Annotated in this window: 50 protein-coding genes and 1 pseudogene (2 of these 51 cut by a window edge); 16 read left to right on the top strand and 35 right to left on the bottom strand. The window is 71.3% G+C overall.

Annotated elements, in window-relative coordinates:
* Positions 1-934, top strand: partial view of an immunity 49 family protein gene (locus AB0I52_RS09815; RefSeq protein ID WP_363070662.1) — the 3' portion only. The gene continues 569 nt to the left of window position 1, outside the view; the window shows 934 of its 1,503 coding nt (coding positions 570-1,503); its start codon lies beyond the left edge, outside the window; the stop codon is at positions 932-934.
* Positions 935-1,092: 158 nt separating this feature from the next.
* Here AB0I52_RS09815 and AB0I52_RS09810 read toward each other — a convergent pair whose 3' ends face one another.
* From AB0I52_RS09810 to AB0I52_RS09795, 4 genes are all read right to left on the bottom strand, one after another.
* The gene (locus AB0I52_RS09810; protein WP_363070660.1) at positions 1,093-1,482 is read right to left on the bottom strand and encodes a transcriptional regulator; all 390 of its coding nucleotides are present in this window, start codon (positions 1,480-1,482) and stop codon (positions 1,093-1,095) included.
* A complete protein-coding gene (locus tag AB0I52_RS09805) occupies positions 1,479-1,994 on the bottom strand; it encodes a hypothetical protein (RefSeq protein WP_363070658.1) in 516 nt (171 codons plus the stop codon). Before AB0I52_RS09805 ends, AB0I52_RS09810 begins: the two co-directional genes overlap by 4 nt.
* A gap of 165 nt (positions 1,995-2,159) precedes the next feature.
* Positions 2,160-3,968: an MFS transporter gene (locus AB0I52_RS09800; RefSeq protein WP_363070656.1), complete on the bottom strand. Its 1,809-nt coding sequence runs from the start codon at positions 3,966-3,968 to the stop codon at positions 2,160-2,162.
* A 292-nt stretch (positions 3,969-4,260) separates the two neighbouring features.
* The gene (locus AB0I52_RS09795) at positions 4,261-6,825 is read right to left on the bottom strand and encodes a serine hydrolase (protein WP_363070752.1); all 2,565 of its coding nucleotides are present in this window, start codon (positions 6,823-6,825) and stop codon (positions 4,261-4,263) included.
* Between the two features lie 194 nt (positions 6,826-7,019).
* On the opposite strand from AB0I52_RS09795, the gene AB0I52_RS09790 reads away from it, so the two are divergent.
* The 3 genes from AB0I52_RS09790 to AB0I52_RS09780 all read left to right on the top strand — a co-directional run bounded on the left by AB0I52_RS09790 (position 7,020) and on the right by AB0I52_RS09780 (position 9,323).
* Entirely contained in the window at positions 7,020-7,742 is a 723-nt protein-coding gene (locus AB0I52_RS09790; RefSeq protein WP_024491270.1) for a GPP34 family phosphoprotein, read from the top strand.
* 259 nt (positions 7,743-8,001) lie between these two features.
* Positions 8,002-8,871 carry a helix-turn-helix transcriptional regulator gene (locus tag AB0I52_RS09785; protein WP_363070654.1) on the top strand — a complete coding sequence of 290 codons (870 nt, stop codon included), beginning with the start codon at positions 8,002-8,004 and terminating at the stop codon, positions 8,869-8,871.
* 245 nt (positions 8,872-9,116) lie between these two features.
* Positions 9,117-9,323, top strand: coding sequence for a DUF397 domain-containing protein (locus AB0I52_RS09780; protein WP_363070652.1), 207 nt, complete (start codon positions 9,117-9,119; stop codon positions 9,321-9,323).
* A 146-nt stretch (positions 9,324-9,469) separates the two neighbouring features.
* Here the strand turns inward: AB0I52_RS09780 and AB0I52_RS09775 are convergent, their stop codons facing one another.
* Positions 9,470-10,354: a hypothetical protein gene (locus tag AB0I52_RS09775; protein ID WP_363070650.1), complete on the bottom strand. Its 885-nt coding sequence runs from the start codon at positions 10,352-10,354 to the stop codon at positions 9,470-9,472.
* Positions 10,355-10,433: 79 nt separating this feature from the next.
* Here AB0I52_RS09775 and AB0I52_RS09770 point away from each other — a divergent pair, with 79 nt between their 5' ends.
* On the top strand, positions 10,434-11,216 hold the full coding sequence (locus AB0I52_RS09770) for an SDR family oxidoreductase (protein ID WP_363070648.1): 783 nt from the start codon (positions 10,434-10,436) through the stop codon (positions 11,214-11,216).
* A 427-nt stretch (positions 11,217-11,643) separates the two neighbouring features.
* The gene (locus AB0I52_RS09765; protein WP_363070646.1) at positions 11,644-13,242 is read left to right on the top strand and encodes a sodium:solute symporter family protein; all 1,599 of its coding nucleotides are present in this window, start codon (positions 11,644-11,646) and stop codon (positions 13,240-13,242) included.
* A gap of 122 nt (positions 13,243-13,364) precedes the next feature.
* Here the strand turns inward: AB0I52_RS09765 and AB0I52_RS09760 are convergent, their stop codons facing one another.
* The 5 genes from AB0I52_RS09760 to AB0I52_RS09740 form a co-directional block, all read right to left on the bottom strand.
* Positions 13,365-14,480 carry an ADP-ribosylglycohydrolase family protein gene (locus AB0I52_RS09760; protein WP_363070644.1) on the bottom strand — a complete coding sequence of 372 codons (1,116 nt, stop codon included), beginning with the start codon at positions 14,478-14,480 and terminating at the stop codon, positions 13,365-13,367.
* Positions 14,481-14,722: 242 nt separating this feature from the next.
* Positions 14,723-15,313, bottom strand: a complete 591-nt coding sequence (locus tag AB0I52_RS09755; RefSeq protein ID WP_363070642.1) for a hypothetical protein — start codon at positions 15,311-15,313, stop codon at positions 14,723-14,725.
* Entirely contained in the window at positions 15,310-15,684 is a 375-nt protein-coding gene (locus AB0I52_RS09750; RefSeq protein ID WP_363070640.1) for a PadR family transcriptional regulator, read from the bottom strand. Before AB0I52_RS09750 ends, AB0I52_RS09755 begins: the two co-directional genes overlap by 4 nt.
* A gap of 89 nt (positions 15,685-15,773) precedes the next feature.
* Positions 15,774-18,170, bottom strand: coding sequence for a tetratricopeptide repeat protein (locus AB0I52_RS09745; protein WP_363070638.1), 2,397 nt, complete (start codon positions 18,168-18,170; stop codon positions 15,774-15,776).
* Between the two features lie 173 nt (positions 18,171-18,343).
* Positions 18,344-20,923, bottom strand: coding sequence for a bifunctional FO biosynthesis protein CofGH (locus tag AB0I52_RS09740; protein ID WP_363070636.1), 2,580 nt, complete (start codon positions 20,921-20,923; stop codon positions 18,344-18,346).
* Between the two features lie 171 nt (positions 20,924-21,094).
* Here AB0I52_RS09740 and AB0I52_RS09735 point away from each other — a divergent pair, with 171 nt between their 5' ends.
* On the top strand, positions 21,095-21,772 hold the full coding sequence (locus AB0I52_RS09735; protein ID WP_363070750.1) for an HAD family hydrolase: 678 nt from the start codon (positions 21,095-21,097) through the stop codon (positions 21,770-21,772).
* Between the two features lie 167 nt (positions 21,773-21,939).
* Here AB0I52_RS09735 and AB0I52_RS09730 read toward each other — a convergent pair whose 3' ends face one another.
* Entirely contained in the window at positions 21,940-22,572 is a 633-nt protein-coding gene (locus AB0I52_RS09730) for a DUF4333 domain-containing protein (protein WP_363070634.1), read from the bottom strand.
* 276 nt (positions 22,573-22,848) lie between these two features.
* Here AB0I52_RS09730 and AB0I52_RS09725 point away from each other — a divergent pair.
* Positions 22,849-23,028: pseudogene (locus AB0I52_RS09725) on the top strand (LLM class F420-dependent oxidoreductase); the annotation flags it as partial.
* 93 nt (positions 23,029-23,121) lie between these two features.
* On the opposite strand, the gene AB0I52_RS09720 reads toward AB0I52_RS09725, so the two are convergent.
* Both AB0I52_RS09720 and AB0I52_RS09715 read right to left on the bottom strand, forming a co-directional pair.
* Positions 23,122-23,811 (bottom strand): DUF4232 domain-containing protein, encoded by a 690-nt coding sequence (locus tag AB0I52_RS09720; RefSeq protein WP_363070632.1) that lies wholly within the window; start codon positions 23,809-23,811, stop codon positions 23,122-23,124.
* A 440-nt stretch (positions 23,812-24,251) separates the two neighbouring features.
* The gene (locus AB0I52_RS09715) at positions 24,252-25,307 is read right to left on the bottom strand and encodes an NlpC/P60 family protein (RefSeq protein WP_363070630.1); all 1,056 of its coding nucleotides are present in this window, start codon (positions 25,305-25,307) and stop codon (positions 24,252-24,254) included.
* Positions 25,308-25,737: 430 nt separating this feature from the next.
* Between AB0I52_RS09715 and AB0I52_RS09710 the strand changes: the two genes are divergently transcribed.
* Positions 25,738-26,376 carry a class I SAM-dependent methyltransferase gene (locus AB0I52_RS09710; protein ID WP_363070628.1) on the top strand — a complete coding sequence of 213 codons (639 nt, stop codon included), beginning with the start codon at positions 25,738-25,740 and terminating at the stop codon, positions 26,374-26,376.
* Between the two features lie 15 nt (positions 26,377-26,391).
* Here AB0I52_RS09710 and AB0I52_RS09705 read toward each other — a convergent pair whose 3' ends face one another.
* From AB0I52_RS09705 to AB0I52_RS09695, 3 genes are all read right to left on the bottom strand, one after another.
* Positions 26,392-27,405: a phosphotransferase gene (locus AB0I52_RS09705; protein ID WP_363070626.1), complete on the bottom strand. Its 1,014-nt coding sequence runs from the start codon at positions 27,403-27,405 to the stop codon at positions 26,392-26,394.
* Between the two features lie 79 nt (positions 27,406-27,484).
* Positions 27,485-28,330 carry an LLM class F420-dependent oxidoreductase gene (locus tag AB0I52_RS09700; protein WP_363070624.1) on the bottom strand — a complete coding sequence of 282 codons (846 nt, stop codon included), beginning with the start codon at positions 28,328-28,330 and terminating at the stop codon, positions 27,485-27,487.
* A gap of 88 nt (positions 28,331-28,418) precedes the next feature.
* Positions 28,419-29,093 carry a DinB family protein gene (locus AB0I52_RS09695; RefSeq protein ID WP_363070622.1) on the bottom strand — a complete coding sequence of 225 codons (675 nt, stop codon included), beginning with the start codon at positions 29,091-29,093 and terminating at the stop codon, positions 28,419-28,421.
* 268 nt (positions 29,094-29,361) lie between these two features.
* Here AB0I52_RS09695 and AB0I52_RS09690 point away from each other — a divergent pair, with 268 nt between their 5' ends.
* Positions 29,362-30,873, top strand: a complete 1,512-nt coding sequence (locus AB0I52_RS09690) for a CehA/McbA family metallohydrolase (protein ID WP_363070620.1) — start codon at positions 29,362-29,364, stop codon at positions 30,871-30,873.
* A gap of 66 nt (positions 30,874-30,939) precedes the next feature.
* Here AB0I52_RS09690 and AB0I52_RS09685 read toward each other — a convergent pair whose 3' ends face one another.
* From AB0I52_RS09685 to AB0I52_RS09655, 7 genes are all read right to left on the bottom strand, one after another.
* Positions 30,940-32,109 (bottom strand): DUF4157 domain-containing protein, encoded by a 1,170-nt coding sequence (locus tag AB0I52_RS09685; protein WP_363070618.1) that lies wholly within the window; start codon positions 32,107-32,109, stop codon positions 30,940-30,942.
* 186 nt (positions 32,110-32,295) lie between these two features.
* Entirely contained in the window at positions 32,296-33,693 is a 1,398-nt protein-coding gene (locus AB0I52_RS09680) for an MFS transporter (RefSeq protein ID WP_363070616.1), read from the bottom strand.
* Between the two features lie 166 nt (positions 33,694-33,859).
* A complete protein-coding gene (locus AB0I52_RS09675; protein WP_363070614.1) occupies positions 33,860-35,323 on the bottom strand; it encodes an aldehyde dehydrogenase family protein in 1,464 nt (487 codons plus the stop codon).
* Positions 35,320-37,059 (bottom strand): D-aminoacylase, encoded by a 1,740-nt coding sequence (locus AB0I52_RS09670; RefSeq protein WP_363070612.1) that lies wholly within the window; start codon positions 37,057-37,059, stop codon positions 35,320-35,322. The genes AB0I52_RS09675 and AB0I52_RS09670 overlap by 4 nt, the downstream gene beginning before the upstream one ends.
* A 161-nt stretch (positions 37,060-37,220) precedes the next feature.
* Positions 37,221-38,342 (bottom strand): LLM class flavin-dependent oxidoreductase, encoded by a 1,122-nt coding sequence (locus AB0I52_RS09665; protein WP_363070610.1) that lies wholly within the window; start codon positions 38,340-38,342, stop codon positions 37,221-37,223.
* A gap of 126 nt (positions 38,343-38,468) precedes the next feature.
* Entirely contained in the window at positions 38,469-39,254 is a 786-nt protein-coding gene (locus AB0I52_RS09660) for a glucose 1-dehydrogenase (protein ID WP_363070608.1), read from the bottom strand.
* 10 nt (positions 39,255-39,264) lie between these two features.
* Entirely contained in the window at positions 39,265-40,209 is a 945-nt protein-coding gene (locus AB0I52_RS09655; RefSeq protein ID WP_363070606.1) for an LLM class F420-dependent oxidoreductase, read from the bottom strand.
* A gap of 427 nt (positions 40,210-40,636) precedes the next feature.
* Between AB0I52_RS09655 and AB0I52_RS09650 the strand changes: the two genes are divergently transcribed.
* Together AB0I52_RS09650 and AB0I52_RS09645 are read left to right on the top strand one after the other, a co-directional pair.
* Positions 40,637-41,482: a hypothetical protein gene (locus AB0I52_RS09650; protein WP_363070605.1), complete on the top strand. Its 846-nt coding sequence runs from the start codon at positions 40,637-40,639 to the stop codon at positions 41,480-41,482.
* The gene (locus tag AB0I52_RS09645) at positions 41,479-41,997 is read left to right on the top strand and encodes a type II toxin-antitoxin system VapC family toxin (RefSeq protein ID WP_363070603.1); all 519 of its coding nucleotides are present in this window, start codon (positions 41,479-41,481) and stop codon (positions 41,995-41,997) included. The genes AB0I52_RS09650 and AB0I52_RS09645 overlap by 4 nt, the downstream gene beginning before the upstream one ends.
* A 73-nt stretch (positions 41,998-42,070) precedes the next feature.
* On the opposite strand, the gene AB0I52_RS09640 is transcribed toward AB0I52_RS09645, so the two are convergent.
* The gene (locus tag AB0I52_RS09640) at positions 42,071-43,975 is read right to left on the bottom strand and encodes an AMP-dependent synthetase/ligase (RefSeq protein ID WP_363070601.1); all 1,905 of its coding nucleotides are present in this window, start codon (positions 43,973-43,975) and stop codon (positions 42,071-42,073) included.
* Positions 43,976-44,099: 124 nt separating this feature from the next.
* On the bottom strand, positions 44,100-45,377 hold the full coding sequence (locus AB0I52_RS09635; protein WP_363070599.1) for an acetyl-CoA C-acetyltransferase: 1,278 nt from the start codon (positions 45,375-45,377) through the stop codon (positions 44,100-44,102).
* A gap of 76 nt (positions 45,378-45,453) precedes the next feature.
* On the opposite strand from AB0I52_RS09635, the gene AB0I52_RS09630 reads away from it, so the two are divergent.
* Positions 45,454-46,773 (top strand): 3-oxoacyl-ACP reductase, encoded by a 1,320-nt coding sequence (locus tag AB0I52_RS09630; RefSeq protein WP_363070597.1) that lies wholly within the window; start codon positions 45,454-45,456, stop codon positions 46,771-46,773.
* A 4-nt stretch (positions 46,774-46,777) separates the two neighbouring features.
* Positions 46,778-47,638: a MaoC/PaaZ C-terminal domain-containing protein gene (locus AB0I52_RS09625; protein ID WP_363070595.1), complete on the top strand. Its 861-nt coding sequence runs from the start codon at positions 46,778-46,780 to the stop codon at positions 47,636-47,638.
* Here the strand turns inward: AB0I52_RS09625 and AB0I52_RS09620 are convergent.
* From AB0I52_RS09620 to AB0I52_RS09595, 6 genes are all read right to left on the bottom strand, one after another.
* Positions 47,583-48,221, bottom strand: a complete 639-nt coding sequence (locus AB0I52_RS09620; RefSeq protein WP_363070748.1) for a TetR/AcrR family transcriptional regulator — start codon at positions 48,219-48,221, stop codon at positions 47,583-47,585. The two genes, AB0I52_RS09625 and AB0I52_RS09620, sit on opposite strands and share 56 nt — an antisense overlap.
* 256 nt (positions 48,222-48,477) lie before the next feature.
* Positions 48,478-49,824 (bottom strand): dicarboxylate/amino acid:cation symporter, encoded by a 1,347-nt coding sequence (locus tag AB0I52_RS09615; protein ID WP_363070593.1) that lies wholly within the window; start codon positions 49,822-49,824, stop codon positions 48,478-48,480.
* A 398-nt stretch (positions 49,825-50,222) separates the two neighbouring features.
* Complete coding sequence (locus AB0I52_RS09610; protein WP_363070591.1) at positions 50,223-50,477, bottom strand: DUF4229 domain-containing protein; 255 nt, start codon at positions 50,475-50,477, stop codon at positions 50,223-50,225.
* A gap of 166 nt (positions 50,478-50,643) precedes the next feature.
* Positions 50,644-51,168, bottom strand: a complete 525-nt coding sequence (locus tag AB0I52_RS09605; protein WP_363070589.1) for a GNAT family N-acetyltransferase — start codon at positions 51,166-51,168, stop codon at positions 50,644-50,646.
* Between the two features lie 123 nt (positions 51,169-51,291).
* Positions 51,292-52,455: an aminofutalosine synthase MqnE gene (gene mqnE / locus AB0I52_RS09600; RefSeq protein ID WP_363070746.1), complete on the bottom strand. Its 1,164-nt coding sequence runs from the start codon at positions 52,453-52,455 to the stop codon at positions 51,292-51,294.
* Between the two features lie 102 nt (positions 52,456-52,557).
* On the bottom strand, positions 52,558-53,013 hold the full coding sequence (locus AB0I52_RS09595; protein ID WP_362963937.1) for an Lrp/AsnC family transcriptional regulator: 456 nt from the start codon (positions 53,011-53,013) through the stop codon (positions 52,558-52,560).
* Between the two features lie 132 nt (positions 53,014-53,145).
* Between AB0I52_RS09595 and AB0I52_RS09590 the strand changes: the two genes are divergently transcribed.
* Positions 53,146-53,280: a hypothetical protein gene (locus AB0I52_RS09590; RefSeq protein WP_362963919.1), complete on the top strand. Its 135-nt coding sequence runs from the start codon at positions 53,146-53,148 to the stop codon at positions 53,278-53,280.
* Positions 53,281-53,291: 11 nt separating this feature from the next.
* Here AB0I52_RS09590 and AB0I52_RS09585 read toward each other — a convergent pair whose 3' ends face one another.
* Positions 53,292-53,957 carry a UbiX family flavin prenyltransferase gene (locus AB0I52_RS09585; RefSeq protein WP_363070587.1) on the bottom strand — a complete coding sequence of 222 codons (666 nt, stop codon included), beginning with the start codon at positions 53,955-53,957 and terminating at the stop codon, positions 53,292-53,294.
* A gap of 98 nt (positions 53,958-54,055) precedes the next feature.
* Here AB0I52_RS09585 and AB0I52_RS09580 point away from each other — a divergent pair, with 98 nt between their 5' ends.
* Complete coding sequence (locus AB0I52_RS09580) at positions 54,056-54,697, top strand: rhomboid family intramembrane serine protease (protein ID WP_363070585.1); 642 nt, start codon at positions 54,056-54,058, stop codon at positions 54,695-54,697.
* On the opposite strand, the gene mqnP is transcribed toward AB0I52_RS09580, so the two are convergent.
* The 3 genes in view from mqnP to AB0I52_RS09565 are tightly spaced (at most 28 nt apart) and all read right to left on the bottom strand, a layout consistent with a single transcriptional unit that may run on beyond the window.
* A complete protein-coding gene (gene mqnP / locus AB0I52_RS09575; protein ID WP_363070583.1) occupies positions 54,633-55,550 on the bottom strand; it encodes a menaquinone biosynthesis prenyltransferase MqnP in 918 nt (305 codons plus the stop codon). The genes AB0I52_RS09580 and mqnP overlap by 65 nt on opposite strands.
* On the bottom strand, positions 55,547-57,004 hold the full coding sequence (locus AB0I52_RS09570; RefSeq protein WP_363070581.1) for a menaquinone biosynthesis decarboxylase: 1,458 nt from the start codon (positions 57,002-57,004) through the stop codon (positions 55,547-55,549). Before AB0I52_RS09570 ends, mqnP begins: the two co-directional genes overlap by 4 nt.
* A gap of 28 nt (positions 57,005-57,032) precedes the next feature.
* Positions 57,033-57,135, bottom strand: the end of a protein-coding gene (locus AB0I52_RS09565; protein WP_363070579.1) for a hypothetical protein. The gene runs 524 nt beyond the window's last position; only the last 103 of its 627 coding nucleotides appear in the window; the start codon falls outside the window, past its right edge — the gene reads right to left on this strand; the stop codon is at positions 57,033-57,035.

The raw sequence follows: 57,135 nt of genomic DNA, 5'->3' as shown, positions 1-57,135 counted from the left end.
GCTCGACGAGGAAACCCGTTCCCTGTCCATCCAGCCGCCGCCTCCGCTGCTCGGCCTGATGAAGGGCCTGGTCCGCCTCGACCGTGCCGGCCGGCTCGCCACCCGTGCCGCCGCCCAGGCGCCCGCTCCCGGCCTCGACGGGCTCGCCCGCGCCACGGCCGAGTCGATAGCGGGTCTCTCCCAGGACCCGGGAAGCGGCGGCCTGGGCGACGCCTTCGCCTCCGCCGTCGCGCACGCACACGTCCGGTGCGCCACCGATCCCGAGGCGGATCGGATCGGTACGTGGGACGCCTGGGCCACCGCCGTACAGCTCGGCTCCGCCCTGTTCACCGGCGGGCGGCCGCAGGACTGCCGACTCGGCGCGGATCTCGTCCCGCAGGTGCCGGCCACACCCGCCGCACCGCCCGCGGACGCCCGTGCCTGGCTCGACGCCCTCTACCTGGCGATCGTGTGCCGAGAGGGGGACCGGATCCACCGGCTCTGCCAGGTACCGCTGGAGACGCTGCGGCAGGACGACTCCGTCGACGCGTACGTGCCGCACTGGATCGACACCCTGCAGGCCTACTTCTCCGAAAGCGTCTCCATGGACGGGGTGGTGGAGAAACTCGTCGCCACCATGGAGGCGTCCGGACCCGACGCCGTGACCCGCGCGCCGATGGAGTTCGTGAACTCCATCGACTACCAGCCGATCGCGCTCTTCCACCGTCTCATCGCACGGGACCACGACACGTTCGCCAAGACACTCGGCGAAGCCGTGACGGAACACGGCCTCTATTGGGGCGAGTCGACGGCGCCGCGTGCCCAAGTGGCCCTGGGACCGCTGGCGATTGCGAGCCTCGCCTTCGACTACGGGTTCCCCATCGATCCCGTCCAGTCGCACCTGCCCCTGTGCCTGCTCAACCGCCAACGCGTCGAGGAGATCCCCAGCCCCTGACCCGGGCGCCTGATCTGGCACCTGACCTGGTGCCTGACCCGGCCTCTGACCTGGTACCTGACCCGCCCCTGACCTGGTGCCTGACCCGGCCTCTGACCCGGTGCCTGCCTCGACGCGGTTCCGGGCGGCAGCACCGGAGGCCGTGAAGGCGTAGTCGCTCACCTCAGCGGCGCCGGGCGGTCCGGCGCGTCGGTGGCTGTCCGGGCGGCCGCTGCCCCGGCCCCCGCGCCCGCGCTCCGGGCCGTGGCCACGATGTCCTGGAGCGCCGCGATGTGCCCGGCCAGGGCCTGTTGGCCGGCGGGCGTCAGAGACAGCCAGGTCCGAGGACGCTTGCCCACGTGCCCCTTGCGGACGGACAGGTAGCCGGCGGCCTCCAGCGCCGACGCGGTCTTGCTGAGAACCGAGTCGGACACCTGGCAGCCGTCACGAACGGTGGCGAACTCCGCCTCGTCGCACGCGGAGAGAAAGGCGACCAAGGCCAGCCGGGTCGGATGGTGGATGGTCTCGTCCAGGGCGGCCCGCTCCCGTCCTGGCGGATCGCCTCTCACGCGAGTTCCCGTAGCGCCCGATCGATCGCCACGTTACGGGTGATGCACACACCCCACACGCCGAGCCCCCATACGGCGAACGCCGTGATCCGGGTGGTGGCCTCCCCGGCCCCCGACACCCAGCAGCACCCTCCCGCCAGCAGCCCCGCCGCCAGGACAGCGGGAAGCGCGATCCGGCTCCGGCGCAGGCGCGCGGACAAGGGCCGCGTGACCCGTACCCCCGTTCCCCGCCGGGCGGCCCGAACGAGCGCGAACACGGCGGCGAGTCCCAGGAGCGACACGAGAAGCGCCGCCGCCGCCGTCCAGCCGCCCCGGCCCCGGCTCCAGGCCTGCACCGCGCTCGGCAGAACCAGGGTCACCGCCACGGCCGGGCCGTACCACGCCGGAACCAGCCCGGACGTGAGACGGGCCCGCTCCCTGGCCGTCTCCACGCCCTTCAGCGCGTCCTCGGCGTGCGCCGCCGGCCCGTCCTCACCCTCCAGGGGCGCGGACTTGTTCTCCTGCGACGGCATGAGCACACCGAATCCTTCCTGCGAGCACACGAGCAGCCCGACGGTAACGGTCGCCGGCAGCTCCCATCATGGCATTGACTTTCCAGTGTGGAAAGTACTTGCCGCATTGGATGCCATCGTGGTGTCGACGCGCTGTCGACGCCGGTGCCCCGCCCCTCTACGGCGTCAGCGCAGTTCGTCCGGGCACGGCGTCCCCGGCGGAAGATGGTAGGGCGCACCGAGCCGGTACACGCCGGCGCGCGGTGCCAGCAGTTCCGTCCACTCGTCGCCGTACTGGTCCTCGTCCAGCTTGATCAGGCAGCCGTTCTTGTTGACGAAGTCCTTGGGGAGGTCCTTGTCCTCACGTTGCTTGGACTCCTCGGTCTCCTGGGGCCGCTCCACGGCCCGGCCCTCCTCGTCGACCACCGCGAGCCAGCGCGAGTACGGGATGCGGATCAGCACCCGGCCCGCCTTCTTCACATCGATGGTCAGCTCACCGGCACCGGCCTCGTCCACCGTCGCCGGCGGATCGGCCAGTGGCACCGGGCTGTCCACGGAGTAGAGCCGCCAGTTGCTGTCGGACCAGATCGGCTTCAGGTACGGCTGCCCCTTGCTGACCAGCTCCGCCTCCTGCACCGCGCCGCTGGAGTCGGGTGAGCCCTGCGGCAGTACCACGTAGTGCACGGCCCAGCGGTCGAGCCACTGCCGGTAGTTGACGGAATCCAGGGTGTCGTCGTAGAAGATCGGGTTGCGCTCCATGTCGGCCTGCCGGTTCCAGCCGCGGGCCAGATTCACCAGCGGAGCCAGCGCGGACGCCTCCCGGTGGCTGCTCGGGGGGACCACCTCGACCCGGCCCCGCTCGGCACCGACCTTCTGGAGCTGGTTGACCAGCGGAGCCAGCTCGCGCGTCCAGGACGCGGTGGGCGCGGTCCGGACGATGTCGTCGACGCCCTTGAACCCGATCCAGAAGTTCAGCCCGACGAACGCGAGGACCAGCGCGTACCACCGCCGGGAGCGGGGCTCCGCGTACGGCAGTGCGGCCAGCAGCACCACGCCGGCGAACAGCATCGCCATCCGCGACACGTTCGAGCCGATCTGCGAGTCCACCACATACGTCAGCAGCGTCCCGATGCCGTACACCGCGGCCGCGGTCCGTACCGTCCTCCAGTCGCGCGGCACGAGGAGGAAGACCAGGGCCGCGAAGAGGAACGGCAGGGACAGCGTCGCGATCGACATCGGCTGGGTGCCGGAGAACGGGAACAGCCACGCGGACAGCGCCACCACCACGACCGGAGCCAGCCCCAGCGCGTACGCCCCGGGGCGGCGCTTGTTCAGGAACAGGGCGGCGGCGACCACACCGAGGAAGAGCCCCGCCACGGGACTGCCGGCCGTCGCGAGTCCGGCGAGGGGCGCGGCCACGACCGCCTTCGCCCACCGCTTGTACCGCCAGCGGTGCGGCCAGCAGAACACCGCCGCCACCGCACCGAGCGCGAACATCATGCCGAGCCCGAACGTCACCCGGCCCGACAGCGCGTTGCACAGGTACGCGAAGACCCCGGCCATCGAGCAGGCGATCGGATTGCGGACGGCCCGCACCCTGACCAGGATCAGCGCGGTCAGGCCCGCCGAGACCGTACCGGCGATCATCATCGTCGTACGGACACCGAGCACCGACATCAGATACGGCGACACGACGCTGTACGAGACGGGGTGCATGCCCCCGTACCAGGCCAGGTTGTACGCGGTACCGGGGTGCCGGCCCACGAACTCGGCCCAGGCGTCCTGGGCCGCGATGTCGCCGCCGCTGTTCGCGAAGAAGAAGAACCAGAGAACGTGGACCGCCGCGGCCACCGCGGTCGTCAGCAGGACCGGATGTCGAACGCAGCCCCGCTTGAACGCGTCGAGCCGGCCGGCGCCGTCCGGTGCGGATTCGCCGCCCGAGCCCCGTGCCCCGTCCCCGTCGCGCTTCGCCCGTGTCGGCTCAGCAGTGGTCACTGCGACTCTCCCCGTCCCTCCCCGGACGCGGTGAATCCGCCGACTCGCTCGCAGCGTGGGCGTCAATTGCCAGAAAACGCGTTCCGGGGGATACACGCGTTGCTTCTGGGACGCTAGCACGCAGCTTCTGACGCCGTCCGAAAAGGGCCTCGGGGGCGCCATGAGCACCTTGCTTCCGGCATTCGGACATTCGGCGGTTCGGTCGGTTGTGGGTTCGGCGGTTCGGCGGTTCGGACGCAAGCCGACCCGCATCGGCTGATGCGGGTCGGCTGACGCGGGTCGGCGGTACGGATCAGCTGATACGGGTCAGCTTCTGGCCGAGGCCCGGTTCCGCCAGATCCTGCTGAAGGGCAACGGGAGCACTGACCTTGGCGCTGCCCGTTCCCACGGTCACCACCCCGACCTTGGTGCCGGCCGTCATGGTGCGCGAGATCTCCTTGCCGTTCCCCGCCACGGAGAGCTCCACATCCAGGCCCGGCCAGCCCTTCGCCTTCAGGTCGGCGGTCGCGACCAACGGCGTGTGGCCACCGAATCCGTCATCCACGTACCCGACGACATCACCCTTGCGGACCACCTTGGCGGACGTCACCGCCTCCTGCGCGCCCTTGATCAGCTTGAGGCTGTTGGTCAGCGACATCACAAGGCTGTCGTACGGCTGCCCCGTGCCTGCCTGCTGCCCCATGACGGCGCCGTAGATCCACAGCTTCTTACCGTCCACGACGGTGTTGGCCGACCAGACCAGATTGCCGCCGGCCGGGGTGGAGGAACCGGTCTTGATACCGCTCACACCCGGCTCGAGCAGGATGGTGTTGTTGTTGTAGATCGTGGTGTCGATGCCGTCGATCTTGATCTGCGGGGTGTCGACGATCCCCTGGAACACCTCGTTCTTCATGACGGCGGCGGCCAGCTTGAGCTGGTCGTCGGCGGTGGAGACGGTCGTCTTCTTCAAACCGCTCGGGTCCGTGTACGTGGTGTGGCTCATGCCGAGCTTCTTGGCCGCGTCATTCATCTTCGAGACGAAGGCGGCCTCGGAGGAGGCGTCCCAGCGGGCGAGGAGCCGGGCCACGTTGTTGCCCGAGGGGATCATCAGGAGCTGAAGCATCTGCCGCTCCGTGAACTGCTGCCCCTCGGTGATCGGCACCTTGGACTCGTCCTCGGCCTTGGACTCGTCCTCGGCCTGCTGGTCGACAGTGATCTTCTCGCCCTGCTCCTTGCCGGCGAGAGGGTGCCCCTGGAGGATCACGTACGCCGTCATGATCTTGGCGACACTGGCGATCGGCGCCGGCTTCTGCGCTCCCGCCGAACCGAGCGAACCGACACCGTCCACGCTGACCGCCGACTGCCCCTGCGCGGGCCAGTCGAGCTTCAGGCCGGCGCCCTTGAAGGTGTACGTCGACTTCGCCGACATCACGAGCGCGGGATCGGGCAGCGGCCGCACCATCTGCGCGATCGCAAACGCGATCAGCAGCAGAAGGACCAGCGGCGTCCAGATCTTGACCCTCCGCACGGCGGTGCGTACCGGGGTCTCCGGCGGCGGCGGGGTGTTCGTCAGCTCGGCCAGCAGGTCGAGCGGCGGTCTGGGCGGCATCGGCTGCTGCCGGGTCCGCTCGGCGCCGCTGAGCGACGCGTCGGGCGGCAGCTGGGCGGCCCACGAGGGACCGGACGCCGGCCCGGACCGGTCGGAGCCGGGCTCCGGCGCGGGGGCCCCGGGGCTGCGCGGCGCGGGGGCCGGCCGTACGTCGTCGGAGCGCAGCGGTACGAACTTGCTGGTCCGCTCGGCGGGGGACTCGGGCTCGGACTTCCGGGCGGAATCCGGCCCGGACCCGGGCTTCGGCTTCCCGGTGGACGGCGGTGTGATCTTCAGCGCGGTCGTCGGCTGGTCGACGCGGGGCAGCCGGGGCGCCTTGAAGACGGCGGTCGCCTGGTCGATCCCGCGCTCCGCGCCGGTGACCTGCGCACCTTCGCCGACGGGGGCCTTCTCGTCGGCCTCGTCGTCAGACCGCTTGCCGGACTCCTCGTCGACCTTCTCGTCAGGCTGCCGCTCGGATTTTCCGTCGGACTTCGACTTTCCGTCGGACTTCTCGTCAGAGGACTTCTCGCCGGATTCCTCTTCGGGCTTCTCGCCGGGCTTCCCTTCGGGCTTCTCGCCAGACTCCTCGCCGGGCTTCTCTTCTGCCCGCCGCTCGGAGTCGTCGTTGGGCACCGGACCGGAATCCGCGCCGGATTCCTCGCGGGTGCGGGGCACGCGGGCCCCGCTCGCCGCAGTCGCGTCCGAGCGCCCGGCCGGCTCCTCGGCTTCCGCCACAGGCTCCGGCACCGGCTCGTCGCCGGAGGGGGCATCGCCGGAGGGGGCATCGCCGGACCGCTCGTCGGCAACCTGGCCGTCCCCGGCCCCGCCCTCCTGCGCGTCACCGTCCGTCGTCACCCAGGCGGCGACCGCCGCACGCAGCCGCGCATCCCCCGCCCCGGGGTCGGGAGCCGCGCTCTCCGGCACGTCCGCCGCATCGGCCTGGGCCGTGCCGGTCGCCCCAGCGGGCTCGACGCCCTCCGCAGGCGCCTCGGGCTCCCCGGCCGCCTCCGTGGCACCCGGCTCGGCCCCAGGGGCCCCCACCGAGCTCTCAGGGCCTTCAGGGGTCTCCTTCGCGGCCACAGGCTCGCCCTTCACGGCCGCAGGCTCGCTTTCGGCCGCCGACTCGGACCGCCGCGTACTGAAAACGGCCGTCGCCGTGTCCGCCCTGCCGCCGGACTCCGCCGGGGAGTCGGGTTCGCGGAACACCGCGAGCCGCGGATCGTGCTCGCTCCGAGCCGTTCCCGACGACTTCTGCTGCTCCGACTTGTCGGGGGACTCGCCCGCCACCGATGCCTCCTCCATGCGGCACGGGGACATCCCCGCGCTGTCCGAACCATCTACCAGTGTCCCGTGTGAACCCTCGGCTGAGCCGCTAGACGAGAACGACATACCTACTGGTTCCAGTACAAAGCAACCAGGCACCCTCGACAGACAGATGTGAGAGGGGTCACCCTGTCACTCATCCACGCGGGGAGGCATGGATGGGCAGGAGCCGCAGAACAATTCCGGAGGAGCTTCTGTTGCTCGCTCTGGACCCGACCACGGGTACCACAGCGCAGCCGCAGTCGCTCGACCTCGGCCTCGCCGGAGCCCAGCTTGTAGAGCTGGCCCTGGCAGGACGGATAGCCCCTGACGGGGATCGTATCGCCGTGGTGATGCCACGGCCGACAGGAGATCCGACTCTGGACTCCGCACTGGAACTGCTGCGCAGACGCGGCAGCCCGGTCCGGGCCGTCCACTGGATAGGCGGACCCCGACTGGGGCTTCGCCAGATCTACCTCGCTCATCTGGAGCGGTGCGGCATGGTGCATGCCGTGGCGGGCCAGATGTGCGGAGTGCTGCCGACGACTCGCTACCAGGCGACGGACACGGCAATCAGCCGGGACATCAAGGCCCGGCTGGACAGTGCGATCCGCACCGGCGTACCGCCGGACCCGCGGACCGCGGCGCTCGCCGCACTGGCCCACGCGGTCGGACTCGGCAAGCACCTGTACCCCGGGAACGAGGGGCGCTCTTCGCGCTCCCGGCTCCGGGACCTGATCAGACACGACCCGATGGGCGGTCTCGTGGCGCACGCCGTGATGGACGTCCAGAACGGGGCGGTCGCACAACCGCGCCGCAATCAGGCGGCCGGCGTGCCGTTGCAACCGCAAGCGCAGTCGCAGTCACGCCGCGACAGCATGGCGCACACCGCGGCCCACTAGGGCGGCACGGACGCCGAGACATCACCCGCACCATCCACACACCGCACCACAGCGACAACGCACCACGGCAACAACCGAATACCGCCGCACCGACGTCCCCAAAGACCCGGTTCGGGAGCCGCACCAAGCGCGGGGCAGCCGGTACCACCGGCTGCCCCGCGCCGCTGCGTGTGGCCATTTCCCAGCGCGGCCGGGGGCGCGGGTGGCAATCTGCTGAGCAGTAGATACGCACAGCTACATAGCCGGAGGTGCCGTTTCCGTGCCGCCCAACGTCAATCCCACCGTCAGACGACGACGGTTGGGTCAGGAATTGCGCCGACTGCGCGAGATCAAGGGCATGACGGCCGAGGAGGTGGCAGAGCGCCTGCTGGTCTCGCAGTCGAAGATCAGCCGCCTGGAGAACGGCCGCCGCTCCATCAGCCAACGCGATGTCCGCGATCTCTGCGGGGTGTACGAGGTCGAGGACCACCGGATCGTCGACTCGCTCATGCAGATGGCCAAGGACTCCCGCCAGCAGGGCTGGTGGCATGCCTTCGGCGACATCCCGTACAGCGTCTACATCGGTCTGGAGACCGACGCCGAGTCACTGCGGGTGTACGAGCCCCAGGTGATCCCTGGCCTGCTGCAGACCCGGCAGTACGCCGAGGCGCTGATCAACGGCGCGCTGCCGGAGGCGCCGCAGACCGACATCGACAAGCGCGTGAGCGTCCGTTCGCGCCGCCAGGACCGGATCAACGCCCCGGAGCACCCGCTGCGGCTGTGGGCCGTGATCGACGAGGCCGCGCTGCGCCGGATGGTCGGCGGCAAGCAGGTGATGATCGAGCAGCTGGAGCGCCTGGTGGAGCTGTCGCACCTGCCGCACGTGACCGTCCAGGTGCTGCCCTTCGAGATGGGTGCCCACCCGGGAATCAACGGGCAGTACGCCGTCCTGGAATTCCCGGATGCCGCGGATTCCAGCGTCGTCTACATCGAGGGAGTCACCAGCGACCTCTATCTGGAGAAGGCGAATGACGTGCAGCGGTACAGCGTCATGTACGAGCATCTGCGGGCGCAGGCCCTGAATGTGGAGCAGAGCCGGCATTTCATCGACGGGATCGCGAAGGAGTACACCCGTCTGAAGCCTGCGTGAGACGTGGCCGGACGGGCACTTGAACCAGCCAGCCCGCGAAGTCCGGAATGCGAGAAAAGAAGCGATGTTACGGGTGGGGCGGCGGCACGGTACACCGTCGCCACCTCGTAATGGAAGACCCGCATGGTATATGCCATCCGGTCGAGTGAACGGCCCCTTCACTCGGGGAGCTTGGCGAGTAGCGTCGATCACGCCAACAACACATCGTTGGCGCCACTCACACAACTCTCTGAACCGGAGTGAACATGGCCATTCGTCAGGGTGCTACGGACAAGTGGACGAAGTCGTCGTATTCCGGGGGCAACGGCGCCTGCGTCGAAGTCAGGTCCCCTCTCGTGCAGGCGATTGCCGTACGTGACTCGAAGGTCCCCGAAGGTCCTTCGATCGGTTTCGTCCCGGGTGCCTGGAACACGTTCGTGCGCGATGTCGCCAAGGGCGCCGTCGACGCCTGACCGATGAATTCCCACGCATTGTCGCCGCACCGATTCAGGTGCTGCCGGAAGCCCTCTCGCCCGGTTCGCCGTCCTGGCCGAGGGGGCTCCCCGCGAGACCGGGGGCCCAGTGGGAGCATCGGCCTCACCCGCGATCGGCAGCGACGTCAGCGCAGCTGATCCACGTAACGGTCCGTGCCCGGCACGGTCGGAATGAACGGCGCCACCAGCTCCACCCGCCCCAGGCCCGATTCCGCGACCGACACGTCGAGCCCGGTGAAATGCTCGTCCCAGCACTCCCTCGGATCCTCCTGGAGGAACCAGAGCAGGGTCAGCCGGGTGTCGACGCCCTCGACCTGCTTCACGTACGTCATCCGGTCGCCCGGCAGCGGGGTGGGACGGAACACCGTCACCATCGCCGCGGGCGACCCGCTCAGCCGCCCCGGCAGGTGCCGTGAGCGCAGCCACTCCAGCAACTCGGCCCGCTGCTCGGGCCCTTCGGCGTCGATCACCTCCAGGACCAGCCCGCGGTAGGGATGGTCGAGGGCGTGGAAGTCACGGGGCCCCGCGGCGCCGTCCCGGTAGACCGTCACCTCGTGGTCCTGGAACGCCGTGAAGACGTGGGTGCGGTCCTGATAGACCCGGCCGTCCCGGTTCAGCCGCTTGTTGATCCCGACGGTCCACTTCATGTGGTCGTCGTAGCGCCCCTCCGTCACCCAGTACGTGGACAGGTAGCAGCCGGCGCCGACCGGCGTCGCGATCGCGGACTTCTCCGGGTACCGCAGCCCCTGGAGTTCCCGGGTGGCCACCCAGCGCCGCCCCGCCGCCATCCAGGGCATCGCCATCGCGCCCGCGTAGTAGTGGTCGTCCTCGTACCAGCGGTTGTACGCGTACTCATGGCCCGGGTGCGGTTCCACCATGGTGATCAGCGCGTGGCCGGGGCGGACCCCGTACGGTCCCAGCGCGGCCAGTTCGGCGTAGGTGTCGCTCCGCGTCCCGCTGCCCCGCGCCGCCTCGCCCCGTGCCGCCTCGTCCCGGGTTTCCTCGCTCATGCCGTTCCCCTTCCGTACTCCGCCGGAGGCACCTACTCTGACGCCCCGTCAGAAGAACTGCCAGAGCCGGGAGGCGCCGATGTTGCTCGCGGGGAAGACCGTCATCGTTTCCGGAGTGGGTGCCGGGCTCGGGCACCGGATCGCGTCCACCGTCGTGCGGGACGGCGGCAACGCGGTCCTCGGGGCGCGCACCGCGGCCAATCTCGCCAAGTCGGCCGCCGAGATCGACCCCGAGGGGCTCCACACCGCGCACCTGCCCACCGACATCACCGACGAGGCGCAGTGCGAGGCGCTCGCCGCGCTGGCCGTCGAGCGGTTCGGGCGGATCGACGCGGTGGTCCATGTCGCCGCCTGGGACAGCTACTTCGGGGGCGTCGAGGATGCCGACCTCGACACCTGGAAGTCGGTCATCGACGTCAACCTGCTCGGCACCCTGCGGATGACGCGCGCCTGCCTGCCCGCCCTGAAGGAGCGGGGCGGATCGGTCGTCGTCATCGGCACGCAGTCCGCGGTGGCCGCGCCGTCCCAGGTGCGGCAGGCGGCGTACGCGGCCTCCAAGGGCGCGCTCACCTCCGCGATGTACTCCATGGCCCGGGAGTTCGGGCCGGACCGGATCCGGGTGAACACGGTGCTGCCGGGCTGGATGTGGGGACCGCCGGTGCAGGCCTACGTACAGTTCACGGCCCACACCGAGGGGGTACCCGAGGCCGAGGTGCTGGGCAGGCTCTCCGAGCGCATGGCGCTTCCGGAGCTGGCCACGGACGGCGACGTGGCGGAGGCCGTGGTGTTCCTGGCCTCCGACCGGGCGCGGGCGATCACCGGGCAGTCCCTGCTGGTCAACGCCGGCGAGCTGATGCGCTGAGACACCGTCCCGCCCGGAAGCGAAACGCACGCGGAGCCCAACAGACGGTCGGGCAGAGTCAGTTCTCCTCCTTCTCGGCCGCACGGGACCCGCATCCCGTGCGGTCATTCTGTGCTCTTCGGCGCTCCTGGACGTGTCCTCGGTGTTCTCGATCCGTCGTTCCGTCGTTCTCTGCACAGCCTGACGAAGTGCCTGCTCATGGTGTGGCCGCCGTCACGTTGACGACAACGCCCTCGTGATTCAAGAACACGTAAAATCGTTCGACTTACTGATCAGCGTTCACATTCCTGACCGCAGGGGACCTTGACCGAGGGACCGCACAGGCGGTTCAATCCCCGATGTCCCCGCTCCCGCACGGGGGCCCCGCTGAGCGGCCGTACTGGCGAAGTGCGTACCCGTTCACAAGGCGGACCCCAGGAGGGGACACATGAACAGTCTCGACTGGGTCGTGCTCATCGGCTACTTCGGCGTGATGATCGCGATCGGGCTCTGGTCCCACAAGCGTGTCGACAACGTCAGCGACTTCTTCACGGCCGGCGGCAGGATGCCGTGGTGGCTGTCCGGCATCTCGCACCACATGTCCGGCTACAGCGCCGTGATGTTCACCGGCTACGCCGGTATCGCCTACCAGTACGGAGTCACGTCCTTCGTGACGTGGTCGCTGCCGATCGCCATCGGCGTCGGGCTCGGCGCCAAGCTCTTCGCCCCCCGGCTCAACCGGCTGCGCTCGCGGCTGCACGTCGCCTCGCCGCTCGAATACCTGAAGAACCGCTACAACATCCAGACCCAGCAGGCGCTCGCCTGGTCCGGTCTGCTGCTGAAGATCGTGGACGTCGGCGCCAAGTGGGCCGCCATCGCGACCCTGCTCTCCGTCTTCACCGGCATCAGCCTGACCCAGGGCATCTTCATCACCGGCATCATCACGGCCATTTACTGCACGGTCGGCGGTCTGTGGGCCGACGCGCTCACCGAGCTGGGGCAGTTCATCATCCAGCTGTTCGCCGGGGTGGCGATGCTGGTCACCGTGATGAGCAAGCTGGACGGCTTCAGCACGCTGTGGACGGTCTGGGACAAGCTGCCCGAGGGCCACACGGACCCGACGGCCGGTCCGTACACCGTGACCTTCCTGCTGGCGTACCTGTTCATCAAGACCTTCGAGTACAACGGCGGCATGTGGAACCAGGCCCAGCGCTACATGGCCACGGACTCCGCAGCCTCCGCGACCCGCTCGGCCCGGCTCTCCGCCGTCCTGTGGCTGGTCTGGCCGACGGTCCTGTTCTTCCCGATGTGGTGCGCACCGCTGCTGGTCCACGCGCAGAAGCCGGACGCCTCCGACAGCTACGCGCTGATGACCGAACAGCTGCTGCCGCACGGCCTGCTGGGCCTGGTCGTCGTCGGCTTCTTCTCGCACACGATGGCCATGTGCTCCTCGGACGCCAACGCCATCTCGGCGGTCTTCACCCGCGACATCGCCCCGGTCTTCTCCAAGGCGGCCCGCAACTGGAGCAGCCGGGCCGGGCTGCTGGCCGCGCGGCTCTCCACGCTCGGCTTCCTGGGTCTGTCGATGGCACTGGCGACGCAGATCAACTCGCCGACGTTCAAGGACATCATCTCCGTCGTCATCAAGTGGGTCGCCGGTCTGATGGGTCCGATCGCGATCCCGTTCATGCTGGGCCTGCTGCGCCGCTTCCGTAAGTCGGGACCGACCGCGGCGCTCACCAGCTGGGCGGCCGGTCTGCTGGCGTTCTACTTCACCAACTACAACTTCGACGGTTCGGTGAAGACGGACGTGGCGCTCCAGTACCAGGTGGCACTGCCGCTGGCGATCTCGCTGGTGCTCTACATCGTCATCGGCTTCATCAAGCCGGAGGACACCCCGGAGCGCGACGCGATCATCGAGCAGATCAACTCGGACGGTGACGGGCCCGGCATCGGCGCGACCGTGCCGGCGCAGGGCGGCCCCGGGGACGTGGAGTTCACCGAGGGCGCGAAGGAAGCCGAGGGCGCGAAGGGCGCGACCGACTGACGCCCGCCGCTGTACGGAACGGATGGCGGTGGGGGCGGGTTACGGGATGCTGCGGCGTCCCGTGACCCGCCCCCACCGCGTGACCGGCGTACGCGGCCGGACTCCGGCGGGCTCCCGGGGGTTCAGCCGCGCGGGTAGCGCGCCAGCCAGCCCGCCGCGACGGCCGCCGGGCTGTGCAGGGCGGGGCCCTGGGTCATCTCCATGGCGAAGTCGTCGGAGAGTTCGAGCAGTGTCGCCCGGCCCTCCAGTTCGGCGAGCCAGGCCGGCGGCAGCGCGGTCTCGCCGTGCAGCGCGCCGAGCAGCGCCCCGCACAGGGCCCCGGTCGCCGAGGACGGCCCGCCGTGGTTCACGGCCAGCCGCAAGCCGTGCCGGACGTCCTCGCCCACCAGCGCGCAGTACACGGCCACCGCGAGCACCTCCTCGGCCGAGTCCGTGGCGCCCAGGGACTCGATGAGGGCGGGCCCGGGTATCCCCTGCCGGACGGTGCCGAGAGCCTGCTGGAGCGCCTCGGTGACGGGTTCGTGGCCCGGACGCCCGGCGAGCAGGGCGAGGGCGTGCTGCACGGAGCCGTCCAGCGTCTCGCCCCGCGCCAGCCCGTGCACCATCACGGCGAGGGCGCCCGAGGAGAGCAGTGCGGTGGGGTGGCCGTGGGTCTGGGCGGCGCACTCGACGGCCAGCTGGAGGACGAGTTGGGGCTCCCAGCCGACCAGCAGCCCGAAGGGCGCGGAGCGGGTGAGTGCGGCCGAGTCGTGTGCGTCGGGGTTCTTGGGCCGGTCGAGGGTGCCCATGGTGGTGTCGCCGAAGCCGTTCAGGCATTCCCGGGTGGGGGCGCGGCGGGTGTAGAGCCATTCCTGCCCGGCGAGCCAGCCGTTGTCCTTGCGGCGTTCGTCGGGTCCCCAGTCGTGCTGGGTGGCGGCCCACCGCAGATGTGCCCGGTGCACGTCGGTGGGCGGGTGCCAGGCGCCGGTGTCGCGGCGGACCTGGGCGCGGATCAGTCCGTCCACGGTGAACAGGTTGAGCTGGGTGACGGCGGTGACACAGCCGCGTCCGCCGTGGGCGGGGACGAAGTCGGTGACGGCGTCGGCGCCGTGGGCCTCGCGGATCTCCTCCAGCGAGAGCCCGCTGACGCCCGCGCCGAGCGCGTCACCGATGGCGCCGCCCAGCAGCGCGCCGCGTACCCGGCTGCGGAAGTCCTGCTGTTCGGCACGGCCCCAGACAGCTGTGGTCCCTGTGCTCACCGTGCCCCTCCCCCTCGGCCCGCGCATGTGCGACCGCGCGGTGACTGTGCGGTAACTGCGCAGCACTGTAATCGAACGACCACGCGCCCAAGGGGGCGGAACCGTATGTACGAAGTGGGGGTTCGGTTCAGTTTTGCGCGGCATTCTCCGGGGATTTCCCACGAGCGGTTCGGCTGAGGGAGCCTCTTGCCATAGCCGTGGGAGCCCCGGATCCTCACGGTCCTCGGACGGGAAACGGCTTCTCAGGCGCGGCGGACCCGCCAGAGCCACACCGACGTGCCGGCCAGCAGGGCGAGCGTCACCAGGTTGCCCACGACGGCGGGGGTGCCGGACGGGCCGTCCGTCAGGTTCCAGGTCGCGAAGACGGCGCTCGGCAGGACGGCGGTCAGCAGGACGCCGGTGGTCTTCTGGACGGCGACCCAGTGTACCGAGGTGCACAGGAGCACCGCGCCGGTGACGCGGAACAGGACGCCGAACAGCGGCCCTGGGAGGTCGGGGAAGACCATCATGAAGGGCAGCGAGAGGGTGAGCATCAGGAGCGGGACCAGGGGGTGCACCTTGCCGCGCCGGGCGGGTGCGCCGGCACCGCTCCGGGCCGGGGCCCCGGCGGTCCCGTCGCCCGCCTCGGCCAGCGCCGTCGCCGCGATCGTGCGGGGGTCGCCCAGCTCCGCGAGTATCTCGGCGATCGCGGTGCCGGGGCGTTCGGTGCGCGTCACCTCGATGTGTTCGGTGAGGTCGGCGACGAGTTCCTGGCGACGGTCGGCCGGGAGCGCGGAACCCTCGCGCTCGACGGCCGAGAGGTAGTCGCGCACGGGGTCGGCAGAGGTCTTCATGCGAGGTCTCCGGTGGGGGTGTGTGGGGTGGTCAGGAAGGCATCGACGGCGTTGCGGAAGCCGGGCCAGACGCGGGTGAACTCGTCGAGCGCGGCCCGCCCGCTGTCGGTGAGCGCGTAGTAGCGGCGGGGCGGCCCGGAGACCGATTCCTGCCAGGTGGTGGTGACCAGGTCGTCGCGGCGGAGCCGCGAGAGCAGCGGGTAGACCGTGCCCTGGCTGGTGGCGAGGGCGCCGGAGTCCTCCAGGGCGTGGAGGAGTTCCACCCCGTAGCGGGGGCGGTCCCGCATCAGGGCGAGTACGCAGTACTCCAGGACTCCCTTGCGCAGTTGGGCGGCTGCCCGAGCCTGCTTGGCCGAATCACCTGGTTGCATGCGTTGCAAGATACCTTGTTGGGCAAGTGGATGGGAAGGCGGGTTGCCCGGCGGGTCCGCGGCCCGGCACCGGTTTCCGGGGCCTCTCGTCAGGGCCCGTCCGGACGGTGTCCCCGGTCCCCCGCGAGCCGTTCCCGCTGCTGCCGGGCCCACGCGTACTCCGGGTCGATCTCCAGCGCCCGGTCCAGGTCGTCCAGCGCCTCGTCCCGGCGGCCCAGCGCCTCGTACGCCAGGGCCCGGCTACCGTGCGCCCAGGCGTACTCCGGGTCGAGGGCCAGCGCCCGTCCGTACTCCTCGACGGCCTCCTCGAACCGGCCGGCGGTCCGGTACACGTCGCCCCGCTCCCCCGCGATCCCCGCGGCCCGGGGCGCGAGTTCCGCGGCGCGGTCCAGGTCGGCCAGGGCACCGGCCGGGTCCCCGCGCACGGAGCGCAGATTGGCGCGCCGCACCAGGGCCCAGTGGTACTCGGGCCACAGGGCGACGGCCCGGTCGAAGTCGTCGAGGGCGTCCTCGGGGTTCCCGAGCCGCTGACGTACGAGCCCCCGACTGGCGAGGGTCACCGGGTCGGCCGGGTCCAGGACGTGTGCCCGGTCCAGGGCGGCCAGCGCCTCCCGCGCGCGGCCCATCCGGCGGTAGGTCTCCCCGCGTTCGCGCACCGCCCAGGCCCGGTCGGGGGCGATCTCGTCGGCCCGGTCGAGGTCGGCCAGGGCCTCTTCGTACGCGCCCAAGGCCCGCAGCACGACCGCCCGCCCCTGGTGGGCCCGCGCGCTCCGGGGGTCGAGTGCGAGGGCCCGTCCGTGGTCGGCGAGCGCCGCCTCGAACTCGACCGCCCGGAAGTGGTCCCAGCCCCGCGCCACCAGGACGGCCGCCCTGCCGGTGTCGTCGAGCCCGGCGCGGGTCAGCAGCAGCCCGAACGCGGCGGTGGCGCGGGGCGCGTGGTCGGTGAGAGCGGTCAGCAGGTCCCGGCCCCAGTCGCGCAGCACGGCGCTGTCGGTGTCCTCACCGGCCTCCGCGAGGGTGCGCGCCCAGTGCCGGGCGGCGACCGGGTCCTGCCGGCAGGCGTCGGTCCCGGCGCGCAGGGCCTCGGGGAGCGCGGCGCGGGGGTGCGCGCACAGCCGGTGGTACAGCGCGTCCAGGGCCGCGTCGCGCCAGGCGTCCTCGGCCCACAGCCGGTCCGGGTCGCCGCCCTCGGCCGCCGCGTCCCGGCGGGCGGCGAAGGCGTCGGCGAGGCGGTCGTGGGCCGCGCACCACGTCCGCGGGGACGCCAGGCGCTGGAGCCGGAGCATCGGGGCGCGCACGACCTCGTGGTACCCGGCCCGGCCGGAGTGCCGCCCCGCGACGAACGGCAGCTCGATCACCCAGTCGTGGAGCCCGGGGCCACCGTCCGGTACGGCCACCGCCACCAGGTCCGCGTCGAGGCGCCGGGGCAGCGCGCAGGCGAGGGCAGCGGCGCGGCGCTGCGGATCGGTCTCCCCGGAGAGGAACCGCTCCACGGCCGTCGCGCTCGCGTCCCCGGCCGCGCCCGGATTGGCCGCGAGGGTGGAGACGAGGACCGGCAGCCCGCCGGAGAGCCGCAGCACCTCGCGTACGACGTTCTCGTCCACCACGCCCTGCCCGTTGAGGAGCCGGCGGGACTCCGGCTCCGTGAAGGGGGCCAGCGCGACGTCCGCGGTCAGCCGGGTGTGGGCCGCCCAGTGCACGGGGTCGAGGCGGCGCCGGCCCGCGAGGACGAGGACGAGGTTGGCGGGGAGTTCGCCGTATCGCCTCGGTGTGAGCAGGTCCGTCAGCCAGCCGTCGAGCAGCGGTGCGGTGCGCTCGTAGGTGTCGCAGAAGAGCACGATCCAGGGCACGGTGTCCGCGATCCGGGCCAGTTCGGTGACGAACACGGGTGTGAGGGCCCGCACCGGTTCCGCGAGCAGCCTGGCTTCCTCCCGCTGCCGCGCCCGGCCCCCGAGCACCGCCCGCAGTCCGCCCGCGCCCCGTGCCACCGCGGCCGGATCGATGCCCCCGGCCAGCGCGCCGACCACCGGGACGGTGCCCGCCGCGATCAGCCCGGCCTGTGCGGCGGCCAGGGCGCCGGGCGAGGGCTCCCCGTCCCCGGACGACTCCCCGGCGGTGGCGTGCAGGGCCCGCTGGTGGATGCCGAGGAGCCGGTCCAGCGCCTTCAGCGGCTGCCGCCGGCTCGCGAACTGCGCGGCCACCGAGGCCAGTACCTCGGGTACGGACTCGGCCGTCTCGTCGACCCACGCGGTCAACGCCCCGCGCTCGTCGGCCGCGCGCCCCCACTGCCGTACGAGCGAGGTCTTGCCGACCCCGGCATGGCCGTGGACATGAAACACGAAACGGTGCCGGGGGTCCTCCGGCGGTACGTCGAAGTTGCCCCGGAACAGGTCGAGTTCGGCCGAACGCCCCACGAACGCGGCGCTGTGGTGGGCCTCGGCGATCTGCTGGAGCGACAGCCGGCGCGGGTCGGTCGTGGCGGACATCTCCCCAGTCTGGCAGCGCCGTTCGCCGCCCGGGAAGCCGACGGGCGCGGAGCCGCCCCGGTGGCCCGCCCGTCCGGAGCGGCGGCGCGCGGGCTCACCACTCCTTGAGCAGGGTCACGGCCATGTCGAGCGGGAGCCCCGGATGCCGGCGCCTGAGCTCCCGCCGGCACGGCCTAAGGCAGCACCGGCAGCAGCTCGGGCAGGTGGCCGTCCGAGGCGGCGGCCGCCGTGACCCGCTCCTCGGGCACCTCTCCGTACAGCGTCGTACGCGGCTTCGCCGGCCGGCCCGCGAGCTCCGCGATGGCCACCAGGTCCTGGACGGACCGGTACGAGCCGTAACCCGACCCCGCCATCCGGGAGATGGTCTCCTCCATCAGTGTGCCGCCCAGGTCGTTCGCGCCCGAGCGGAGCATCTCGGCCGCGCCCTCCGTGCCCAGCTTCACCCAGCTGGTCTGGATGTTGGTGATGTGCGGGTGGAGGAGGAGCCGGGCCATCGCGGTGACGGCCCGGTTGTCGCGGTCGGTCGGGCCGGGGCGGGCGATGCCGGCCAGGTAGACGGGCGCGTTGGTGTGGATGAAGGGCAGGGTCACGAACTCGGTGAGGCCGCCGGTCTCCTGCTGGAGGTCGGCCAGCGTCCGCAGGTGGCCCAGCCAGTGGCGGGGCTGGTCGACATGGCCGTACATCATCGTGGACGAGGAGCGCAGGCCCACCTCGTGGGCGGTCCTGATGACCTCCAGCCAGGTCGCCGTGGGCAGCTTGCCCTTGGTCAGGACCCAGCGGACCTCGTCGTCCAGGATCTCGGCCGCGGTGCCGGGGATCGAGTCGAGCCCGGCCTCCTTCGCCGCGACCAGCCAGTCGCGGATGGACAGGCCGGTGCGGGTCGCGCCGTTGACGACCTCCATCGGTGAGAAGGCGTGGACGTGCATGCCCGGGACGCGTTCCTTCACCGCACGCGCGATGTCGAAGTACGCCGTTCCCGGCAGGTCCGGGTGGATGCCGCCCTGCATGCAGACCTCGACCGCGCCGACGTCCCACGCCTGCGCCGCCCGGTCCGCGACCTGGTCCAGGGAGAGGGTGTACGCGTCGGCGTCGGTGCGCCGCTGGGCGAAGGCGCAGAAACGGCAGCCGGTGTAGCAGACGTTGGTGAAGTTGATGTTGCGCGTGACGATGTACGTGACGTCGTCGCCGACCACGTCCCGGCGCAGGGCGTCCGCGATCCGGCACAGCTCGTCGAGCGCCGGGCCATCCGCGTGCAGCAGGACGAGGGCCTGGTCGTCGGTGAGCCTCGTCGGGTCGTCGGCGGCCTGGCTCAGGGCGGACTTCACGTCGCCGTCGATGCGGGACGGGACCATGCCGGGGGCCGCGGCCTCGCGGAGCGCCTCCCAGTCCCCGTACACCTCGTCGAAGTCGTCGCGGCGGTCGGTGGTGCGGCCCTCGGTGTCGATGGTGTGGTGCAGATCGGTGCGGCCGGAGGCGTTGAAGCCCTCGTCCGGCTCCTGCCAGGGCAGCCCGACGGGCATCGCACCCTCCTTCGCGAGCCCGGTCTCCGGGTCGGCGAGGGCACGGACGTGCGGGAGCAGGCGCGGGTCGAGCCAGGGCTCGCCGCGCTGGATGAACTCCGGGTAGATGGTGAGCCGTTCGCGCAGCGCGAAGCCGCTCTCGGCGGTCCTGGCCGCCAGCTCGTCGATGTGCGGCCAGGGGCGCTCGGGGTTCACATGGTCGGGCGTGAGCGGCGAGACCCCGCCCCAGTCGTCGATCCCCGCGCCGATGAGCAGCGCGTACTCGGCGTCGACGAGGTTCGGCGGGGCCTGGATGCGGGCGGACGGGCCGAGGATGTGGCGCGCGACGGCGACGGCCGCGGCCAGCTCCTCCAGCTCCGCGTCCGGCATCCCGCGCATCGCGGTGTCGGGCTTGGCCCGGAAGTTCTGGACGATGACTTCCTGGATGCCGTGGTAGGCGCGGGCGGTCTTGCGCAGCTCGAAGAGGGAGTCGGCGCGCTCCTCGTAGGACTCTCCGATGCCGATGAGGATGCCGGTGGTGAACGGGACGTTGGAGCGCCCGGCGTCCTCCAGGACGCGCAGCCGTACGGCCGGTTCCTTGTCCGGTGAGCCGTGGTGCGGGCCGCCCGGCTCGGACCACAGCCGGGTCGCGGTCGTCTCCAGCATCATGCCCATGGAGGGCGCCACCGGCTTGAGACGCTGGAGGTCGGTCCAGGTCAGCACGCCGGGGTTGAGGTGCGGGAGGAGGCCGGTCTCCTCCAGCACGCGGATCGCCATGGCGCGGACGTACGCCAGGGTGTCGTCGTACCCCTCGGCCTCCAGCCACTCCCGCGCCTCCGGCCAGCGGTCCTCGGGCCGGTCGCCCAGCGTGAACAGCGCCTCCTTGCACCCCGTCGCGGCACCCTTGCGGGCGATGTCGAGGACCTCGTCAGGCGACAGGAACATGCCGTGGCCCTCGCGCCGGAGCTTGCCGGGCACGGTGACGAAGGTGCAGTAGTGGCACTTGTCACGGCAGAGCCGGGTGAGTGGGATGAAGACCTTGCGGGAGTACGTGATGACACCCGGCCGGCCCGCGGCCTCCAGGCCCGCGTCCCGCACGCGGGCGGCACCGGCGGCGAGATCCGTCAGATCGTCGCCGCGCGCCTGGAGCAGGACGGCGGCCTCGGTCACGTCGAGGGCGACACCGTCACGGGCACGCCTGAGGGCACGTCGCATGGAATTGGTGGTGGGGCGTCCGCGCTGAGGATCGGTCATGAACCGAGCATACGAGCGAGTAGCCGGCCGGTGACCGGCCGGATCTCCCGCACGTCGCACCCGCCCCCGGCGTCCCGGCCGCCACGGGTCGCACCGGATCTGCCGCAGGTCGCGCCCGCCCCTGGCGCCTCGGCCGCGCAGCGGTCCGCGCCCCGTAGGGTCGGCACGGTGATGGAAACGATCGTCTTCGACATCGGCGAGACACTCATCCGCGACGACCGCTACTGGGCCTCCTGGGCCAACTGGCTCGGCGTCCCGCCGCACACGCTGAGTGCGCTGGTCGGGGCCGCGGTCGCCCAGGGGCGGGACAGCGCCGACGCGCTGAGCATCCTGCGCCCCGACATGGACGTCAACGAGGCCTCGCTCGCCCGGACGGCGGCCGGGCGCGGCGAGCACCTGGCCGAGTCGGACCTCTACCCGGACGTACGGCCGGCGCTGGCGGAGCTGCGCGCGCTGGGCGTACGGGTGGTGGTCGCGGGCAACGGGACGGTGCGGGCGGGCGAACTCCTGCGGGCGCTCGACCTGCCCGCGGATCTCGTCGTCGCCTCGGACGAGTGGGGCGTGTCCAAGCCGGACCCCGAGTTCTTCGCCCGGGTGCTGGAGGTGTCCGGGGCGGAACCGGGCTCGACGCTCTACGTGGGCGACCACCCGGCGAACGATCTGTTCCCGGCCAAGTCGTGCGGGCTGCTCGCCGCGCACATCCGGCGGGGTGCGTGCGGGTACTGGTGGGCGGACCACCCCGACGTCGTGGACACCGCGGACTTCCGCCTCAACGCGCTGACGGACCTCCCGGCCCTCCTGGACAAGGTGCCGGACCCGCCCCGCCCGAGGGCCCTGCGGGCGCTGTAGTCCGGGCGCCCGCAGCCTCCGGTGGCGGCCGAGGGCGATGCCGCCGAGGCCGAGCCGTCCGAATGCATCGCTTCCACCACGGGCCGGGCAATGCAGTGGTACGGCCCGCAGGCCGGATAATGAGCGCGTGGCCGGTCTCGCTCCGACCTGCGGGCGGTGTGGGGGGATCAGCCGGTCGCGGTGTCGTCGACCTTGAAGTCCATGCTGACCTTGCCGTTGAGGACCGACTTCGCGGTGACCGTCACGCCGTACTGCTTGCCCTCCGACACGAGCCGGCAGCGGACGACGGCACCCGCCTTGGCCGGGAGGTCCTCGGGGCAGGAGAAGGCGTCGGGCGCCTTGCCGACCTGGGCCGTCAGCGCGGCCTTGCCCTGGCGGGCGACCTCCGCCCTGCTCACCGACTGGCCACCGGTGCCGGTGTCGGTGCCGGTGCTCGCCGCGTCGGTCGGCTCCGGGTCCGCGGAGCTGCCGGCGCCCGCCGCGTCGTCGACCTTGAAGTCCATGTTGACCTTTTTGCCGTCGACCGACTTCGCGGTGACCGTCATGCCCTGATTCTTGCCGCCATCGGTCAGCGTGCAGCGAATGGTCGCGCCCACCTCGGCCTTGAGGTCGTCCTCGCACGTGACGTCGTCGGGCTCCCGGCCGACCTGCTTGCCCAGGGCCGCCGACGCCTGCTTCGCGACCTCGTCCTTGCTCACTTCCTTCGAGCCCACGCTCGCCGAGCAACCCGCAGCGAATGCCACTGCCAGCAGCGCTCCTGCTGCTCGCACGGCGATCCGGCTCCCGGTCGACTGCTGCATTGGGCCCCCTGAGTCAAGAACTGTTCACGTCAAGCACCGGGACGCGCAAACTCGCCGCCCTGGTTCCCGATCGCAACCTCCGCCCACGCCGTCTTCCCGACCACGCGCTCGGCCACGCCCCACTTCGCCGCCGGCGCCTCGGTACGTATCCGTGCACCACCGCGTTCGTCGCCGGCTCGGCCACGATCACCGCCACGTCGTCGGACAGCTCACTCCCGTACGGAATTCCCCACGCGTCCAGCCGATGCGGGGCAGGCGACGCGTTGCGGGGAGCCCTGGGAATCGGCGGGCCGCGACCCGAAGGACCTCCAGGTGGTCCCGTACGCGGTCCTGCCGGACGCGGGCAAGCCGGCGCACTACGCGGACCTGGGCATCGAGGAGGTCGTGCTCCAACTGCCCCCGGCGGGCGAGGCGGAGGTGCTGCGGACGCTGGACGCGTACGCGGAACACCTCTGAGGCGGCTCACCTCACGGAAGGCCGCGGGGCCGGTGCAGAACGGCTGGAGTGCCGTCGGCATCCGGCGAGCCGATGGCCCCGCCCGGGGAAGCGCTACTCCCCCTTGACCGGGCTCACGTACGTACCGGGGTGCGTCGCCCCGTCCTGGAGCAGCACGGGCGCCTTGTGCGGCCAGGTGAGATCCTTGCTCTCCGTCTCGCCGGGCGGAGTGATACTCATCGTGGCGGTCTTGAACTCGTTCTCCTTGGAGTTCCCTTCCGCCGAGTAGGACAGGTACGTCACCGTGAAGTAGGTATCGCCGCCCGGGTCCACGGTGTATGCCTTGGGCTTGTCGGAGGCCTGCCGGGCCATCGACCACGTGTTACCGGAGAAGCTCATCAGATCGACTCCCGGGTAGCCGTTCAGCGTGCAGGGGGCCGTGCCCTTGTTGGTGAGGGTGACCGTGACGTGGCCCTCGGAGCCGGCGGACTGGGCCTCGCCCCCGGGGTCGACCGCGAAGCCCAGATCGGCCGTCCTGCACTTCGCGGCGGCGTTGCCCCCGCTGCCGCCGGAGGAGCTGCCCGTGCCGCCGGCGGTCGACTTGTCGCCGCCCGTGCCCTTCTCGCCGCCCGTGCCACTCGTGTCGCCCGAGGCCGGGGATTCGGGCACCCCGGACGACTGCTGTGCGGCCGCGGGACTGCTCGGATCCGCCCCGGCTCCGGTGCCGGAGTCGTCGTTGCAGGCCGTGAGACCGAGACCGGCCACCAGGACCGCGGCGGCGAGCGAGATGGTACGCAGACGCATGGGATGTTCCCCCGTGAGTAGATCCGTGCTGGTCATCCAGTGATCATCTGGATACGTACAGGATGACTGCGCAGGAGGGGAATCCGGTTGCAGGAGGCACGTGAACGACTCGTGTCGGTTCGGCGTGTGCGGTGACGGCACTGTGCCGGTGGAACACGGCGGGGCAGCCGAGGAACAGGGGCGGCTTGGCCGCGAGTTCGCCCGGTGCCGCCTTCTCCGACTCCGTCGGGGCGCGTCGTCCGGTGCCGATGAGCAGGGCGTCCCCGTCGGAGAGCGACGACGGGAACGAGCTCCACGTCCGCAAGCTAAGGGCTGTCCCGCCGGCGTGAAGCCGGCTGCACGGGCTCGTCGGCCCGACGCGACTGCCCGCCGGCGACCTGTGGTCGCCGGCGGGCAGGTAATTCCTTAGGGGGCGCCGGAGTTCGCCCGTCAAGGCCTGATCAGATGCGCACCGCGCCCACGATGGACCCGATGGTGCTCATCGACTCGTAGCGGACGAAGGCGCCCGGGTACGGAGCGTGGAGCACGGTGTTGTTGCCCGCGTAGAGCCCCACGTGCGTGTTGCCGTTGAAGAAGACCAGGTCGCCCGGCTTCAGCTGGCTCTGCGAGATGCGGGTGCCCTGGTTGATCTGGGTGTACGTGGTGCGGGTGATCTGGGCACCGGCCTGGGCGTACGCCCACTGGGTCAGGCCCGAGCAGTCGAAGGCGTTGGGGCCGGTGGCGCGCGCCTGATACGGCATGCCCACCCGCGAGTTGGCGGCCTGGAGGGCCGCGGCGCCGAGTGCGGACGCGGGGGCCTCGTTGCCGAGTTCGACCCGGTCACCGGTGCCGCGGCTGGCTCGCGCCTTGTTGCTGGCGTCGGTGCTGGCGCGTGCGTCGTCGTCGCGCATCTGCTGGCGCTCGGCGGCGGTCAGGGTGTTGAGCACCTTCTGCGCCTCGGCGAGCTTGCCCTGCTGCTGCTTCTTCTTCGCGCCGAGCGTCTTGCGGACGTCCGCGAGGTCACTCAGCTTGTTCTGGGCCTCCTTGCGCTGCTGCGCGAGGGTCCGCTGCTTGCCCTGGATCTTCGTCAGCGCATCGGCCTGCCTGGCCGTGAGCTGGTCCAGCGCGGACGCCTGGTCGAGGAAGCTGTCCGGGTCCGAGGCGAGGAAGAGCTGCACCGAGGGGTCGATGCCGCCGGAGCGGTACTGGGCGGCGGCGAGCGAACCGAGGCCGGAGCGGAGGGTGTTGAGCTCCTGCTGGCCACGCGCCACCTTGTCCTGCAGCGCGCCGACCTGCTTTTCGAGCTTCTCCTGCTTCTCCTTGGCCCCGTTGTAGTGCTCGTTGGCCACCTCTGCCTCGTGGTAGAGCTTGTCGACCTCCGCCTTGACCTCGCTCTTGGTCGGCTTGGGGTCGGCGTGAGCGGCCTGGGAGGTCAGGGCCACGGCCGCGGCGGCGGTCGCGGTGAGCACGGTCACACGGGCGCGGCTCGGGTTCTTGGGACGACGGTGGGACGCCACGAAGGCGAGCTCCTTCTTCCTCGAGCCGCCTACCGGGCTATGGGGGGACGGGAATCCCCGGCTCCGTGCATGTCACGGAATCGGCGGTTCCTTCGCTGCCACCCCGGATGGGTGATCAACCGTGCGAAGGTTCGAGGCCCAACCATAGTGACCATCTCGTAATCAGTTCAATCGGGGCAGGAATAATCTCTGCACACGGGGTACTTATTTTGGTCACATCACACGACGTGTAGCGATGACCTGACGGCCCGTTCCGTAACTCCCGGCAAGTCACGACAAGGTTCACCAGGCACCCGAAAGCCGCATTCCTCCCCTGCCGGCCGCGCGGCACCGCACTCGCCGGCGCGGGCGTACCCTTTCCTTCCCTCTCCTCCTCTTTCCACTTCCTTCCACGGGCGGGACAGCGGAGAACGCCCTAGGGTCATTCCCCATGACCGAATCCCCCGCACACCTCCGCGCGACGGCGGATGCCTACGACGCCATGGCCGTCGTCTACGCCGAGTTCGCCCGTGACAGCCTCGACGTCGTCCCGCTGGACCGCGCGCTGCTCGCCGCCTTCGCCGAGCTCGCGCGGACGGCCGGTGCCGGGCCGGTCGCAGAGCTGGGATGCGGGCCCGGACACCTCACGGCGCACCTGCGCGGCCTGGGGCTGGACGTTTTCGGCATCGACCTGTCACCGGTGATGATCGGCCTCGCCCGCGAGGCGTTCCCCGACCTGCGGTTCGAGGTCGGTTCGATGGACGCGCTGGACCTGGCCGACGGCGAGCTGGGCGGCATCGTGTCCTGGTATTCGGTCATCCACACCCCGCCGCAGGAACTTCCCCCGTACTTCACCGAGTTCCGCCGCCTCCTGCCCCCGGGCGGCGTCCTCCTGTTCGCCTTCTTCGAGGCCGGGGGCGGGCCGGTGGAGGCGTTCGACCACAAGGTGACGACGGCCTACCGGTGGCCGATAGACGAACTCGCCGGACTGGCCCGCGAGGCCGGGTTCGTCGAGGTCGGCCGGATGCTGCGCGAGCCCCTCGACGGGGAGCGGTTCCGCCGGGGCCATCTGCTGATGCGCGCGGAGTGAGGCGCGGGACAGCCCTCAGCGGAGCACCGGCTCCGCGAGCAACTCGCGCAGCCACCGCGCGCTCTCCGCGGCCCCCGGCGCCTCACCCGTCCCGGGGAAGAGCCGGCCCCAGGAGCACGCCCTGCCCACGGCGCCCAGGCGGCAGGCCACGCTCACCGCGCGGCGCAGCTCAGCAGGGGTGAGGCCGGTGTCCGTCCACGGGTCCAGGTAGGCGTCACGCAGTCTCGGCAGCGCCTGCGGCCCGTACCGTTCGGCTGCCGTGCGCAGCGGGACGAGCAGGCTGCAGAAGGGGTGGGAGACCGCGGCGTCTCCCCAGTCGAAGAAGGTGTAGCGGCCCGGTCCGGGGGTGAAGAACTGTCCGTCGTGCAGGTCGCAGTGGTCGAGCGAGTCGGGGATGCCGGTCGCCGCGAGTTCGTCGCACCAGCCCTGGAAGCGGGGGCGCAGTTCGCGCAGTGCCGTGCGGGTGGCGGGGTCCAGGGCGGCGTTCTCCTCGACGAGCCGGTCGAAGGTGCTGGGGAGTACCGCCATCCGGGCGTCGGGGACGCCGAGTCGGCCCATCTCCCCGGCTCGGGGGCCGAGCGCGCGTTGCACGGCCGCGTACTGGCGCAGCGGTTCCTCCCACGCCCGTTCGCCGGAGGAGTCCTGGCGGAGCGCGTCCCGGAAGAGCGTGCCGCCGTGCGGGAGGAGCGACCAGCCGCGGGCGTCGTCCACGGCGAGCGGCTTCAGTACGTGGCCGGGGACCCAGCGGGCCAACGCCTCGGCCAGTCCCGCTTCGAAGGCGCCACCGGCGCCGCCCGCGGGGCCGGCCTTGAACCACACGTCGGGTTCGCCCTCGGCCGTCATCCGTACCAGCACCGACCACGGCCGCAGCCGCACCACGAGCCGTCTCGTCGTGCGCAGGCCGTGGGCGGCGAGGCCGTGCTCCGCCCAGCCGAGGGCGGCCTCCCGCCAGGCCGGGTCCTCCCAGGGGGTCACCGCGTCCGGGTACTGCCCACGCTCCACGGCCGCCGCTGACGCATCATGTCGCATCGCGTCATTCCATCACCGCGGCCGACGGCACTCCAGCCGTTCTGCACCGGCCCCGCGGCGTTCCGTGAGGTGAGCCGCCTCAGAGGTGTTCCGCGTACGCGTCCAGCGTCCGCAGCACCTCCGCCTCGCCCGCCGGGGGCAGTTGGAGCACGACCTCCTCGATGCCCAGGTCCGCGTAGTGCGCCAGCTTGCCCGCGTCCGGCAGGACCGCGTACGGGACCACCTGGAGGTCCTTCGGGTCGCGGCCCGCCGATTCCCAGGCGGTACGGAGCCGCGGCACCGACTCCGTCAGGCCGCGGCCGCCGATGGGGAGCCAGCCGTCCGCGTACTCCGCGATGTGCGCGAACAGTTTCGGTCCGGCCGCTCCGCCGATCAGGGTGCGCGGGCCGACCACCGGGCCGCGGGGCCGCTGGAACGGCTTCGGGTGGGCGTGGCTGGCGTGTACCGAGCCGAACTCACCCTCGTACGCCGTGGGTTCGTCGGTCCAGAGGGCGCGCATCAGTGCCATGCGGTCACGGCCGAGGTCGCGGCGGGTGCGCCAGTCCACGCCGTGGTCGGCGGCCTCCTCGACGTTCCAGCCGAAACCGAGCCCCAGGGTGAAGCGGCCGCCGGAGAGGTGGTCGAGGGTGGCGATCTGCTTGGCGAGGTCGATCGGGTCGTGCTGGGCGATCAGGGTGATGCCGGTGCCGAGCGCCAGGCGCTCGGTGACCGCGGCGGCCTGCCCGAGCGCCACGAAGGGGTCCAGGGTGCGGCCGTACTCGGGCGGCAGTTCACCGCCCGCCGGGTACGGGGTCCGCCTGCTCACCGGGATGTGGGTGTGCTCCGGGAGGTAGAGCCCGGAGAATCCCCGCTGCTCGAGCTGGTGCGCGAGCCGTACCGGTGTGATCGTCTCGTCGGTGAGGAAGATCGTTGTGGCGATCCGCATGCGAGGACACCTCCGTCGTTGTCGGGTGACCGCCCAAACGTATGCCGTCCGGTGCGCAAAACCGAGCGTTCGGCGTCTCCGGAGGAGGTCAACCGTCGTGGTCCTTCGCGGCCGGCCCGACAGGCCCGGCCGCGAACCGCCCGTCCCGGTAGAGGTCGCGGAGCAGGGCGATCTCGGCTCCGTGGTGCAGAATTTCCTGGTTCACCCACCAGATGACGTCGATGAACGGCTCCTCCGGGTCGCTGCCGTGCGGGTAGGTGCAGTGGCCGACCCTGTCGAGCACGGTTTCGTCGGCGGCGAGCAGTGCTTCGCGCCAGGCCGCGGCGGCGGCCGAGAAGCTCGCTGTCGCCCCGGCGGCGTCGGGACCGGCCCGGTAGTCGTCCTTGGTGAGGGCGTGGGTGCCGTTGGCGTGGTCGGCGCGGACGGCCAGCATCTCGCTGAGGTGGGCCAGCCTCCAGGCGATGGTGGTGAAGGGCGGCGGCACGGGGTGCGGCGAGTCCGCCGAGTCCCGGCCCCAGTCGCCCGCCCCCACCAGCACGGTGGCGCGGACTCCCGGCCCGTCCGCCCGGCGGCGGACCGACCAGCAGCCGGGCACCGGCTCCCAGAGGTACTCCGCGTCGGTCATCGGGGTGGCCTCGACCTCCACTCCGTTGCCGCTGTCCACCACCGGCCCGTCGATACGGCCGAGCAGGCGCTCGCAGCCGAAGTCGAACTGGTCCAGGAGCGGCACCAGGCGTGCGGGAATCCCGGTCTGATCGCCCATCATTTCTCCTTCCGCCCCGCGCGGGAGCGAGTCGTGGGTACCGGCGATGCCGGCGGCCACAGTACCCACCGGACGGCGCCGGCGGCCGGGCTCGACGACCGGCGGGGGCCGCGGTCTCGGCCTCCCGCCCCGCCCCGACCCGCCCCGCCCCACTCCGCCCCACTCCGCCCAGCGGCGAACTCCCCGCGTTCACACGGCATTCACCGCCTCCCGCCACGGTGTCGGTACGGAACCTCGTCTCGGTCCACCACACCCCGGGGAGCGCCCCATGCCCGAACCGATTCCCGTACACCGCCCGGTCGCCAGGCGTGGCCTTCTCGTCGGGGCGGCCGCCACCGCCCTAACGTTGGGAACCGTGAGCTTCGCCGCCGCCGACGAGGGCGGCCTCCGGACCCGTACCGTGCGGGGCGTGCTGCCTGCCGGGGCGCCCGACTACGTGTATCTGCCGGTCGACGTCCCGCGCGGGGTCGCCGAGATCGCGGTCTCGTACACGTACGAGAAGACGCCCGTCCCGGCCGGGACGCAGGGCAACGCCCTGGACATCGGCATCTTCGACGAGCGCGGCACGGAGCTGGGCGGGCCGGGGTTCCGGGGGTGGTCCGGCGGCGCGCGCGGCAGCTTCTTCATCCGGGCCGACGCGGCGACCCCCGGCTATCTCGCGGGGCCGGTCCTGGCCGGGACCTGGCACATCGCCCTCGGCCCGTACACCGTCGCCCCGGAGGGGCTGCCGTACGAGGTGACGGTGACCCTGAGCACCGGGCCCACCGCGCCCACTCCGCGCCCCGTGTATCCGCCGGAGCGCGTGAAGGGTCGCGGGCGCGCCTGGTACCGCGGGGACTGTCACCTGCACTCCGTCCACTCGGACGGCATGCGGACCCCGGCCGAGATCGCGGCCGCGGCCCGCGCCGCCGGGCTCGACTTCATCAACAGCAGTGAGCACAACACCACGTCCGCACACGGTGCGTGGGACGGGCTGTGGGGCGACGATCTGCTGGTCCTCACGGGCGAGGAGGTCACCACCCGCAACGGGCACGTGATCGCGCTCGCCACCGACCCGGGGACGTTCGTCGACTGGCGCTACCGGGCCCGGGACAACCGGTTCGGGCGCTACGCGCAGGCCGTCCGCCGGGCCGGCGGCCTGGTCGTGCCCGCCCATCCGCACGCCACCTGCATCGGCTGCCACTGGAAGTTCGGCCTCGGCGAGGCGGACGCGGTGGAGGTGTGGAACGGCCCGTACACCCCGCAGGACGAGATCGCCCTGGCCGAGTGGGACAACTCCCTTGTGGCAGCGATCCGTTCGTCGACGCCGTGGATTCCGGCCATGGGCAACAGCGACGCGCACCGGGAGCCGGACCGGATCGGGCTCCCGCAGACCGTCGTCCTGGCCGACGGCCTGTCGCGCGAGGCGATCGTGGCGGGCATCCGCGCCGGTCGCTCCTACATCGCCGAGTCGTCCGCCGTCAGCCTGTCCTTCGGCGTCTCGGACGGGCGCGGGCGCCATGCCGGGATCGGTGAGCGGCTGCGGGCCGAGGGGGACGACGCCCCCGTCACCGTACGGCTGGAGGTCACCGGGGCCCCGGAGTGCACCGCGCACTTCGTCACCGACCAGGGAACGCTGTTCACCGCGGCGCTCCCGAAGTCGGGTACGGGGACGGTGGAGTGGCGTACGACGCCCGCGTACGCCGCGTACGTGCGCGCCGAGGTCCGGCACCCTGCCACGCTGCCGGGGCTGCCCGGAGCGCCGGCGGCGCTGACCAATCCGGTGTTCCTGGAGGGGTAGGCCTCTTCGTCCGGATCATACCGGGCTCGCGGATCAGCAGGGGGCAGCCGCTGGCGGGCTCGCGGATCAGGCCGTGCTCTCCTCGACCCTGGACCACGCCGCCCTCGGGGTGTACACGGTGGTCCTGGGCCTGGCGGCCACTGCGGGGGTGCGCAGGTCCGAACTGTCCCAGGTGACGTGAGCGGTGTACCCGAGCGGTCCGGCCGCCGCGGTCAGGTTGAGGGCGGTCAGATCCGACTGCGGATCGGTGGTACGGCTGTACAGGCCGCCCGCCGAGACCGCCCCGTCGGGCTGGAACCCCATGGACGTCGGGGCCTGGTCCGTGGCGAAGAAGTACGCCTCGCCGCTGATGGTGTAGGAACCCCGGGTGGTGTTGTGGATCTGGGCCTCGCTCTCGATCAGCGAGGTCATGCCGAAGGTGTCGTCGCCACCGTCGCTGACCGTGCCGTCCGCGTTGACCTGCCACAGCTCCCAGTACTGGAGTTCCTTCCCGTTGACCGTCCCGCCGTTCCGCACGTAGGCGTCCAGCGCCGATCCACCGATCGGGGACCAGCCCTGGCCGGTATGACGCTCCACGGCAAAGCGCCTGGTCACCTCCTGGATGATCACCCCCTGCCGCGGGTTGGTGATCACCCAGTCCCGCCTCCGGGAGAAGTTGCCGCAGAGCCCTTCCTCGTCCTTACCGGACCGGGCCGTGCCGAGGACCGGTGCGGGCCCGCCGGCGGCCGGGGCCCGCTGCACGGCGTGGTCCCGTGCCGCGGTCACGCTGCTGCGCTGCACCCCGGCGTGGTCGGTGTCGTGCTGATGCGGTCCGGCCATCACGCGGTGCGCGTTGGCCTCCGCCGCCCGCTCGAAGCGGTCGGAGGGATCCGAGACCTTCAGCCCGGTCCCGTCGTCCGTTCCCGCCACCGGCCCCGAACGCTGCTGGACCACATGGGTCAGTTCGTGGGCGAGCGTGTGCTCGTCGGTCTCCGCACCGCCCAGGACGATGTGGTTCCCGGACGTGTACGCGCGGGCACCGATCTCCGCGGCGGAGCGCTGGGCGGTGGCGTCGTTGTGCAGCCGGACGTCGGAGAAGTCCGTGCCGAACCTGGCCTCCATGTCCTCGCGCACCGGCTGTTCGAGCGGGCGGCCGGCCGTGCCCAGCACGTCGTGCACCGCCGACCTCTGTACGGGGCGGTCCGCGACCATACGTGCGACGGCCGCGTTCCCCACGGTCCGCTGCAACACCGCCATCTCCGCAGCGGATCCCGGTGCCGCGACCGGGCCGGGAGGGCGGTCCGACGCGTGGTCCTGCGGTCGTGGACGGTGGGCGCGGGTGGTGCGGCGTTTCTGCTCGTGCTCCGGCACGGTGCCTCCAGCCATCGGTCCCTCCCATTGATAGCGCGTCGCGCCCGGCCCGCCAATGGGCGCCCGGGGCGGTCACGGGGCACCGTTGCTGCACTCCTCGGACACCGGCCGGTGCGACGCTGTGCCCGCGTCCCGGGCCGGGGCGGGTGCCGCGAGGGTACGGAACCGCTGGGCGCAGGCGCGTCGTTGCACCGCCGCCAGCCCGGCGACCGCCGTGCCGAGCACCAGCCACCCCGCCGGCCCCGCGGCCATCACCACGCCGGTCAGCAGCGGCGGCCCGGCGGACTTCTGGATGGACTGCGACATGCCCGCGACCCCGAGGTAGGCGGCCCGCGCCTCCGGGGGCGCCAGCAGGACGGCCAGCTCCCACGAGCTCACCGACCGCATCAGCTCCGCCAGGGTGACCAGCACCGCCGCGGCGAGCAGGAGCGCCGCGGCCGTCCAGGTCCCGCACCGGGTGGCCCCGGCCAGGAGCGCGCAGCACACGAACATCAGGCCGCCGTACAGCAGCAGGGTCCGCATCGTCCGGCGCGGGCCCTCGGCCCGCTTCGACACGGCCAGTTGCAGCACGACGACCAGCACGGTGTTGATGACCAGGAAGGCCGGTACAAGGGCGTGCGGCGCGGACGTGCGGTTCACCAGCCACAGCGGCAGGCCGACGCCGAGCACGGAGTCGTCGAGGTTCATCGGGATGTCGAGCAGGACGAACCGGAGATAGCCCCGGTCCCGCCAAGGGCTCCTCGGCCGGGCGGAGTTGAGCGACCCAACGGCCGTCGACGACGCGGCCTCGCCGACCGCGACCCCTGCCGCCCGTGCCACCTCGACCGTCGTCGCCTCCCGCAGCTCGCCCGTACGCCACACCAGCACCGCGGCGACGGCGAAGGACAGCGCGTTGCCGAGGATCAGGGCGCGGTAGGCGTCCGTGGTGCCCACGGCCAGCCCGATGGCCGCAATCCCGGCGCCGACCCCGTAGCCCGCGTTGGCAGCGCTGCGGGACAACGCCTGGTAGGCCACGCGCCGTTCGCCCGCCGCGCGGGTGGCGAACAGCATCTCCAGCGTCTTCGCCGCCCGGTCCCCCAGGTAGGTGACGGCGACGACGGGCAGCAGCGCCTCGAAGCCCGAGCACATCAGCACCAGGGTCAGGGTCACCAGCCGGAGCAGATGACAGCCGATCAGCAGCGGACGCAGCGGGAAGCGGCCGGCCAGCCGTCCGGCCAGGGGCGAACCGACGATGCCCGCCACCCCGGCCACCCCGAGCAGCACCCCGATCTGCTGAGCGCTCAGATGCGTCACGAAGGTGAGGTACAGAACCGAGGACGCGGCCCACAGGCCGGATCCGGTGCGGTCGACGGACAGGGCGAGCAGCATGATCCGGGCGTTCCGGCCGCCCGGCGGATTGCGCAACTGGGCCAGGAGCCCCGGCCCGCCCTTCGGCGCCCGCGCACCCTTGCCCCTCGTGGTGCGTCGCACCGTCCACCCCCGCATACCTCGACATGAAGAGATCAGCAGACCGGGGAAGCCTGCCGGGAATTACTCTCGATGTCAAGATACTTGATGGCGAGATACTTGCTCGGAGTATCGGCCCGCCCGCTGCGGGCCGGACGGGCCGACGGGTGCCGCAATGGCGCCCTCCGCCTCAGCCCGGCCAGACGATCGCCTGGAGTTCGCTGTACGCGTGCAGGGCGTACGAGCCGACATCGCGTCCGACACCGCTGCGCTTGAACCCGCCGAACGGGGCCTCCATGTTCCGGCCGATGGTGTTCACGCCGACCCCGCCCGCCCGCAGCCTGCGGGCGACGCGGAAGGCGCGCGCGACATCGCCGGACCAGACGTAGTCGATCAGCCCGTAGTCGCTGTCGTTGGCGAGCGCGATGCCCTCCTCCTCGTCGTCGAAGGGGACGACCACCACGACCGGGCCGAAGATCTCCTCCCGCACGACCCGCATGTCCGGTGTGCAGTCGGCCAGCAGCGTGGGCGCGACGTAGAAGCCGCGGCCGGTCGGGTCGGGGCGTTCGCCGCCCGTGACGAGCCGGGCCCCTTCCTTGCGGCCCAGTTCGACGTACGACTCGACGCGGTCGCGGTGGGCGGCGGAGATGACCGGGCCGACCACGGTGCCCTTCGCCGTCGGATCGCCGACCGTCAGGTACCCGGCGTACCCCGCGAGCTTCTCGATCAGGGCGTCGTGGGCGGCCCGTTGGACCAGGACGCGGGTCGGAGCCGTACAGATCTGACCGCTGTAGAAGGAGAACGTGGTGCCGATGCCGGCCACCGCGGAGTCGAGGTCGGCGTCGTCGAGCACCACGGCGGCGCCCTTTCCGCCCAGCTCCATCAGCTGCCGCTTCATGGACCGGCCGCACACCTCCGCGATGCGCTGCCCGACCGAGGTGGAGCCGGTGAAGCTGACCATGTCGACGTCGGGCGAGTCCACGGCGGCCTCGCCCGCCTCGGCCCCCGAACCGCTGACGACGTTGACGACGCCCGCCGGTACGCCCGCCTCCGCGAGTGCCTCGGCCATCCGGTAGACGGAGAGCGGGTCCTGCGGGGCGGGCTTCACGACGACCGTGTTGCCCGTCGCGAGCGCGGGGGCGATCTTGCCGGCCGGGTTGGCCCAGGGGTTGTTGTACGAGGTGATGCAGGTGACGACGCCCACCGGCTGGCGGACCGCGAGCGCCCCGAAGATGCCGGCCCGGCCCATCGGCCCGGCCTCGTTGATCTGCGGCGGGACCGCCTCCTCCACCGGTTCCAGCGCGCCCTTCGCGTACCGCCGGAACCGGGCGGCGCCGACGGCCACCTGCATCCCGCGGGCGGTGCCGGTGGTGGCGCCGCTCTCCGCCTGCGCCAGGGCGGCGTTGGCCGTGAAGTCGCGTTGCATCAGGTCGGCGGCGCGGTCGAGTATCGCGGCGCGTTCCTCGGGGCGGGTACGGGACCAGGTGGTGAAGGCCTCACGGGCCGCCGCGGCCGCCTCGTACACCTGCGCGCGGCTCGCCTCGGGGGCGAGGCCGACGACGTCCTCGGTGGCCGGGTTGATCACCTCGTAGTGGCCGCTCGCCGGCTCGGTCCACTCGCCGCCGATGAAGAGGCGCTGGGGCGTGGTGGTCACTGTGTGCTCACCGTCCGGGTGTCGCGTCCGGAGCGCAGCACCGTGCCGGGGACCGCGCCGGTCACCTTGTCGTCGCGCAGCGTCTCCACCCCGTTGACGCGGACGGACACGATGCCGAGGGCCTTGGAGTCGAGCCGGGGGCTGTCGCCGGGCAGGTCGTGGACGAGGGTGGCGGGGCCCGCGTCGATGCGTTCGGGGTCGAAGAGTACGAGGTCGGCGTGGAAGCCCTCCGCTATGCGGCCGCGGTCGCGCAGGCCGAAGAGGCGCGCGGGGTCGTCCGTGAGCATCTTCACCGCCGCTTCGAGCGGGACGAGCTTGCGGCCGCGCAGGCAGTCGCCGATGAAGCGTGTGGTGTACGGGGCGCCGCACATCCGGTCCAGGTGGGCACCCGCGTCGGAGCCGCCGAGCATGACGTCCTCGTGCTCCCAGGTCCGCTGCCGCAGCGCCCAGGAGTCGGGGTCGTTGTCGGTGGGCATCGGCCACAGCACCGTACGCAGCTCGTCGGCCGCGCATATCTCGACGAGGCAGTGGAAGGGGTCCTGCCCGCGCTCGGCGGCGATGTCGTTGACGACCCGGCCGCTGAGGCCCTCGTTGGCCGCGCTGTAGGTGTCCCCGATGACGTACCGGCCGAAGTTCGCGAGGCGGCGGAAGACGCCGGCCTCCTTGCTGTTGGCGCGGCGCAGCATCTCGGTCCTGGTGTCCGCGTCGCGGAGCCGCTCGATGCGCTCGGGGACGGGCAGGGAAAGGATGTCGCCCCAGCCGGGGATCAGGTTGAGGGCGCAGAACGTGCCGAGCGACATGTTCATCGGGGTCAGGATCGGCATCGTGAGCGCGACGATCCGGCCGCCCGCGCGGCGGGCGCGTTCGCTGGGGACCAGCTGGCGCGGGACCCGCTCGGGGACGGCGGCGTCGATGGTCAGGACGTTCCAGTTGAGCGGGCGTCCGGCGGCCGCGGTCATGTCGACGAACAGCTCGATCTCCTCGTCGGAGAACTGGTCGAGGCAGCCCGCGACGATCGCCTCGATCTGGGTGCCCTCGTGCTCGCCGACCGCGCGGGAGAGTGCGAGGAGTTCCTCTGGCAGCGCGTGCCGGGAGGCGACCGGCTGCCCGTCGCCGTCGGCGTGGGTGGAGGACTGGGTGGTGGACAGCCCCCACGCCCCGGCGTCCATCGCGTCGTGGAACAGGGCCAGCATGGCGTCCAGTTGGGCGGGGGTGGGCTGTCCGCCCACCGCGTCGGCGCCCATGACGTGCCGGCGCAGCGCGCAGTGCCCGACCATGAACCCGGCGTTGACGGCGATCCGCCCGTCGAGCGCGTCGAGGTACTCGCGGAAGCTGGACCAGGTCCAGTCGACGCCCTCCTCCAGCGCCTTGAGCGCCATGCCCTCGACCCGCGACATCATGCGCCGGGTGTAGTCGGCGTCCTCGGGCCGGTCCGGGTGGAGCGGGGCGAGGGTGAACCCGCAGTTGCCCCCGGCGACGGTGGTCACGCCGTGGTTCATCGACGGGGTGGCGTACGGGTCCCAGAAGAGCTGCGCGTCGTAGTGGGTGTGCGGGTCGACGAAGCCGGGCGCGAGCACGAGACCGGTGGCGTCCTCGGTGGTCGCGGCGGGCCCGGGGGCCGTGCCGGGTTCCGCGATGACGGCGATACGGCCGTCGCGGATACCGATGTCCGCACGGTAGGAGGGTCCGCCGGTGCCGTCCACGACGGTCGCTCCGCGGATGAGGTGGTCGAGCATGAGGGTCCCTTCCGTGATGTTCCAAACGTGGATGTGCGCCGGGGTGCGTACGGCCGCGGTACGCACCCCGGCTCGAAGGGCGGCGGTCCGGGAAGACGCCGCCCGCGAGACCGAGCCCCTCCGGAAACCGAGGAGCGGGGTTACGGGCAGAGCCCCGCGGCCTACGCCGCGTCGCGGAACCGGGTGGTCCGGTGGACCGGGTCCGTGTCGATCTCCGGGATCACGTGCTCGCCGATCAGCTTGATCGAGTTCAGCGTGTCCTCGGGGCTGATCCCGATCGGCATCCCGAAGCTCAGCTGGTCCGCGCCCGCCCGCTCCCACCGCCGGCACTGCGCCAGCACCTCGTCCGGGTCGCCGCAGATCATCAGTTCCTCGGCGATGAGGAGTTCGATGATCTCCTCGGAGTACTCCGGCAGCAGCTCCGGCCACTCCGGGATGCCCTCCGGGCGGGGGAACGTGTCGTGGTAGCGGAACAGCAGCGACTGGAGGTAGTTCAGCCCACCGCCCACCGCGATCTCGACGGCCTTCTTGTGGGTCTCGGCGCAGATCGCCGTCGAGGTGACCATCACGTTGTCGTTGACGAAGTCGCCGATCGGCTCGGCGTCCTTGACGGCCGTCTTGTACGACTCGACGACCCACTCCATGTCGGAGACCTTCTGGACGCTGAAGCCCAGCACGCCGAGCCCCTTCTTACCCGCCATGGCGTACGAGGACGGCGAGCCGGCCGCGTACCACATCGCCGGGTGCGACTTCCCGTACGGCTTGGGCAGGATCTTGCGCGGCGGCAGCGACCAGCTCTTGCCCTGGAAGCCGACGTACTCGTCCTGGAGCCACATCTTGGGGAACTCCGCGATGGTCTCCTCCCAGAGGTCCTTGGTGTGGTTCATGTCGGTGATGCCCGGCATGAACCCGAGGATCTCGTGGCTGCCCGCCCCGCGCCCGGAGCCGAACTCGAAACGCCCCTGGGAGAGGTGGTCCATCATGGCGACCTTCTCGGCCACCTTCACCGGGTGGTTGACCGGGGCGAGCGGGTTGAAGATGCCTGACCCGAGGTGGATGCGGTCGGTGGCGTGGGCGAGGTAGCCCAGGTACACGTCGTTGGCCGAGATGTGCGAGTACTCCTCCAGGAAGTGGTGCTCGGAGGCCCAGGCGTACTTGAAGCCGGACTTGTCCGCCTGGATGACGTACTCGGTCTCCTCGATCAGCGCCTTGTGCTCTGCCCCGGGGTCCGCCTTGGCCCGCGCGGCGGGCACATACCCCTGTACAAAGAGCCCGAATTCCAAGGGGGTTCACCGTCCTCAATCGTTTCTGACACTCCGTCAGATTCTGATGCGTCCGACTGTTCCACCGAGACCCTGACCCGTCAATACCTGACGCCCCGTCAGGTGAGATGGGGCGGGGCGGCGCGGTCAGAAGAGACTGACCCCGGCCAGCCACCCGCCGTCGATGACGAACGGCTGCCCGGTGATGTACGAGGAGTCCTGCGAGGTCAGAAAGAGCGCGAGCGCGGCGACCTCCTCGGGCCGGCCGATCCGGCCGAGCGGGACGAGCTTGCGGTAGAGCTGGTCCACCGCGGCCTTCGACTCCTCTGGGTCCGCGGACGGGTCGAGCGCCGCGGGATTGGTCATCGCGGTGTCCACGGCGCCGGGGCACACGGCGTTGACCCGGATGCCCTTCGCCGCCAGCTCCACCGCCGCGACCTTGGTCAGACCGAGCACCGCGTGCTTGGTCGCGGCGTACGCGCCCACGAACGCCATACCGGTCAGCCCGGTGTACGAGGCCGTGTTGACGATGGTCCCGCCCCCCGCCGCCTCGATCTCCGGCGCCACGGTCTTGATCCCCAGGAAGGCCCCCACCTGATTGACCTGGACCACCTGCTGGAACTCCTCCAGCGGCGTGGCCACCAGCTCGTTGAACCGCAGGATCCCCGCGTTGTTGACCAGCCCGTCGATGCGCCCGAAGGCGCCCTTCGCCGCGGCGACCGCCGCCTGCCAGTCCGCCTCCCGGCTCACGTCCAGGTGCACGAACAGCGCGGTCTCCTCCCCCAGCTCCTTCGCGAGCGCCTCGCCCTGCTCGTCGAGCACGTCGGCGATCACCACCCGCGCGCCCTCGGCGGCGAAGAGCCGCGCCTCCTGCTCGCCCTGCCCGCGCGCCGCGCCGCTGATCAGCACGGTCCGCCCGTCCAGCTTTCCCATGGCCTGACTCCTACCTGTCGAGATGAGGTGCGACTTCGGCGGCGAACGCCGCCATCTGATCGGTCAGTTCGGCCCTGCTGCGGCTGCGGAACCGCACCTGGATCTGGTGCACGCCCATCGCCGCGTACTCCCGCAGCGACTCCGCGAGCACCTCCGGCTTCCCGCTGAGGGTGCGCCGCCCCACGGACCAGTCCGGCTCGCCCACGTACAGCGGCTCGGTGATGGCCCCGACGACGATCGGCTCCTCCACCCCGGCGGCCTCCCGCAGGGCGTGCAGCCGGGCGATCTGCTCCGGCAGCTTCGCTCGCGGATCGCCCTGCGGCAGCCAGCCGTCCCCCCGCACGGCGGCCCTGCGCACCGCGGCGGGCGAGGAGCCGCCCACCCAGATCGGCACCCGCTCCTGGGCGGGCCGGGGCAGCTGGCCGAGCCCGCTGAAGGAGAACCGCTCCCCCGCGAACTCCGGGTACTCCTGCGGCCCGAGCGCGGCCTTCAGCGCGTCGACGGTCTCGTCGAGCAGGGCGCCTCGCGCGTCGAAGTCCGCCCCGAGCGCGTCGAACTCCTCGCGCACGTGCCCGGCCCCGACCCCGAGGATCAGCCGGCCGCCGCTGAGGTGGTCGAGGGTCGCGTACTGCTTGGCGGTGGCCAGCGGATGCCGCAGCCCGACGACGGCGACATGGCTCATCAGCAGCACGCGCTCGGTGACCCCGGCGAGGAACCCGAGCGTGGCCACCGGGTCGTACCAGACGGTACTCATCGCCTCCGCGAGCCGGCGGGGGATGGCGACGTGGTCACAGCTCGCCAGGTAGGCGAACCCGGCACGGTCGGCGGTGCGGGCGATCTCGGCGAGGTCCGAAGGCGTGGCCCCGGCCTCCCACGGCTCCGCGTAGATGGCGCTCTGCGACTGGATCGGGAGCTGCATCCCGTACGACAGCGGTCCGGCGGGCAGTATCGGCACCGAACGGCCTCCTTCCCCTGGCACGAATCTGACGGCTCGTCATATTGCGAGCGGAGTCATCGTCGTACCTGACGCATCATCAGGCAAGGGGTGGTCGCGGGGAAGGGGCTCAGGAGGTCGTCAGCGGCGCACCGATCTCCAGGTCCGCGTCGAGCCTGGCGATGAGCTCCGCCGCCTGCGAGGGGACGTGACGGCCCGCGGAGAGATCCACTGCGGTGCGGGGCAAGCGAGCCGAGGACGCTTCGGCTGCCGTGACTGCTCGCGTTTCGGATCGTTGATGTTGTGACGCGGTGGACGATCGGAAACTGGCACGCGGTACAGCGGTATGGCGGTCGCCTGTCAGCGACACAGGCCACGTACGACAACTCGGCATACTCCGTCGTCGTTGCCTGCCGCATGGGTAGCCTGCAGAGACTGGGGGTGAGTCGTGGATGTCGAGATGAAGGTTGAAGGGCAGCTCGGCGCCATCACGTTGTCAGCTCTGCAAGACGTGCTGGCCGGCCTGAACCGGCTGCTGAGGGGCATGGGGGGCGGCGAAGAGTGGAGTCTCACGGGACTGGGTGAAGGCAGCGCCCTTCTGGCAGCTCGGCCGCTGGATCACGAGGACTCTGATGTCGGTCATCGTCTCCTGTGCGTCGTCCGGGAGTTGGAAGAGCGCCCTGAGATCCCCTCGCTCGAGGACGAGGCAACGGTTCGGCGAGTCGCCGACCTCACCGGTTTGGTGGGGAAGCGCGGGGTGGCAGGGCTGCGGGTGCGTACTGATCGCCTTTCTCCGTGGTCGCAGGCTGCCTCGCTGACACCGGCCGTCCGAATGAACGCCCTTCAAGCCCTCACGGTGAACGCTCGGGCGCGCAGCTCGTTCCAGGGACGGTTGGACAAGGTCAATCTGCGAGGGAAGACCCCTCAGTTCTCGCTGTTCAACGAGGCGCGGGGGCTGGCCCTGCGGTGCAACACGACAGACGACGAGGTAATCAAACAGGTGAAGCGGCACATGGGGGAGGTCGTGACAGCTCGGGGAGACCTGTCACGGAACGCCAGTAACCAGCCCGTCCATCTGCGGGTCGACCGGCTGACGGCAGTCGAGGTCCCACGGCGGAATGTGAGCGTGGAGGACTGGGCGGGTGTGTCACCGGAGTGGCCGAACGGCCTCAGCTCCGTGGACTTCGTCCGTCGTCAGCGTGACGCAGGTGCTTCCGAGGACGGCGAGTGCACCGCCCGCGTAAGGCGGCTGCACCACTTGTCTACTTCGGCTCCTGCGTCTTCATCGCGGTGATCAAGGGCGTTACGCGCGCCGGAGGCGATCACGAAGACAGGTTCGAGAGCTGCAAGAAGCTCCTGACGGACTTCGAGCAGGGCGCCTGCCGTCTGGTCATGTCCGAACTGGTCTACACCGAGACCTTCCACAAGGGCGAGGCCAAGCTGACGGACAGACGCCGCAGCCGGCCCGCTCGCGGAGCAACGCGCGAAGCAGCGAGCGATCTGATCGACGGCTGGTTCCGACGCCCGGAGATCATCCGGGTCGAGGTCCACCAGGAAATCGCGGAAGAGGCCCGGCGCCTGGCGCTGCGGTACCGACTGGACTCCCACGATGCCGTTCACCTGGTCACGGCGCGGGACGAGGGCTGCAAGAGCTTCATCACGCTCGACAAGGAGCTGTGTGACCGGGTCGCACAGGTCGACCTGGGGCTACAGGTCCAGATGCCTTCAGTTGAATGGGAAGGGCAGACAAGCCTCCCTATCCCTCACCAGCAAGGCCTCAAGGTGATCACCGGAGAGGGAACTGGTTAGGAGTTGTCCCGGCCGTCGAACGGCCGGGCCCGGGAGGAAGGTTGAGTCCCCCCTCCCCGGGCGCGGGCCCGCCCTACTTCCGGTACAGCTCCTCGATCTCCGCCTCGAAGTCCCGTGCGATCGCGTCCCGCTTCAGCTTCAGCGACGGCGTCAGATGGCCGCCCTCCTCGGTGAAGTCCACCGGCAGGACGGTGAACTTGCGGATCGACTCGGCGCGCGAGACCAGCCGGTTGGCCTCGTCGACCGCGCGTTGCAGCGCGGTGTGCAGTTCCTCGTCGTGGACGAGTTCGCGCACCGGGACGGCCTCCTTCTTCTTCATCCGGCGCCAGTGGGCCAGCCCGTCCGGCTCCAGGGTGATCAGGGCGGTGATGAACGAGCGGTTGTCGCCGACCACCATGCACTGGCTGACCAGCGGATGGGCGCGCAGCCAGTCCTCCAGCGGGGCCGGGGTGACGTTCTTGCCGCCGGACGTGATGATGATGTCCTTCTTGCGGCCGGTGATCGTGAGGTAGCCGTCCTCGTCGAGCGCGCCCAGGTCGCCGGTGGCGAACCAGCCGCCGTCCAGCGCGGGAACGGCCTCGCCGCGTTCGGTGTCCCAGTAGCCCTGGAACACCTGGCCGCCGCTGAGCAGCACCTCGCCGTCCTGCGCGATGCGGACGGCGGTGCCCGGCATCGGCCAGCCCACCGTGCCCAGACGCGGTCTGAGGGGCGGGGTCACGGTTGCGGCCGCGGTGGTCTCCGTCAGGCCGTAGCCCTCGAAGATCTCGATGCCGGCGCCCGCGTAGAAGGCGGCGAGCCGGCTGCCCAGCGGGGAACCGCCGCAGATCGCGTACCGGACCTGGCCGCCGAGCGCCGCCCGGATGCGGCGGTAGACCAGCGGGTCGTAGAGCGCTCGGGCCGCCCGCAGCCCCAGCCCCGGTCCGGGTCCGGTGCCGTGTTCGGCGGCCTCGACGGCCTGCCCGTACCGCTGGGCGATCCGGGCGGCCCGGTCGAAGGACGAGGCGCGGCCCATCTTCTCGGCGGTGGCCCGGCCGGTGTTGTACACCTTCTCCAGTACGTACGGGATGGCCAGCAGGAACGAGGGTTTGAACCCGGCCAGGTCGGCGAGCAGGTCCTCCGTCCGGATGGACGGGGCGTGACCGAGGCGGACCCGGGCGCGCAGGCAGCCGATCGCGACCATCCGCCCGAAGACGTGCGACAGCGGCAGGAACAGCAGGGTGGACGCGGGGTACTTGCTGACCGATTTGAAGACCGGGTGCAGCAGCTCGATGGCGTTGTCGACCTCGGCGAAGAAGTTGCCGTGGGTCAGCACACAGCCTTTGGGGCGGCCAGTGGTGCCCGAGGTGTAGATGAGGGTGGCGGGGGTCTCCGGTTCCAGCGTGGCGCGCCGGGCCGCGACGGCGTCGTCGGGAATGTCCCGGCCGGTCTTCTTCAGCCGTCCCAGCACGCCCGTGTCGAGCTGCCAGAGGTGGGCGAGGTCGCCGAGCTGCTTGCGTTCCTGGCTGATGACTCGGCTCTGTTCGGCCGTCTCGACGGCGCAGGCGACCGCGCCCGAGTCCTGGAGTATCCAGCGGGCCTGGAAGGCGGAGGAGGTCGGGTAGATGGGGACGGTGACCAGACCGGCGGCCCAGGCCGCGAAGTCGAGCAGCGTCCACTCGTACGTCGTGCGGGCCATGATCGCGATGCGGTCGCCGCCCCGCAGCCCTTCCGCGATGAGGCCCTTGGCGACGGCGAGCACCTCGCCCGCGAAGTCCGCCGCCGTCACGTCCTGCCAGCTGCCGTCGGGCTGCTTGCGGCTGAGGACGGCGTCGGCCGGTGCCTCGCGGGCGTTGTCGAAGGGGATCTCGGCGAGCGAGCCGCGGCGGACGGGCGGGGCGAACGCCGGTACGGAGACCTGCTGGACGCTGCCGTCGGCCGCCCTGACCTTGGTGGGCTCGACCAGGACGGGCGCGGTGGGTGTGGCGGGTGGCGTGGACACGTGCGGCTCCTCGGGCATCGGGGTCGGGCGGGTGCGGATCCGGTCGGGCGCTGGTGCGGGTCAGGTGCTGTACGTGTCACGCGCTGCACGTGACAGGCGCTGTGTGGGTCAGACCGTGTACGCGTCAGGCGCGTTCCAGGATCGCCGTGACGCCCTGGCCGCCGGCCGCGCAGATCGAGATCAGCCCGCGCCCCGGGGTGCCCCGCTCCGCGAGGAGCTTGGCGAGGGTGGCGACGATCCGGGCGCCCGTCGCGGCGAACGGGTGCCCGGTGGCCAGCGAGGAGCCCGCCACGTTGAGCTTCTCCCGGTCGACCGGGGCGAGCCCCGCCTTCTCCCAGGCGGCCAGCGTGGCGAGCACCTGGGAGGCGAAGGCCTCGTGGACCTCGAAGAGGTCGAAGTCCTCGACCGTGAGACCGGCCCGCTCCAGCAGCCGCGGCACGGCGTACGCGGGCGCCATCAGCAGACCGTCCGCACCGCCCACGTAGTCGACGGCCGCGGTCTCGTGGAGGGAGAGGTAGGCCAGTGGTTCCAGCCCGTGCCGCTCCGCCCACTCCTCGCTCGCCAGCAGCACCGTCGCGGCGCCGTCCGTGAGCGGGGTGGAGTTGCCCGCGGTCATCGTCGCGTCCGGGTGGTCCGCGCCGAACACCGGCTTCAGCGTGGCGAGTTTCTCCACCGTGGAGCCGGGGCGCAGGTTCTGGTCACGCTCCAGGCCGAGGTACGGGACGACGAGGTCGTCCAGGAACCCCCGCTCGTACGCGGCGGCGAGACGCTGGTGGCTGGTGGCGGCCAGCAGGTCCTGGTCCGCGCGGGCGATGTCCCACTGGCGGGCGGTGACGGCCGCGTGATCGCCCATCGAGAGCCCGGTGCGGGGTTCGGCGTTGCGCGGGATGTCCGGGACGAGATGCCGGGGACGTACCCCCGCGAACGCCTTGACCCGGCCCCCCGCCGACTTCGCCCGCCGGGCCGACAGCAGGAGTCTGCGCAGTTCGTCGTTGACGCCGAGGGGCGCGTCGCTCGTGGTGTCCGCGCCGCCCGCGACCGCGGAGTCGATCGCACCGAGCATGATCTTGCCGGCGGCGGCGATGACGGCCTGGAGGCCGGTGCCGCAGGCCTGCTGGATGTCGTACGCGGGGGTGCGCGGGTCGAGCCGCGAGCCGAGCACGGTCTCCCGGGCCAGGTTGAAGTCCCGGCTGTGCTTGAGCACCGCGCCGGCCACGAACTCGCCGACCCGCTGCCCCTGGAGCCCGAACCGCTCGACCAGACCGTCCAGTGCGGCAGTCAGCATCTGCTGGTTGGAGGCCTGCGCGTAGGGCCCGTCCGAGCGTGCGAAGGGGATACGGCTGCCGCCGATGACCGCGACCCTGCGGGGCTGCGGGAGTGCGAGGGGGATCAACTCGACCAACTCATCTCGACCAACTCCTGACTCTTAAGTAACCTTACTCTTGAGTAAATCTAAGACCGAGCAGGGAGTCTGGACAATGGCCGACCGCTATCTGCACTTCACCGGCACAGCAACCGGCCGATTCCTGACCCGGAGAATCGGCCTGCCGCAGCCCGCACCGCTGCGCCGCTGGTCGCCGACGACCCAGTCACTCACCGGCCCCGTCCTCCACCTCACCGCCGGGAACTCCACCGTCACCGACGAGCTGGGCGCGCTCCTCGCCGCGACCGGCCTGGAGGTGACGGCGAGCGCCGACCGGCCCGCCGCGGTCGTCCTGGACGCGACGGCCGTCGACACCGCCGCCGGGCTCGGGGACGTGCACGCCGCGCTGCACCCCGTCGTCCGCTCGCTCGCACCGGGCGGCCGCGTCGTCGTCCTCGGAGTGCGCCCGTCCCCGGACGACCACCACCAGGCCGCCGCCCAGCAGGCCCTCGAAGGCTTCGTGCGCTCACTCGGCAAGGAGATCGGCAAGGGCTCCACCGTGCAGCTGGTACGCCTCGCGCCCGGCGCGGTCGCCGGTGCCGAATCCACTCTGCGCTTCCTGCTCTCGCCCCGGTCCGCGTACATCAGCGGCCAGGTCATCGAGGTGACCTCGGCCGTCCCCGGTCCGGTCGCCGACTGGGCCGCCCCGCTCACCGGACGCACCGCGCTGGTCACCGGCGCGGCCCGCGGTATCGGCGCCTCGGTCGCCGGGGTGCTGGCCCGGGACGGCGCCCACGTCATCTGCCTGGACGTCCCGCAGGCCCGCGAGGACCTGGCGCGCACCGCCGACCGGCTCGGCGCCACCGCGCTGCCGCTGGACATCACCGCGGACGACGCGGCGGCCCGGATCTCCGCCGCCGCCCCGGACGGCCTCGACATCCTCGTCCACAACGCCGGCATCACCCGCGACCGACGGCTCGCCAACATGGCCGCCGACCGCTGGGCCTCGGTCATCGACGTCAACCTCGACAGCGTGCTGCGCACCACGGACGCGCTGCTGAAGAACGGCACCGTCAACCGCGGCGGCCGGATCGTTGCCACCGCCTCCATCGCGGGCATCGCCGGCAACAACGGCCAGACCAACTACGCGGCCAGCAAGGCCGGCATCATCGGCCTGGTCCGCTCGCTCGCCCCGCGCGCCGCCGCCGAGCACGGCGTCACGGTCAACGCGGTCGCCCCCGGCTTCATCGAGACGAAGATGACCGCCGCCGTCCCGCTCCTCATCCGTGAGGCGGGCCGCCGGATGAACTCCCTCTCGCAGGGCGGGCTCCCGGTCGATGTGGCCGAGACGACCGCCTGGTTCGCGCAGGCCGCGTCGAGCGCCGTCAACGGCCAGATCGTCCGGGTCTGCGGCCAGAGCCTGCTGGGGGCGTGACGCGGTGCCGAGCCTGATCCTGTCGCTGGCTCGCGGAGCCGCCGCCTCCCCGTTCAAACGGCCCGGCAGGCCGGACGCCGTACTGCCGGCCGACCGCCCGACCCGCCCGGCCGGGCCCGTCGCCCCCGGGCCGCTGGCCGCGTACCGCGGGATCTGCGGCTTCAGCGACTCGGGCGCCCTGCCGGTCACCTACCCCCACGTCCTGGCGTTCCCGCTCGCGATGCGGCTGATGACCCGGTGGAACTTCCCACTGCCGGTCACCGGACTCGTCCACACCTGGATCGAGATCACCGCGCACCGCACGCTGCACCCCACGGACGAACTCGAACTGACCGTGTACGCCGATGTGCTGACGCCGCACCGGCGCGGCACGGAGGTCACCGTGGTCACCGAGGCGCGGTTGTCGGGCGAGCTGGCGTGGGAGTCCCGCAGCGGCTACCTGTCCCGTCACGCGACGCGCCCGGGTACCCCGGAACCCGCCACGGCCGCACCCGCCGGGGAACCGGCGGTGCTGCCCGCCGTCGCCGAGTGGCGGCTGCCCGCCGACCTGGGCCGGCGCTACGGAGCCGCGTCGGGCGACCGCAACCCCATCCACCTGTACCCGCTGACGGCAAGGCTGTTCGGCTTTCCGCGGGCCATCGCACACGGCATGTGGACCGTGGCCCGCTGCCTCGCCGAGGCCCCGACGCCGCACCTGATCCACACCGTGCGGGCCGACTTCAAGGCACCCGTCCTGCTGCCCGGCACCGTCACCTACGCGTCCGACGGCACCGGCTTCCAGCTGCGCGGCGGCGGCGACCGCGTCCACCTCACCGGGACGACGGCGCGGACTGCCCCGGAGGCTGCCAGGTACGGCCGTGCATGAGGTTCTCCAGACCGGCCCAGGAGAAGTTCATCAAGGTGGCCGCGGCCTCCTTGGCCGAGACGCCCGGAGTCTCGTTCGCCCAGCCGGCGAGCGACTCCGCGGCGCCCACCAACGCCTGTGCGAGACCCGTCACATCACGGTCGGGGAGCGCCTCATCGTGGTGCGCCTCGCGCGCCGCGGCCCCGATCAGACCCGTCACGAACGCAACGATCTCGTCGCGCATCACGCTCACCTCGGTGGCGAACGGCTCCCCGTGCGTACGCGCCTGCCGGTACAACACCGCCCAGCCGTCCGGGTTCTCCGCGGTGTGCGTGAAGAACGCCCGCAGCCCGGACCACAGTTGCCGATCGGCGGGCAGCCCCGGCTCCGCCCCCGCCCGCACCGCCGCCAGCAGCGCCTGCGCCTCGCGCCGGATGCACGCGGTGAACAGTTCGTCCTTGGAATTCAGGTACAAATACACCAACGGCTTGGACACCCCGGCCAACTCGGCGATCTCGTCCATCGAGGCGGCCCGGTAGCCGCGCTGCCCGAAGGTCCGCACCGCGGCGTCCATCATCTGCTGCTCGCGCACGGCGCGCGGCATCCGCTTGCCCTTCACAGCACCCACGTCGGCTTCCTCCCGCCCCCACTGCACTACTCCCCGGTAAGAGTACGGCGCGGGGCCCGGCCCCGTGGTGCGGACCGGGTTCCGTGACGCCCGGGGTGGCCGGTGAGCGACGCATTCGCAAAACGGCTGTGCCCCGTACCCAGGCGTGAGGGTACGGGGCACAGCTACGGGAATCGGAAGACTCCGAGGAACCGGGAGGAGGCCGGGAAGGACTCCGCGCGACTCCGGGCGGTCAGGCGGGGACGGGCACCTTCACCTGCTCGCCGGCGCGCACCTCGGCGTCGTCGACCGGGGAGCCCGAGGCCGAGTTGTACGCGTCGTGGTCGAGGATCTTCTCGCGGGCCGACACGAGCACCGGGACCAGCGCCTGGCCTGCGACGTTCGTCGCCGTCCGCATCATGTCCAGGATCGGGTCGATGGCCATCAGCAGGCCGACGCCCTCCAGCGGGAGGCCGAGCGTCGACAGGGTGAGGGTCAGCATGACCGTGGCGCCGGTGAGACCGGCGGTGGCCGCGGAGCCGATCACCGAGACGAACGCGATCAGGATGTAGTCACCGACACCCAGCTGGACGTCGAAGATCTGGGCGATGAAGATCGCGGCCAGCGCCGGGTAGATCGCGGCGCAGCCGTCCATCTTGGTCGTCGCACCGAACGGGACCGCGAAGGAGGCGTACTCCTTGGGGACGCCGAGGCGCTCGGTGACCTGCTGGGTGACCGGCATGGTGCCGACCGAGGAGCGCGAGACGAAGGCCAGCTGGATCGCGGGCCAGGCGCCCTTGAAGAACTGGAGCGGGCTGACCTTGGCGACGGTGGCGAGGAGCAGCGGGTAGACGCCGAACATCACCAGGGCGCAGCCGATGTAGACGTCGGCGGTGAACGTCGCGTACTTGCCGAGCAGGTCCCAGCCGTAGTCGGCGATCGCGTAGCCGATGAGGCCGATGGTGCCGATGGGGGCGAGGCGGATGACCCACCACAGGGCCTTCTGGAGGAGCTCCAGGATCGACTCGCTGAGGGTGAGGATCGGCTTGGCCTTTTCGCCGAGCTGGATCGCGGCGATGCCCGCGACGGCGGCCATGAAGACGATCTGAAGGACGTTCAGCTCGGTGAACGGCGTGATGACGTTGTCCGGGATGATGCCGGTCAGGAAGTCGAGCCAGGAGCCCTTGGTGTCGGAGAGCTTGCCGTCCTTCGGCGTGAGGCCGGTGCCGGTGCCCGGGTTGGTGATCAGGCCGATCGCGAGGCCGATGGCGACCGCGATCAGCGAGGTGATCATGAACCAGAGGACGGTGCGGCCGGCCAGCCGGGCGGCGTTGTTGACCTTGCGCAGGTTGGTGATCGACACCAGGATCGCGAAGAAGACGAGGGGCGCGACGGCCAGCTTCAGCAGCTGGATGAAGATGTGGCCGACCTTGTCGAGCGTGGTGTAGAGCCAGCCGATGTCCTGGCTGCGGGCGAGCCAGCCGAGCAGGACGCCGAGGACGAGACCGGCGACGATCTGCGCCCAGAACGGGACCTTGGGTATGCGGAAACCGGAGCCGGAGGGCTCATCGGTCGTGGTGGACGCGGGGTTCGCGGACACGGAACACTCCAGAAGTGACGCATCGGGGCGCACGGGGACTGCGTGCGGGGGACGGGGGTTGCGGCGCCCGCGTCAGGAGCGGCGCCGCTGCATGATGCCGTTCAGACGTTGCGGCAACAGACCGCGGACATACAGCGGCAGAGATCGACGTGCAGGCGCGCCACGAGCGGGGTGCTCGCGGCAGCTCGAAGGCGCACAGCTGTCGTCATGTCGAACACGTTAACACTTGAACTTTGAGAACCTCAAAGGTCTTCTTTGAGGCTGGATCGCGGGCGAACAGCCCCCAACCGGCCCGGAGAACGCGAAAACCCCAGTACAGGAGCGATGGCTCCGGCGCTGGGGTTTCGAAAAGAAGGGGGGCGGATGTGAGGGAGCTTACATTTCCCTTACTCCCGCACTCACTGGGTGACGCTGTCCTCGCGGGTCCGGTTCTCCTCAAGGCGCGCCTTGGTCCGGTCGACCGTGGAGATGATCTGCTCGGACATCTCGTCGCGCTGCTTGCGCAGCAGCACGTAGCTGAGCGGCGCGGAGAGCACGAGGGCGAGCAGGATGACCCAGATGAGGTTCGAGCCGCCCGCCCCGGAGGGCAGCAGCCCGAAGTTGACGGCCACAGCGGCGAGCGCGAAGCAGCCGACGAAGATACTGAGACGCATCGCGGTGTACCGGATCATTGCGCTCGGCTTTGCAGCGGACACAGCTCGCCTTCTCTCTACGTGACAGTCCTGCCCGTCCAGTGAAGCATGCCCCGTAATCGATCAGTTCGGAGGGCTCCGCGAAACGCTCCGGACTTCTCACCGCAGGGGCCGCGGCCGGCCCGTCTCAGCCGAGCGGCAGCAGCATGATGATGTCGTCGCGGTCGTCCCCGTCGGCCACCCGGATCGCCCCCGGCACCCGCCCGACCTCCTTGTAGCCGCAGGAGGCGTAGAACCGGTCGGCGCCCGTACCGCCCCGGCAGGTGAGCCGGATGGCCTCGACGCCCCCGATGGTGCGCGCGGCGTCGGCGGTCGCGGCCATCAGGGAGCGCCCATATCCGCGGCCCTGGTGCCGGGGGTGGACCATCACCGTGTAGAGCCAGACCCAGTGCGCCATCAGCCGGTGCGTGTTGCGGGTGAGGAAGGCCGTGGCCGCGACGGCGCCCTCCTCGTCGTAGCCGACGAGCAGCCGGGCGCGGTCCTCGGCCATGGCGATGAGGTGCTTGACCAGGTCGGGCCGGACGTCCTCGACCGTGACGGGCGGCACGAAACCCACCGCGCCGCCCGCGTTGGACACATCGGCCCAGAGCGCGGCGACGCCGTCCCGCAGGGGCCTGTCGAAGGTGGGGTCCAGCTCGAAAGTAAGTGCCATAATGCCAGATTAACCATTACAGGCGTTGCCCTCAAGCCCCGTCCGGAACGCGAGAAAGCTCCGGCCGGGGACGGCGGCCGGAGCTTTCGTACAGCGCTGCGCGCGCTCGGAGCGCGCGCCGGGTCAGACCCGCATGGGCTGCGGCGACTCGCGCCGCTCCGCGTCCGGGCCCGGGTACTCGCGGAGGATCTCGTACCGGGTGTTGCGCTCGACGGGCCGGAAGCCCGCGTCGCGGATCAGGTCCAGCAGATCCTCACGGCCCAGCTTGTTGGGCGTGCCGTAGTTGTCCGCGTCGTGCGTGATCTTGTACTCGACGACCGAGCCGTCCATGTCGTCCGCGCCGTGCTGGAGCGCGAGCTGAGCGGTCTGCACGCCGTGCATCACCCAGAAGACCTTGACGTGCGGGACGTTGTCGAAGAGCAGCCGGGAGACCGCGAAGGTCTTGAGCGCCTCCGCGCCGGTCGCCATCGTCGTCCGCGCCTGGAGCTTGTTGCGGATCTTGCCGTCCTTCATGTCCACGAAGTCGTGCTGGTAGCGCAGCGGGATGAAGACCTGGAAGCCGCCGGTCTCGTCCTGGAGCTCACGCAGCCGCAGCACGTGGTCGACGCGGTGCCGGGGCTCCTCGATGTGCCCGTACAGCATCGTCGCAGGGGTCTTGAGACCCTTCTCGTGCGCGAGCCGGTGGATCCGCGACCAGTCCTCCCAGTGGGTGGCGTGGTCGACGATGTGCTGACGGACCTCCCAGTCGAAGATCTCCGCGCCGCCGCCGGTCAGCGACTCCAGACCGGCCTCGATCAGCTCGTCGAGGATCTCGGAGGCGGAGAGCCCGGAGATGGTCTCGAAGTGGTGGATCTCGGTGGCGGTGAACGCCTTGAGGGAGACCTCGGGCAGCGCTTCCTTCAGCGCGCTCAGCGAACGCGGGTAGTAGCGCCACGGCAGGGTGGGGTGCAGCCCGTTGACGATGTGCAGCTCGGTGAGGTTCTCGCCCTGCATCGCCTTCGCGAGGCGGACGGCCTCCTCGATGCGCATCGTGTACGCGTCCTTCTCCCCCGGCTTGCGCTGGAACGAGCAGTACGCGCACGACGCGGTGCACACGTTGGTCATGTTGAGGTGGCGGTTGACGTTGAAGTGGACGACGTCGCCGTTCTTGCGCGTGCGCACCTCATGGGCCAGACCGCCGAGCCACGCCAGGTCGTCGGACTCGTAGAGCGTGATCCCGTCCTCGCGGGTCAGCCGCTCGCCGGCCCGGACCTTCTGCTCCAGCTCGCGCTTGAGTCCCGCGTCCACTAGGGCGCCTCCCATTTCTCTGCGTAACAGACTTCGCTCACCGTACTCCCCCGCCCGGAGCGGCCCGGGGACCCCCTCGGCCCTCCCCGTCAGCCCGCCCCGTCAGCCCTCCTCGGGCAGTTCGCCGACCCGGTTCTCCCACTTGGTGGACAGCACGACGGTGGTACGGGTCCGCGAGACGCCCCTGGTGCCGCTGAGCCGGCGGATGGTCTTCTCCAGGCCGTCCACGTCGCCGACGCGCACCTTGAGCATGTAGGAGTCGGCGCCCGCGATGAACCAGGCGTCCTCGATCTCGGCGAGGTCCTTCAGCCGGTGCGCGACGTCCTCGTGGTCCGCGGCGTCGGAGAGCGAGATGCCGATCAGGGCCGTGACCCCGAGCCCGAGCGAGGCCGCGTCGACGGTGGCGCGGTAGCCGGTGATCACACCGGCGGTCTCCAGCCGGTTGATGCGGTCGGTGACGCTGGGCCCGGAGAGCCCCACGAGCCGGCCCAGCTCGGCGTACGAGGCCCTGCCGTTCTCCCTGAGGGCCTGGATGAGCTGCCTGTCCACCGCGTCCATGTGACTGGAACCTTCCATTATTCAGCAGTATCGCAAGTCTACGTGTAGAATCTAAGGCATGCAGGCTTCACGGCCTGCAAATCTTCCCGAACATCCAAAAAATGCTTTCGAATCTTCAGGAGTGAAAACACCGTGTACACGATCGAGATGGCCTACGCCCGGATGCGCGAGCTACAGGACCTGGCCAACCGCTCGCGTGCCCACCAGCCCGCCGCCGCCCACCGGATCGACCGGGCCCGCACCCCGCGCGCACCCAAGAAGCGCTGACCCCACCCGGATCAGCCACGGGAGCCGCCACCGAGCTCTCCCTCCCAGCGGCGGTACAGCCGGTGCGGCACCCCTGCCGCGTCCAGCACCCGCCCCGCGACGAAATCCACCAGATCCTGGATATGCGTCGCACCCGCGTAGAACGCCGGAGAGGCGGGCAGCACGACCGCGCCCGCCTCGTCCAGGGTCACCAGATGCTTCAGCGTCTGCCCGCTGAGCGGGGTCTCGCGCACCGCGACGACCAGCTTCCGCCGCTCCTTGAGCGTCACGCTCGCGGCCCGCTGCAGCAGATCCTTCGAGAGCCCGAGCGCCACCCCGGCCACACACGCCGTCGAGGCCGGGACGATCAGCATCCCCTTCACCGGGTACGACCCCGAGGACGGCCCGGCGGCCAGATCACCGGCCGCCCAGTGCCGTACACCGGACACATCCACCTCGAAGGTGTGCGGCTTCCCGTCCGCGCCCCGCGCCAGCCAGCCGCGCAGGTCCTCCTGCCAGTGCGCGTCGCGGAAGGCGATCCCGGTCTCGTCCAGCAGGGTCAGCCGCGACGCCCGGCTCACCACCAGATCCACGCTCTCCCCCGCGGCGAGCAGACCGCGCAGCACCGCAGCGGCGAATGGTGTGCCCGAAGCGCCCGAAACCCCGACAATCCAAGGCTGTCGCTGCTGCTGACTCACTGAAATCCCGGAATCCACAGAACCGAGCCTATCCGGCACCCGCCACCCGGAACCGAGCCAGGGGCTCCGTGCGTTCCGACGGATGAAGGGGGTGCTCCATGAACGCCATGCGCACGACGACCGGAGCCCGTGCCCTCGTGGCCGGCGCGGTCATGCTGGGCTGGGTCGGGCTGCTCTGGGTGCTGGAGGGCGTCGACCTCGCGACGGGCCACAGCCTGGACAGCCACGGGATCAGCCCGCGCGAGCCGGGCGAGCTGCTCGACATCGTGCCCGCCGCCTTTCTGCACAGCGGCTGGGCGCACGTCGCGTCGAACAGCGTCCCGCTGCTGGTGCTGGGCTTCATAGCCGCACTGGGCGGACTGCGCCGCTTCGCCGGCGTGGTGCTCACCGTGATCGTGATCGGCGGCCTCGGCGTCTGGCTCACCGCCCCGGCCGGCACGGTCACGCTCGGCGCGTCGGGTGTGGTCTTCGGCCTCTTCGGCTATCTGCTGGTCCGCGGCTTCGTGGACCGCCGCCCGCTGGACGTGGTCGTCGGCGTGGTCATCGCCGCGGTGTACGGCTCGCTGCTCCAGGGTGTCCTGCCGACCGACCCGGGCATCAGCTGGCAGGGCCACCTCTTCGGCCTGATCGGCGGAGCGGTCGCCGCGTTCACCCTGCGCCGCGGCGCCCGGCCGCTCAGACCGTCAGGCCCCGCACCAGCAGGTCCAGCAGCGCACACGCGAACAGGGCGATTCCGATGAACCCGTTCACCGAGAAGAACGCCCGGTTCAGCCGCGACAGGTCGTGCGGCCGCACCACCCGGTGCTCGTACACGAAGGCCACGGCGACGATCACCATGCCGACCCAGTAGAAGAGCCCCGCCCCGGTGGCCAGTCCGAACCAGACCAGCAGCCCGGTCGTCACCACGTGGCAGACCCGCGCGCCCCAGAGCGCGGCCGGAACGCCGAACCGGGCCGGGACCGAGAACACCCCGTGGGCCCGGTCCGCCTGTACGTCCTGGCAGGCGAAGATCAGGTCGAAGCCGCCGATCCAGATGCCGACGGCGAGACCCAGGATCACCGCTTCCCACGACCAGCTCCCGGTCACCGCCAGCCAGGCACCGATCGGCCCCATGGCCTGGGCGATCCCCAGGATCGCGTGCGGGTAGTGCGTGAACCGCTTCCCGTAGGGATAGACGACCATCGGGATCACCGCGAGCGGCGCGAGCGCCAGACAGAGCGGGTTGAGCAGCGCCGCCGCACCGAGGAAGACGACGACGGCGACGAGCGCACCCGTCCACGCGGAGCGCACCGACACCGCACCCGTCACCAGCTCACGTCCGGCGGTACGGGGGTTACGGGCGTCGATCTCCCGGTCGATGATCCGGTTCGCGGCCATCGCGAAGGTGCGCAGCCCGACCATGGCGACGGTGACGAGCAGCAGGGTGACCCAGTGGATCGACTCGTCGTCCCGGAACATCGCGGTCAGGGCGGCGATGAACGCGAAGGGCAGCGCGAAGACCGAGTGCTCGATCATCACGAGCCGCAGGAACGCCTTGACCTTGCTGCTCGGTTGCGCGGGCCCGGAGCCCACGGTCGCTTCGGCGGCGCTCACAGTCCGTATTCCTTCCACCGGCGGTCGACCTTCGCCGCCGTGTCCGGGTCGGACTCGACCATGTCCGGCCAGCCCCCGTCCCGGGTGTAGCCCTCCTCGGGCCACTTCCTCGTCGCGTCGATACCGGCCTTGCCGCCCCAGAACTGCTGGTAGGAGGCATGGTCGAGATGGTCGACGGGCCCCTCGGCGACGGTCAGGTCCCGCGCGTAGTCCGTGTTGCCGAGCGCCCGCCAGGACACCTCGTGCAGATCGTGGACGTCGCAGTCGGAGTCCACCACGACGATCAGCTTGGTCAGCGACATCATGTGCGCGCCCCAGATGGCACTCATCACCTTCTGGGCGTGCTTCGGGTACTTCTTGTCGATCGAGACGATCGCGCAGTTGTGGAAACCGCCGGACTCGGGCAGGTGGTAGTCCACGATGTCCGGCACGATGATCTTGAGCAGCGGCAGGAAGAACCGCTCGGTGGCCCGCCCCAGCGGCCCGTCCTCGGTCGGCGGCCGGCCCACCACGATCGACTGGAGCAGCGGACGCTTCCGCATCGTCACGCAGTCGATCGTCAGCGCGGGGAACGGTTCCTGCGGCGTGTAGAAGCCGGTGTGGTCGCCGAACGGCCCTTCGGGCAGCGTCTGGCCGGGCTCCAGCCAGCCCTCGATGACGACCTCGGCGTTGGCCGGGACCTGGAGCGGGACGGTCTTGCAGTCGACCATCTCGATGCGCTTGCCCTGGATGAACCCGGCGAACAGGTACTCGTCGATGTCCCCGGGCAGCGGCGCGGTGGAGGCGTACGTCACCGCGGGCGGCGCCCCGAAGGCGATGGCGACCGGCAGCCGCTCACCGCGCCTGGCGGCGACCTGGTAGTGGTTGCGGCTGTCCTTGTGGATCTGCCAGTGCATCCCGATGGTGCGCCGGTCGTGGCGCTGGAGCCGGTAGAGCCCCAGGTTCCGTACGCCGGTCTCGGGGTGCTTGGTGTGCGTGAGCCCCAGGTTGAAGAACGAGCCGCCGTCCTTGGGCCAGGTGAACAGCGCGGGCAGCAGGTCCAGGTCCACGTCGTCGCCGGTGAGGACGACCTCCTGCACGGGTGCGTTCTCCGCCTTCACCTTCTTCGGCGGTACGTGGACCATCGTCCCGAGCTTGCCGAAGGCCTCCCGGACTCCGACGAAGCCGTGCGGCAGCTCCGGCTTGAGCAGCCCGCCGATCTTGTCGCTGATCTCGGAGTAGGACTTCAGCCCGAGCGCCTTGAGCAGCCGCTTGTCGGTGCCGAACACGTTCATGGCCAGGGGCATCGAGGAGCCCTTGACGTTCTCGAAGAGCAGCGCGGGACCGCCGGCCTTGTTCACCCGGTCGACGATCTCACCGACCTCCAGGTAGGGGTCGACCTCGGCCTTGATGCGCTTGAGCTCGCCCTCGCGCTCCAGAGCCCGGAGGAGGGATCGAAGATCGTCGTAAGCCATGGGGCCAAGTTTGTCATCCTCCCCGGCGTCAGCCGTCAGGGCTCCCCCCACACCGGGCCACCCCCGGCCCCGGCTCGCCCCCGGGCCGCCTCTCCGCGGGAGGGTCACGCCCGCGGATCTCACGGTTGGCG

Origin of the sequence: Streptomyces sp. NPDC050423, from assembly GCF_040655445.1 — a bacterium.
Lineage (GTDB): Bacteria > Actinomycetota > Actinomycetes > Streptomycetales > Streptomycetaceae > Streptomyces.
This window is presented reverse-complemented; position numbering and strand designations above follow the sequence as displayed.

Bases quoted from the DNA above. Each gene is read 5' to 3' on its own strand.
- AB0I52_RS09805 (WP_363070658.1), bottom strand. From the start codon at position 1,994: ATGCCGTCGCAGGAGAACAAGTCCGCGCCCCTGGAGGGTGAGGACGGG.
- AB0I52_RS09720 (WP_363070632.1), bottom strand. From the start codon at position 23,811: ATGCGTCTGCGTACCATCTCGCTCGCCGCCGCGGTCCTGGTGGCCGGT.
- AB0I52_RS09735 (WP_363070750.1), top strand. From the start codon at position 21,095: ATGGAAACGATCGTCTTCGACATCGGCGAGACACTCATCCGCGACGAC.
- AB0I52_RS09790 (WP_024491270.1), top strand. From the start codon at position 7,020: ATGGGCAGGAGCCGCAGAACAATTCCGGAGGAGCTTCTGTTGCTCGCT.
- AB0I52_RS09620 (WP_363070748.1), bottom strand. From the start codon at position 48,221: ATGCCGCGCGCCGTGCGCGAGCAGCAGATGATGGACGCCGCGGTGCGG.
- AB0I52_RS09605 (WP_363070589.1), bottom strand. From the start codon at position 51,168: ATGGCACTTACTTTCGAGCTGGACCCCACCTTCGACAGGCCCCTGCGG.
- AB0I52_RS09595 (WP_362963937.1), bottom strand. From the start codon at position 53,013: ATGGACGCGGTGGACAGGCAGCTCATCCAGGCCCTCAGGGAGAACGGC.
- AB0I52_RS09780 (WP_363070652.1), top strand. From the start codon at position 9,117: ATGGCCATTCGTCAGGGTGCTACGGACAAGTGGACGAAGTCGTCGTAT.
- AB0I52_RS09660 (WP_363070608.1), bottom strand. From the start codon at position 39,254: ATGGGAAAGCTGGACGGGCGGACCGTGCTGATCAGCGGCGCGGCGCGC.
- AB0I52_RS09710 (WP_363070628.1), top strand. From the start codon at position 25,738: ATGACCGAATCCCCCGCACACCTCCGCGCGACGGCGGATGCCTACGAC.
- AB0I52_RS09750 (WP_363070640.1), bottom strand. From the start codon at position 15,684: ATGCAACCAGGTGATTCGGCCAAGCAGGCTCGGGCAGCCGCCCAACTG.
- AB0I52_RS09670 (WP_363070612.1), bottom strand. From the start codon at position 37,059: ATGCTCGACCACCTCATCCGCGGAGCGACCGTCGTGGACGGCACCGGC.
- AB0I52_RS09610 (WP_363070591.1), bottom strand. From the start codon at position 50,477: ATGCGTCTCAGTATCTTCGTCGGCTGCTTCGCGCTCGCCGCTGTGGCC.
- AB0I52_RS09705 (WP_363070626.1), bottom strand. From the start codon at position 27,405: ATGCGACATGATGCGTCAGCGGCGGCCGTGGAGCGTGGGCAGTACCCG.
- AB0I52_RS09745 (WP_363070638.1), bottom strand. From the start codon at position 18,170: ATGTCCGCCACGACCGACCCGCGCCGGCTGTCGCTCCAGCAGATCGCC.
- AB0I52_RS09685 (WP_363070618.1), bottom strand. From the start codon at position 32,109: ATGGCGGTGTTGCAGCGGACCGTGGGGAACGCGGCCGTCGCACGTATG.
- AB0I52_RS09775 (WP_363070650.1), bottom strand. From the start codon at position 10,354: ATGAGCGAGGAAACCCGGGACGAGGCGGCACGGGGCGAGGCGGCGCGG.
- AB0I52_RS09770 (WP_363070648.1), top strand. From the start codon at position 10,434: ATGTTGCTCGCGGGGAAGACCGTCATCGTTTCCGGAGTGGGTGCCGGG.
- AB0I52_RS09700 (WP_363070624.1), bottom strand. From the start codon at position 28,330: ATGCGGATCGCCACAACGATCTTCCTCACCGACGAGACGATCACACCG.
- AB0I52_RS09765 (WP_363070646.1), top strand. From the start codon at position 11,644: ATGAACAGTCTCGACTGGGTCGTGCTCATCGGCTACTTCGGCGTGATG.
- AB0I52_RS09730 (WP_363070634.1), bottom strand. From the start codon at position 22,572: ATGCAGCAGTCGACCGGGAGCCGGATCGCCGTGCGAGCAGCAGGAGCG.
- AB0I52_RS09570 (WP_363070581.1), bottom strand. From the start codon at position 57,004: ATGGCTTACGACGATCTTCGATCCCTCCTCCGGGCTCTGGAGCGCGAG.
- AB0I52_RS09740 (WP_363070636.1), bottom strand. From the start codon at position 20,923: ATGACCGATCCTCAGCGCGGACGCCCCACCACCAATTCCATGCGACGT.
- AB0I52_RS09755 (WP_363070642.1), bottom strand. From the start codon at position 15,313: ATGAAGACCTCTGCCGACCCCGTGCGCGACTACCTCTCGGCCGTCGAG.
- AB0I52_RS09690 (WP_363070620.1), top strand. From the start codon at position 29,362: ATGCCCGAACCGATTCCCGTACACCGCCCGGTCGCCAGGCGTGGCCTT.
- AB0I52_RS09695 (WP_363070622.1), bottom strand. From the start codon at position 29,093: ATGGGCGATCAGACCGGGATTCCCGCACGCCTGGTGCCGCTCCTGGAC.
- AB0I52_RS09630 (WP_363070597.1), top strand. From the start codon at position 45,454: ATGGCCGACCGCTATCTGCACTTCACCGGCACAGCAACCGGCCGATTC.
- AB0I52_RS09580 (WP_363070585.1), top strand. From the start codon at position 54,056: ATGAACGCCATGCGCACGACGACCGGAGCCCGTGCCCTCGTGGCCGGC.